Annotated in this window: 56 protein-coding genes (1 of these 56 running past the window's edge); 16 read left to right on the forward strand and 40 right to left on the reverse strand. The window is 49.8% G+C overall.

Features of this window, described 5'->3' with window-relative positions; translation table 11 throughout:
- Positions 1-402: 402 nt before the first annotated feature.
- The 4 genes from AC07OI_RS17810 to AC07OI_RS17825 all read left to right on the forward strand — a co-directional run bounded on the left by AC07OI_RS17810 (position 403) and on the right by AC07OI_RS17825 (position 8,908).
- On the forward strand, positions 403-1,425 hold the full coding sequence (locus AC07OI_RS17810; protein WP_495258111.1) for a MerR family transcriptional regulator: 1,023 nt from the start codon (positions 403-405) through the stop codon (positions 1,423-1,425).
- Positions 1,426-1,458: 33 nt separating this feature from the next.
- Positions 1,459-2,250, forward strand: coding sequence for a fumarylacetoacetate hydrolase family protein (locus tag AC07OI_RS17815; RefSeq protein WP_495258112.1), 792 nt, complete (start codon positions 1,459-1,461; stop codon positions 2,248-2,250).
- A complete protein-coding gene (locus AC07OI_RS17820) occupies positions 2,237-4,744 on the forward strand; it encodes a DEAD/DEAH box helicase (protein ID WP_495258113.1) in 2,508 nt (835 codons plus the stop codon). The genes AC07OI_RS17815 and AC07OI_RS17820 overlap by 14 nt, the downstream gene beginning before the upstream one ends.
- A 309-nt stretch (positions 4,745-5,053) precedes the next feature.
- Positions 5,054-8,908 carry an EAL domain-containing protein gene (locus tag AC07OI_RS17825; protein WP_495258114.1) on the forward strand — a complete coding sequence of 1,285 codons (3,855 nt, stop codon included), beginning with the start codon at positions 5,054-5,056 and terminating at the stop codon, positions 8,906-8,908.
- A gap of 24 nt (positions 8,909-8,932) precedes the next feature.
- Here the strand turns inward: AC07OI_RS17825 and trmB are convergent, their stop codons facing one another.
- From trmB to AC07OI_RS18010, 37 genes are all read right to left on the reverse strand, one after another.
- Complete coding sequence (gene trmB / locus AC07OI_RS17830) at positions 8,933-9,649, reverse strand: tRNA (guanosine(46)-N7)-methyltransferase TrmB (protein WP_492707992.1); 717 nt, start codon at positions 9,647-9,649, stop codon at positions 8,933-8,935.
- A gap of 632 nt (positions 9,650-10,281) precedes the next feature.
- Positions 10,282-12,057, reverse strand: coding sequence for a hypothetical protein (locus tag AC07OI_RS17835; RefSeq protein ID WP_495258115.1), 1,776 nt, complete (start codon positions 12,055-12,057; stop codon positions 10,282-10,284).
- A 290-nt stretch (positions 12,058-12,347) separates the two neighbouring features.
- Positions 12,348-12,752 carry a hypothetical protein gene (locus AC07OI_RS17840; RefSeq protein ID WP_495258116.1) on the reverse strand — a complete coding sequence of 135 codons (405 nt, stop codon included), beginning with the start codon at positions 12,750-12,752 and terminating at the stop codon, positions 12,348-12,350.
- Between the two features lie 100 nt (positions 12,753-12,852).
- Positions 12,853-13,257 (reverse strand): hypothetical protein, encoded by a 405-nt coding sequence (locus AC07OI_RS17845; protein ID WP_495258117.1) that lies wholly within the window; start codon positions 13,255-13,257, stop codon positions 12,853-12,855.
- 10 nt (positions 13,258-13,267) lie between these two features.
- Positions 13,268-13,762, reverse strand: coding sequence for a hypothetical protein (locus tag AC07OI_RS17850; RefSeq protein WP_495258118.1), 495 nt, complete (start codon positions 13,760-13,762; stop codon positions 13,268-13,270).
- A gap of 231 nt (positions 13,763-13,993) precedes the next feature.
- Positions 13,994-14,377: a hypothetical protein gene (locus tag AC07OI_RS17855; protein WP_495258119.1), complete on the reverse strand. Its 384-nt coding sequence runs from the start codon at positions 14,375-14,377 to the stop codon at positions 13,994-13,996.
- A 16-nt stretch (positions 14,378-14,393) separates the two neighbouring features.
- A complete protein-coding gene (locus AC07OI_RS17860; protein WP_495258120.1) occupies positions 14,394-14,846 on the reverse strand; it encodes a hypothetical protein in 453 nt (150 codons plus the stop codon).
- A gap of 346 nt (positions 14,847-15,192) precedes the next feature.
- Positions 15,193-15,636 (reverse strand): hypothetical protein, encoded by a 444-nt coding sequence (locus AC07OI_RS17865; RefSeq protein WP_492707975.1) that lies wholly within the window; start codon positions 15,634-15,636, stop codon positions 15,193-15,195.
- Positions 15,617-16,882, reverse strand: coding sequence for a hypothetical protein (locus AC07OI_RS17870; protein WP_492707973.1), 1,266 nt, complete (start codon positions 16,880-16,882; stop codon positions 15,617-15,619). Before AC07OI_RS17870 ends, AC07OI_RS17865 begins: the two co-directional genes overlap by 20 nt.
- A 208-nt stretch (positions 16,883-17,090) precedes the next feature.
- On the reverse strand, positions 17,091-17,291 hold the full coding sequence (locus AC07OI_RS17875; protein WP_492707971.1) for a hypothetical protein: 201 nt from the start codon (positions 17,289-17,291) through the stop codon (positions 17,091-17,093).
- Positions 17,292-17,450: 159 nt separating this feature from the next.
- A complete protein-coding gene (locus AC07OI_RS17880; protein ID WP_495258121.1) occupies positions 17,451-17,732 on the reverse strand; it encodes a hypothetical protein in 282 nt (93 codons plus the stop codon).
- A gap of 709 nt (positions 17,733-18,441) precedes the next feature.
- Positions 18,442-18,975 carry a hypothetical protein gene (locus AC07OI_RS17885; protein ID WP_495258122.1) on the reverse strand — a complete coding sequence of 178 codons (534 nt, stop codon included), beginning with the start codon at positions 18,973-18,975 and terminating at the stop codon, positions 18,442-18,444.
- Positions 18,965-19,879: a hypothetical protein gene (locus tag AC07OI_RS17890; RefSeq protein ID WP_495258123.1), complete on the reverse strand. Its 915-nt coding sequence runs from the start codon at positions 19,877-19,879 to the stop codon at positions 18,965-18,967. Before AC07OI_RS17890 ends, AC07OI_RS17885 begins: the two co-directional genes overlap by 11 nt.
- Before the next feature lie 290 nt (positions 19,880-20,169).
- Positions 20,170-20,415, reverse strand: a complete 246-nt coding sequence (locus AC07OI_RS17895; RefSeq protein WP_495258124.1) for a hypothetical protein — start codon at positions 20,413-20,415, stop codon at positions 20,170-20,172.
- A 74-nt stretch (positions 20,416-20,489) separates the two neighbouring features.
- Positions 20,490-20,912, reverse strand: a complete 423-nt coding sequence (locus tag AC07OI_RS17900) for a hypothetical protein (RefSeq protein ID WP_495258125.1) — start codon at positions 20,910-20,912, stop codon at positions 20,490-20,492.
- A complete protein-coding gene (locus tag AC07OI_RS17905) occupies positions 20,905-21,387 on the reverse strand; it encodes a glycoside hydrolase family 108 protein (protein ID WP_495258126.1) in 483 nt (160 codons plus the stop codon). Before AC07OI_RS17905 ends, AC07OI_RS17900 begins: the two co-directional genes overlap by 8 nt.
- Complete coding sequence (locus AC07OI_RS17910; RefSeq protein ID WP_492707953.1) at positions 21,374-21,655, reverse strand: hypothetical protein; 282 nt, start codon at positions 21,653-21,655, stop codon at positions 21,374-21,376. The genes AC07OI_RS17905 and AC07OI_RS17910 overlap by 14 nt, the downstream gene beginning before the upstream one ends.
- A 128-nt stretch (positions 21,656-21,783) precedes the next feature.
- Positions 21,784-23,337: a hypothetical protein gene (locus AC07OI_RS17915; protein WP_495258127.1), complete on the reverse strand. Its 1,554-nt coding sequence runs from the start codon at positions 23,335-23,337 to the stop codon at positions 21,784-21,786.
- A complete protein-coding gene (locus AC07OI_RS17920; protein ID WP_495258128.1) occupies positions 23,334-23,825 on the reverse strand; it encodes a hypothetical protein in 492 nt (163 codons plus the stop codon). The genes AC07OI_RS17915 and AC07OI_RS17920 overlap by 4 nt, the downstream gene beginning before the upstream one ends.
- A gap of 3 nt (positions 23,826-23,828) precedes the next feature.
- A complete protein-coding gene (locus AC07OI_RS17925) occupies positions 23,829-24,089 on the reverse strand; it encodes a hypothetical protein (RefSeq protein ID WP_495258129.1) in 261 nt (86 codons plus the stop codon).
- 8 nt (positions 24,090-24,097) lie between these two features.
- Positions 24,098-24,376 (reverse strand): hypothetical protein, encoded by a 279-nt coding sequence (locus tag AC07OI_RS17930; protein ID WP_495258130.1) that lies wholly within the window; start codon positions 24,374-24,376, stop codon positions 24,098-24,100.
- A complete protein-coding gene (locus AC07OI_RS17935) occupies positions 24,370-25,920 on the reverse strand; it encodes a hypothetical protein (protein WP_495258131.1) in 1,551 nt (516 codons plus the stop codon). The genes AC07OI_RS17930 and AC07OI_RS17935 overlap by 7 nt, the downstream gene beginning before the upstream one ends.
- Positions 25,907-27,532 (reverse strand): hypothetical protein, encoded by a 1,626-nt coding sequence (locus AC07OI_RS17940; protein WP_495258132.1) that lies wholly within the window; start codon positions 27,530-27,532, stop codon positions 25,907-25,909. Before AC07OI_RS17940 ends, AC07OI_RS17935 begins: the two co-directional genes overlap by 14 nt.
- Before the next feature lie 8 nt (positions 27,533-27,540).
- On the reverse strand, positions 27,541-27,678 hold the full coding sequence (locus AC07OI_RS17945) for a hypothetical protein (RefSeq protein WP_495258133.1): 138 nt from the start codon (positions 27,676-27,678) through the stop codon (positions 27,541-27,543).
- Positions 27,679-27,680: 2 nt separating this feature from the next.
- A complete protein-coding gene (locus AC07OI_RS17950; protein WP_495258134.1) occupies positions 27,681-28,532 on the reverse strand; it encodes a hypothetical protein in 852 nt (283 codons plus the stop codon).
- Between the two features lie 2 nt (positions 28,533-28,534).
- On the reverse strand, positions 28,535-28,954 hold the full coding sequence (locus AC07OI_RS17955; protein WP_495258135.1) for a hypothetical protein: 420 nt from the start codon (positions 28,952-28,954) through the stop codon (positions 28,535-28,537).
- Positions 28,955-28,963: 9 nt separating this feature from the next.
- Entirely contained in the window at positions 28,964-29,743 is a 780-nt protein-coding gene (locus tag AC07OI_RS17960) for a hypothetical protein (RefSeq protein WP_495258136.1), read from the reverse strand.
- Positions 29,743-30,351 (reverse strand): phage adaptor protein, encoded by a 609-nt coding sequence (locus tag AC07OI_RS17965; protein WP_495258137.1) that lies wholly within the window; start codon positions 30,349-30,351, stop codon positions 29,743-29,745. The genes AC07OI_RS17960 and AC07OI_RS17965 overlap by 1 nt, the downstream gene beginning before the upstream one ends.
- Positions 30,348-30,632, reverse strand: a complete 285-nt coding sequence (locus AC07OI_RS17970; protein WP_492707934.1) for a hypothetical protein — start codon at positions 30,630-30,632, stop codon at positions 30,348-30,350. The genes AC07OI_RS17965 and AC07OI_RS17970 overlap by 4 nt, the downstream gene beginning before the upstream one ends.
- On the reverse strand, positions 30,632-30,937 hold the full coding sequence (locus AC07OI_RS17975; protein WP_492707932.1) for a hypothetical protein: 306 nt from the start codon (positions 30,935-30,937) through the stop codon (positions 30,632-30,634). Before AC07OI_RS17975 ends, AC07OI_RS17970 begins: the two co-directional genes overlap by 1 nt.
- Before the next feature lie 115 nt (positions 30,938-31,052).
- Complete coding sequence (locus AC07OI_RS17980) at positions 31,053-31,976, reverse strand: DUF5309 domain-containing protein (protein WP_110256865.1); 924 nt, start codon at positions 31,974-31,976, stop codon at positions 31,053-31,055.
- A 24-nt stretch (positions 31,977-32,000) separates the two neighbouring features.
- Entirely contained in the window at positions 32,001-32,981 is a 981-nt protein-coding gene (locus AC07OI_RS17985) for a hypothetical protein (RefSeq protein ID WP_492707930.1), read from the reverse strand.
- A 113-nt stretch (positions 32,982-33,094) separates the two neighbouring features.
- Complete coding sequence (locus AC07OI_RS17990; RefSeq protein ID WP_492707928.1) at positions 33,095-33,256, reverse strand: hypothetical protein; 162 nt, start codon at positions 33,254-33,256, stop codon at positions 33,095-33,097.
- The gene (locus tag AC07OI_RS17995; protein WP_492707927.1) at positions 33,253-33,534 is read right to left on the reverse strand and encodes a hypothetical protein; all 282 of its coding nucleotides are present in this window, start codon (positions 33,532-33,534) and stop codon (positions 33,253-33,255) included. The genes AC07OI_RS17990 and AC07OI_RS17995 overlap by 4 nt, the downstream gene beginning before the upstream one ends.
- Positions 33,521-35,905, reverse strand: a complete 2,385-nt coding sequence (locus AC07OI_RS18000; protein WP_495258138.1) for a portal protein — start codon at positions 35,903-35,905, stop codon at positions 33,521-33,523. Before AC07OI_RS18000 ends, AC07OI_RS17995 begins: the two co-directional genes overlap by 14 nt.
- Positions 35,906-35,913: 8 nt before the next feature.
- Positions 35,914-37,161 (reverse strand): PBSX family phage terminase large subunit, encoded by a 1,248-nt coding sequence (locus AC07OI_RS18005; RefSeq protein ID WP_495258139.1) that lies wholly within the window; start codon positions 37,159-37,161, stop codon positions 35,914-35,916.
- Positions 37,151-37,465, reverse strand: a complete 315-nt coding sequence (locus tag AC07OI_RS18010) for a hypothetical protein (RefSeq protein ID WP_495258140.1) — start codon at positions 37,463-37,465, stop codon at positions 37,151-37,153. Before AC07OI_RS18010 ends, AC07OI_RS18005 begins: the two co-directional genes overlap by 11 nt.
- 1,076 nt (positions 37,466-38,541) lie before the next feature.
- Between AC07OI_RS18010 and AC07OI_RS18015 the strand changes: the two genes are divergently transcribed.
- Complete coding sequence (locus tag AC07OI_RS18015) at positions 38,542-42,051, forward strand: CHASE domain-containing protein (protein ID WP_495258141.1); 3,510 nt, start codon at positions 38,542-38,544, stop codon at positions 42,049-42,051.
- Here the strand turns inward: AC07OI_RS18015 and AC07OI_RS18020 are convergent.
- On the reverse strand, positions 42,042-42,851 hold the full coding sequence (locus AC07OI_RS18020; RefSeq protein WP_495258142.1) for an AraC family transcriptional regulator: 810 nt from the start codon (positions 42,849-42,851) through the stop codon (positions 42,042-42,044). The genes AC07OI_RS18015 and AC07OI_RS18020 overlap by 10 nt on opposite strands.
- Before the next feature lie 94 nt (positions 42,852-42,945).
- Between AC07OI_RS18020 and AC07OI_RS18025 the strand changes: the two genes are divergently transcribed.
- The 10 genes from AC07OI_RS18025 to AC07OI_RS18070 all read left to right on the forward strand — a co-directional run bounded on the left by AC07OI_RS18025 (position 42,946) and on the right by AC07OI_RS18070 (position 53,435).
- The gene (locus tag AC07OI_RS18025) at positions 42,946-44,175 is read left to right on the forward strand and encodes an FAD-dependent oxidoreductase (protein WP_495258143.1); all 1,230 of its coding nucleotides are present in this window, start codon (positions 42,946-42,948) and stop codon (positions 44,173-44,175) included.
- A 280-nt stretch (positions 44,176-44,455) separates the two neighbouring features.
- Positions 44,456-46,654: a TonB-dependent hemoglobin/transferrin/lactoferrin family receptor gene (locus tag AC07OI_RS18030; RefSeq protein ID WP_495258144.1), complete on the forward strand. Its 2,199-nt coding sequence runs from the start codon at positions 44,456-44,458 to the stop codon at positions 46,652-46,654.
- A gap of 14 nt (positions 46,655-46,668) precedes the next feature.
- On the forward strand, positions 46,669-47,781 hold the full coding sequence (locus AC07OI_RS18035; RefSeq protein WP_495258145.1) for a hemin-degrading factor: 1,113 nt from the start codon (positions 46,669-46,671) through the stop codon (positions 47,779-47,781).
- Complete coding sequence (locus AC07OI_RS18040) at positions 47,769-48,704, forward strand: heme/hemin ABC transporter substrate-binding protein (RefSeq protein WP_495258146.1); 936 nt, start codon at positions 47,769-47,771, stop codon at positions 48,702-48,704. The genes AC07OI_RS18035 and AC07OI_RS18040 overlap by 13 nt, the downstream gene beginning before the upstream one ends.
- Positions 48,701-49,786 carry a FecCD family ABC transporter permease gene (locus AC07OI_RS18045; protein WP_495258147.1) on the forward strand — a complete coding sequence of 362 codons (1,086 nt, stop codon included), beginning with the start codon at positions 48,701-48,703 and terminating at the stop codon, positions 49,784-49,786. Before AC07OI_RS18040 ends, AC07OI_RS18045 begins: the two co-directional genes overlap by 4 nt.
- 15 nt (positions 49,787-49,801) lie before the next feature.
- The gene (locus AC07OI_RS18050) at positions 49,802-50,617 is read left to right on the forward strand and encodes an ATP-binding cassette domain-containing protein (protein ID WP_495258148.1); all 816 of its coding nucleotides are present in this window, start codon (positions 49,802-49,804) and stop codon (positions 50,615-50,617) included.
- A 31-nt stretch (positions 50,618-50,648) separates the two neighbouring features.
- Positions 50,649-51,032: a VOC family protein gene (locus AC07OI_RS18055; protein WP_495258149.1), complete on the forward strand. Its 384-nt coding sequence runs from the start codon at positions 50,649-50,651 to the stop codon at positions 51,030-51,032.
- Positions 51,025-51,858 carry a ChaN family lipoprotein gene (locus tag AC07OI_RS18060; RefSeq protein ID WP_495258150.1) on the forward strand — a complete coding sequence of 278 codons (834 nt, stop codon included), beginning with the start codon at positions 51,025-51,027 and terminating at the stop codon, positions 51,856-51,858. Before AC07OI_RS18055 ends, AC07OI_RS18060 begins: the two co-directional genes overlap by 8 nt.
- Positions 51,859-51,877: 19 nt before the next feature.
- On the forward strand, positions 51,878-52,150 hold the full coding sequence (locus tag AC07OI_RS18065; RefSeq protein ID WP_495258151.1) for a hypothetical protein: 273 nt from the start codon (positions 51,878-51,880) through the stop codon (positions 52,148-52,150).
- Between the two features lie 61 nt (positions 52,151-52,211).
- Entirely contained in the window at positions 52,212-53,435 is a 1,224-nt protein-coding gene (locus AC07OI_RS18070; RefSeq protein ID WP_495258152.1) for a DUF2325 domain-containing protein, read from the forward strand.
- Positions 53,436-53,577: 142 nt separating this feature from the next.
- On the opposite strand, the gene AC07OI_RS18075 is transcribed toward AC07OI_RS18070, so the two are convergent.
- Both AC07OI_RS18075 and AC07OI_RS18080 read right to left on the reverse strand, forming a co-directional pair.
- Positions 53,578-54,594: a DUF5694 domain-containing protein gene (locus AC07OI_RS18075; protein WP_495258153.1), complete on the reverse strand. Its 1,017-nt coding sequence runs from the start codon at positions 54,592-54,594 to the stop codon at positions 53,578-53,580.
- A gap of 312 nt (positions 54,595-54,906) precedes the next feature.
- Positions 54,907-55,830 (reverse strand): LysR family transcriptional regulator, encoded by a 924-nt coding sequence (locus tag AC07OI_RS18080; protein ID WP_495258428.1) that lies wholly within the window; start codon positions 55,828-55,830, stop codon positions 54,907-54,909.
- Between the two features lie 200 nt (positions 55,831-56,030).
- On the opposite strand from AC07OI_RS18080, the gene metE reads away from it, so the two are divergent.
- Positions 56,031-57,671 carry the 5' portion of a 5-methyltetrahydropteroyltriglutamate--homocysteine S-methyltransferase gene (gene metE, locus AC07OI_RS18085; protein WP_495258154.1) on the forward strand. It continues 660 nt past the right edge of the window, so 1,641 of the gene's 2,301 nt are visible here — the first part of the coding sequence; it begins with the start codon at positions 56,031-56,033; its stop codon lies beyond the right edge, outside the window.

Here is a 57,671-nt window from a genome sequence, read left to right on the forward strand (position 1 = left end):
TCGGCAATTTGGTTCAGCGTGAAGCTTTGGGCCATCCAGTACGCCAGACCATTTGGGTCTGCTGGACGGTTGAAGTAGGCGATGTAAAGCTTTTGGATGTCTGCTGCTGTGTTGGCCATTTAGAACTCTCGACAAAATTTACAAAGAAAAATGTTGCTAAAATAATAATTCAACATTACCGATCAAAGTATTATAGAAAGTTAAATTTTTATTAGGACAATATTGCGACGAAATGTAACAATTTTTTAAATTTTTGATTGATTCTGTATCAAATATGCCCAATTAGTTATTTTTTGCAATTAATTTTTCATTGCCTTTTCGATTGCACCTGACCTAGGGTAAGGCTTTATCATCCCCGATGTTACTCATGGGCAAATTACTTATGAGCAAATCCAGGAATACATGAAGAATATGAAACTGAAAATAGGTGAACTGGCAAAACGCACCGGATTGACAGTGCGCGCCCTGCACCATTATGACAAGATAGGCTTGCTCTGCCCTTCTGTAAGAGCTGACAACACTTACCGTTTATACGACGATAAAGACGTACTGCGCCTGTACCGTATACAGGCCTTGCGACGCCTGCAACTGTCGCTGGATGAAATCCGCACCATACTTGATGATGAAAGTGTCAGCATGGGCGATATCGTCAGGCAGCAAATCAGCCTGATGGAAAAACAGGCACGTGAAGCACTGGCCTTGCGCGATCACTTGCTCAACCTGTCCGCACGTCTGGACGATACACAGTTACCTGTCGTGGATGACTGGCTGACTGCGCTGGAGATGACTGTCCATAGCGAAAAATATTTCACATTAGCCGAGCTGGAGGCTTTGCGCCACCAGCGAAGATTTGTGGACACGGCAGACAAATCTGCACTCATCCATGCCTTGCGTGACTTGATGCAAAAACAAGTGTCGCCAGAAGATGCGCTGGCACAATCACTAAGTCAGCGCTGGTTGCAGCGTATGCAGGATGAGAGCGGCGGTGACGCTGCGATACTGATCAAGTTTTACCAGATGCAAAGTGAAGAAAAGGCTTTGCAATTATTCTCGGGGCTGAATCAGGCCACGCTGGATTACATGGTACGCGCCCTAGCCTGCGCCAGCCTGCCACTGTACACCGCGTATTGTCAGCCAGATGAAATAGAGATATTGCGCCAGCATGGTTTGGCAGATGCTGCCGCCTGGCCAGCCTTGATCGCTGCCTTACATAAGGAATGTACTGCAGGCAGCCATGTCAGCGATCCCAAAGTGCAGGAACTGGCAAACGCATGGCAAACACTGTCACTCAAGAAAGCAGGCAATAAACCAGCATTGCAAAAGAAAATCCAGCAAGCCTTTGTTGAGCAGCCAGCACTACGCATGGGCATAGATAATCACCTGTTCGGCTATATACAATCAGCATTGAAAACCATGGCGGGATAAAATGCCTACTTTCACTGTTTACCAATTGCCACCATGAATCAAACCAGTGCCAGTTATGCAGCCAGTATTTTGCTGGAGCGGCGACAAAACGGTACGCAGGGCAATGCCCTGCCTGAGCCACATCGCCCAGGTGACCTGGAGGCAGCATTTGCCATTCAATGTGCCGTCAGCAAACTGACGGATCAAGCCATCCTTGCCTGGAAATGCGGTATGCCCGCAGCAGACAAATGGGTAGTGGCACCAATCTATGCAAGTGATGTGCATGAAGCGAATGCAGAAAAAAATGTGCAGCCATGTGCGGTCTGGGCCAGGCATGGCCAGGTGAAGATAGAACCAGAGCTGGCTTTCATACTCGCCCATGATTTACCTGCCAGGACTGCGCCCTATGCATCAGAAGAAGTCGATGCAGCAGTGGCAGAAACCAGGCTGGCACTGGAGTTAATCGACAGTCGCTATACGCATGCGGAACAACTGAATTTTTATGACCATTTTGCTGATGGCTTGTTTAATCAAGGTCTGCTGCTCGGCCCTGTAGTGGATACAAAAATAGCCTGCCAAACCAGGCAGCTCACCATCACGTTGTGTATCGCCGGTCAGGAAAGCGTTACATTGGATGGGCAGCATCCGGCTGGCCAGCCACGCCTGCCCTTGTACTGGCTGGCAGAATTCTTGCGCAGCCAGGGAATGGGCCTGCGGGCAGGCCAGGCCATCATTACCGGTTCATATGCAGGCAGCCCATCAGTGCCGGTTGAAACTGATATTGAAGTACAGTTTGGTGACATGGCTCAGTCAGGTTCAATACAGGTGCGTTTTGAAGGAAAATAAGCCAGCACCACGTGGTTTGCCTGAAGCAACAGGACATTTCCGCCCGCGCATCACCCTGCAAACCCTGCACAGAGGCGACGGCTTGCTGGGTATGAAACCCAGCGGTGATTTTGGGCCACGCGGTGGCAGTGTGACGGTGGTGGAAATCGACTGGCTGTATCACACCGACACTGGCTTGCGCTGGCAAACTGCAGCGCCCACAGCCTTGCTGAACCGCAGACCGCATTCCACTCAATTGCTGCATGATGAACACGGCATGGCACTGAGCCTGCTACGCGATCTGGGTGCGGAAGCAGACGCACTCGACAAGGTTTGGGATATAGGTCTGCAACCCCTGCCTGCTGCCAGCCTGCAATGGCGCAAAGATAGCATCGCAGAAAATTTTGGCCCACTCTGGAGTCTGGTACAAGAAGGATTTTTTGCCGACTTCTGGGCCGAGAAATTACCCGAGATGCAGGCACTGGGCTGGCAAGTCGTGGTGCGCCCCGGCTTTGCGCACGAGAGCGTGCCCGTCGATGCCTGGCATCTCATTATCGATGAAAGCACAGGCGCAATTACCGGCAAGCAGGTAGCGTCGCGCATGCGTGGCCGTAACGAGATCATCACGCCACTTGGTCTGCCTGCGCGTGAAGGCTCATGGATGTTGAGCCTGGGAATAGAAATCGAAGGCGAGGTGCTGGACCTGGTGCCCATGCTGGCACACCTGCTGCAACGCGATGCCCGCTGGCTCAATGCCAGACAGATACGGCAGATTGATGACATGGCCATCATACAATTGCGCGCCCCTGGCGGTAAGCGTATTGATGCCATGGCAGCGCCGCTGAAAGCCATCGTCATCCACATGCTGGATTTGCTGACCGAACGGACGCAGACAGAAGGACCTGTGCAATTATCTTCCTGGGATAGCTACAGACTGGAAGCCCTGCGTGTCAGCCTGCTCGATAGCCAGCCTGAGCGTGCCGGTGAATTTGGTGGCTGGCAATTACAGGGAGATGTGGGCTTGCGCAGCCTGGCACAGCGTCTGAAGACGGTTGGCAGCCCGCGTGCAGTGCTTGCACCAGATGGTCTGGGAGTGACGCTGCGCCCTTATCAATTGCATGGCGTAGCATGGCTACAATACCTGTGCGAGCAACATCTGGCAGGCATACTGGCCGATGACATGGGCTTGGGGAAAACCGCGCAGGTACTCGCTCATTTGCTGATAGAGAAACAGGAAGACAGGCTGGACATCCCTGCCCTCATCGTCTTGCCGACTTCATTAATTTTTAACTGGCAGGCCGAAGCCAGACGCATGGCACCTGCCCTGCGTGTATTGACACTGCAAGGACCAGAACGGGCAGACTTGTTTGCCGATATCCGCCAGGCTGATGTGGTGCTGACGACCTACCCACTGTTATGGCGTGATCTTGAAGTGTTGAAGGCGCAAGAATTTCATTTGCTGATCCTCGACGAAGCGCAAACTGTCAAGAATGCCGCCAGCCGCAGTGCCGATGCAGTGCGCCAGATACACGCCAGGCACAGGCTGTGCATGACAGGCACACCGCTGGAAAATAATCTGGGTGAGTTATGGGCACAGTTTGATTTTTTGATGCCAGGTTTTTTAGGTGACATGCGCAGTTTTTCAAGGCTGTGGCGCAAACCCATAGAAGTCAATGGCGAAACCCTGCGCGCGCAATTGCTGGCGCAAAGGGTGCGTCCTTTCATCCTGCGGCGACGCAAGGATGAAGTAGCGACAGAATTGCCACCCCGCACAGAAGTCATCAAGCGCCTGCGCCTGCAAGGCAAGCAGCGCGAATTGTATGAAAGCGTGCGCGTTGCTGCTGATGAACAGGTCCGCCGCGTCTTGCAGCGCAAGGGCTTTGACGGCGCGCAGATCACGATACTCGATGCGCTGTTGAAATTGCGCCAGGTCTGTTGTGACCCGGCTTTGCTGAAAGGCCAGAACTTGCCGCCAGAGATGGAAAGGGTCAAGCTGGAAATGCTCAGCGATATGCTGCCTGCGCTGGTGGCTGAAGGTCGCCGCGTACTGGTGTTTTCGCAATTTACTGAAATGCTGGAGCTGATCGCTACAGCGCTGACTGAACTGGACCTGGCTTACCTGATGTTGACCGGTAAAACCGCAACGGCCAGCCGTGGTGCTGTGGTAGCCCAGTTCCAGGACAAGCAAGTCCCCATCATGCTGATCAGCCTGAAAGCAGGTGGCGTGGGCTTGAACCTGACAGCGGCAGACACCATCATCCATATGGACCCATGGTGGAACCCGGCGGTGGAAGAGCAGGCCAATGCCCGCGCCCACCGCATAGGCCAGGAACAAGCCGTCTTCATCTACAAATTATTGGTAGAAGGCAGCATAGAAGAGCGCATCCTGGGCTTGCAAGCACGCAAGGCTGCGCTGGCCGAGGGCGTGCTGGGCAGTGATACTGCTTTTGCCAGTAAATTCAGCGCTGAAGACTTGCAGGCCCTGCTGGCACCACTGAGTGCAACCGTAACCTGAAGCCCGTGCGTATCGATACCACAGGTTTAAGAATGAGCACGAGATTTTTCCCTCAGTCTCTTTTATGTCAATTTTACATAATTTGCCTTTTTGTACATTGACAAAAAAACACATATAGCACATCTTATTAGTAAGTGTGTTTCATGTGTGTTACGTTTATGAAATAATTCTATTTAGTAATATTTATTACTGTACAAGAATAGACTCTGCTGCAAATTCAGCCCATCTCAACTGATCCCAGGCTGATGACAGCATACACATAACACCAGGCTTCATCTTCGTCACCGATGTTGAAACGGCAGGTTCTTTATGATGACTACCACACGCAATCGCTATATCAGTATCGTCACGGTACTGTATCTGCTATTTGCACTGGCGTGGATACTATTGTCTGACAGTCTGTTAGCCAGCTTCAGCAATATTGAGGCTATCACCTGGCTGTCAACAGTCAAGGGCGTGTTCTTTGTGATCGTCACAACGGCATTGTTTTTTCTGGCTTTGCGGGCTGTACCGCAATTGCCCGTCCGTAGGCAAGAAGATTTGGGCAGCACATTACTCGAGGTGTTTCACCCACAATACAAAATACGCTGGCTCATTTATTTTTTGGCGATTGCCCTGCCCGTGTCGGTACTGATATTGCGCCTGGCGATAGCCCCCAGCTTTGAAAACCGTCCAATGCTGATCATGTTTGTTTTACCCATCACCCTGAGTGCCATGCTGGGCGGTCTCGGGCCAGGTCTGCTATCAACGGTGATCGCCAGTCTGGGTCTGGCTTATTTCATCATCCCACCACAAAACAGTTTTGCGATCAAAACAACTCAGGATGTATTGCAACTGGGGTTTCTGATCGTCAACGGCATTGCTGTCAGCATACTCAGTGAGGCCCTGCGGGAATCCCTGTTAAAGGTGCAAAACAACCGCAATTTGCTCGACGCCATCATACGTGGCACTTCAGATGCCATTTTCGTCAAGGATTTGAAGGGGCGCTATGTGCTGGCCAATGAATCTGCTGCCAAATTTGCAGGCAAATCGACGCAAGAAATCATAGGCCATGATGATTACGCGCTATTCCCGCAAAAATCGGCGCAACTGATTACGGAAGTGGACAAGGGTGTCATTGCCAGCGGTGAAATACAATCACATGACGAATATATAAATACCTTTGATGGCAAGTCCATGGTGTTCATGGTAACCAAGGGTCCCATGCTGGACAAGGCTGGCAAGGTACAGGGCTTGTTTGGTATCGCCCGTGATATCACCGAACGCAAGGAAGCTGAAGCCGCGCTGAAGGAAAGCGAAGCTGCCATGAAAGTGGCGCAGCGCCTGGCCGCAGTTGGGAGCTGGGACTGGGATGTCCGCACTGACGTGCATACCTGGTCGGAAGAAGTGTATATGATCTATGGTCGTGACCCCACCTTGTCACCGGCAATTTACCCAGAAGTACAACAATACTTCACTCCCGAGAGCTGGGCCAGACTTGCAAGTGCAGTCGAACAGGCATTCAGGACATTTTCCTCTTACACTTGCGATGCGGAGGTCATCAGACCTGATGGCAGTCATCGCTGGATTATCGCCCGTGGTGAAGCCGTGCAAGATGCAGAGGGCAAATTAATCAGGTTGCATGGTAGCGTGCAAGACATCACCGAACGCAAAGTCGCTGCCATGCAATTGCACGCCAGTGAAGAACGTCTGCAAATGGCGATCGCTGCAACCAGCGAGGCGCTCTGGGATTGGGATGTGCCATCAGGCAAAGTTTATCGCTCACAGCGGTATTATGATATGACGGGCTATGCAGAAAGCGAAGATACCCAGGACCTGGAATTTATCAGGCGCCAGGTGTATCCCGACGATGTCGCCATGGTATTGCAACATATCAAAAACTATAGATCCACTCACTGTGGTGACGTGGATTTTGAATACCGCCTGCTAACCAAGCAAGGTGAGGTCAAGTGGGTGCATACGCGCGGCCGTGTTGTCAGCCGCGATGCTGAAGGCAATGCCTTGCGCGTGGTGGGTACTCTGGCCGATATCAATGAGAAAAAAATCATCGCTGCCGAGTTACTTGAAAGAGAACAAAGGCTTGAACGTGTGATGCGAGGTTCTGATCTGGGTTACTGGGACTGGAATCTGATCACCAACACCTTCAAGGTCAGCGACCGCTGGGAAACCATGCTGGGCTACGAGCCAGGTGAAATGAATGTCAGCCCCGAGTATTGGTCAGACCATGTCCATCCCGACGATATGAAAGCTGCGCAAACTTCTCTCGACAGACATATCAAGGGACAAACTACCAGCCACGAAATGGAGTTACGCTTACGCAGCAAATCAGGTGAATGGCGCTGGATACTGACCAGAGGTGCCATCGTGGCATGGGATGAAAATGGCAAACCCCTCATCATGTCAGGCACACACACCGATATCACGGGGCAAAAAATCCTGGAAATGACACAGCGTGAAGCAGCAACCGTATTCTCCAGCAGTTTTGAAGGCATCATGGTGGTTGATCCACGTGGTTGCATCACCAAGATCAATCCAGCCTTCACCCGCATTACGGGATATACCGAGAAAGAAGCCTACGGTAAACCGACCAAGATACTGGCATCCGGCCGCCACAATGCCAGTTTTTATGCCGAGATGTGGAAAGCAGTGAAAGAAGATGATTTCTGGCGCGGTGAAATCTGGAACAAACGCAAGAATGGCGAAATCTTTCCTGAACTGTTATCCATCTCGGCAGTACGGGATGCCTCTGGCGAAATCCAGCATTATGTTGGTATCTTCACCGACATCAGCGAACTCAAGACACATGAAGCAGAACTCGACCGCATGGCCCACTATGACCCGCTGACAGGTGCGCCAAATCGTCGCCTGCTGGCAGATCGTTTGAGTCAGGCAGTCAACCGTGCCAATCGCACCAACAAGTCCCTGGCGGTGTGCTTTCTTGATCTGGATGGTTTCAAGGAGATCAATGACAAATATGGCCACACTACCGGTGATCGTTTATTGATGGGCGTCACAGAGAACCTCAAGCATGTCTTGCGCGCCGACGATACTCTGGCGCGTTTAGGTGGCGATGAATTTGCCGTTCTGCTGTCTGACATCTCGTCCGCAGAAGAAAGCGCCATGATACTGGACCGTGTTCTGATCGGTGTCAGCAAACCCATACAGATAGATTTAAAATCGATCAGTATCTCGGCCAGCATCGGTGTCAGCCTGTACCCTGATGACAATGTCGATGCCGACACTTTACTACGGCATGCCGACCATGCCATGTATCTGGCCAAGGAAGCTGGCAAGAACCGCTACCACCTGTTTGACCCTGAAAACGACCGTAAGGCGCAACAGCGCAGGCAAATACTGGAAAGACTGGAAATTGCACTCGACCAGGATGAATTCGTTTTGTATTACCAGCCCAAGGTCGATTTGATCAGCGGTGAAATCGTCGGTGCTGAAGCCCTGATACGCTGGCAACATCCGAATCGCGGCATACTCTCTCCCGCTGAATTCTTGCCCCATATTTATGGCAGTAAACTAGAGAAGCCTCTGGGCGAATGGGTCATCAAGGCTGCGATACAGCAAGCCTATCACTGGCAATTGCGCGGCATCGCCATCCGCGTTAGTGCGAATATCAGTGCACATCATTTGCTGGCACCAGAATTTTGTGATTACCTGCAAGCTGCCTTACGTGTTCATCCCTACTTCCAGGCCAGCAATTTTGAGCTCGAAGTGCTGGAAACTGCCGCCATTGCGGATATGGAACAAGCCGTCGCAATACTCAACCGCTGCCGTCAGTTGGGGATACACTTTTCACTCGATGATTTTGGTACAGGTTATTCATCACTGACTTATCTGCGCAAGCTGCCGGTCGACACCTTGAAGATAGACCAGAGCTTTGTCCGCGATATGCTGACTGATGTGGAGGATATGGACATCGTCGAAGGCGTGATACGCCTGGCAGGTGCCTTTGACCGACAAGTGATAGCAGAAGGGGTGGAGACCATGGCACATGGTGCCAAGTTGCTGGAACTGGGCTGCCGACTGGCACAGGGCTATGGTATCGCCCGCCCCATGCCGGCAGATCAGTTTATTGACTGGTCAGTACGCTGGAAAACAGAAGCACGCTGGCGCGACCTGCGTACCAAGCCAGCGCTGCAGGTTTTGCAATAGCGCTGGACTTATCTTGAGCCAGGATTATTTTTTACGGAATACCAAATCCCACACGCCATGACCAAGGCGCAAGCCACGGTTTTCAAATTTTGTCACAGGGCGATAATCTGGGCGTGGCGCATAAGCTTCAGCAGTATTTTCCAGTGCAGGTTCGGCACTCAATACTTCCAGCATTTGCACGGCGTATTCTTCCCAGTCTGTTGCACAATGCAGATACCCGCCAGGTGCCAGACGCGAGGCCAGCAAGGCTACCAGCGGCCCCTGTATCAGGCGACGCTTGTTATGACGTGCCTTGTGCCATGGATCGGGAAAAAACACGTGTATGCCATGCAGGGACGCTGGCGCGATCATGTTTGTCAGCACTTCAAAGGCATCATGCTGGATGATGCGCTGGTTTTGCAAACCCATTTCATCCGTCAGCTTGAGCAAGCTACCCACACCAGGGGTATGCACTTCGACCCCAATGAAGTTTTTCTCCGGCATGCTGGCAGAAATCTTGGCACTGGTCTCGCCCATGCCAAAGCCAATTTCAAACACTGTGGGCGCCTGGCGGCCAAATGCCGCATCGACATCCAGCGGCGATTTTTGATAAGGGATGCAAAAGCGCGGGCTCAGGTTTTCTATCGCCCTGGCTTGCGCATCAGACAAGCGCCCGGCGCGGGTGACAAAGCTACGGATGCGGCGCTCAGTAGGATCATAAAACAGCGGCTTCACACCGTCAGCAGGTTTGGAATCAGACATACAGGAATTCAGGAAAGAAGGGGGAGTTACATGCAAGACAACAAATCCAGACCAGGGTTGCGGCAATCATCAAAGCTTTGCGGCTAACGCGAAGAAGCTTGAATGCACCTGTTTGAAATCATTTATTTGACAAAAACAGTATTTTAACAGATAGCAGTTGAAGTAAGAGATTTCACCAAAGACATAATAATTTTTGCATTCTTATTTTTTGTCAGGTCAGCAACGTCTTCGTCATACTTCAAGCAATACAAAAGCAAGGACACAAGCAGGCCAACACGCACGATTGTGTCCAATACCCAGATCACGTCAGTCAATGATTTTACACCCTCCCTCATCGGCAATAAACATATGAACGACTCTATCCAAAATCAGTTTACGCTGTTGGTCCGAAATCTTCCAAAAGCAACTCCACCGCTTGATTGAACTTGCGGATACCCAACAAGGTGTCCTGATCTCAAAATCGATCATTGTTGAACCATGTTTATCTGTGTATAGCAGGGCCTCGCCTTTATACAATATAGTGATATGGTACCAGCCATGCTCGTCTCTACTCGGGGGATATTCTTTTTGCTCTCTTATCTGCCGTCGAAAGTAATACCATTCTGGATCCAACATGCAAAATGGAAAAATAATCATTGTTCAAGCTCCCATGGGAACCGCCATTGACGAATGGCGTTTATATTTGGATTTGGAAAGTCGGGATTTCGATTTCTTAAAATAGGCTGTTCAACACGCCACCAGGTACGCTCACCATGCGGGCCTGTCCGCTTAGCACCAAAAGTAAACGCATTTACATTTCCCTTTGCTTCCTGAGCAAACCTCGCTGAAGCAACATCAAACACTTTAGCTGCATCTTTTGCCGCCATTTCTGACCTTATCAAGTCTTCCGCAGAGACATTCACCCCTTTATTAGGCTTCACTGGAAATAATTGAAGATCATCAAGATATCTGCCACCAGATGTTTGTTCAAGAGTAGTTTTTCCAGTCATGCGGCCGAACCGCTGAGCGTGATTCATATTACCACCTGACCAAAAAACGGCACCATTCGGTTTGCTACTAAAATCCAATGTACTTTTTGCCAGATAGTTTAACTCATCAGATGATGGGATGCTAGCGTCAGCTAATGCTGGCCTACCTAGCCCTGCGTCGTTCAACATTTGTCGTTCCATCGCACCATATTTCCAGTCCCGGGCAGCCGTCGATGCAATACGAAGCTGGTTATTCACCTCATTGCCGAGTGTCAGTGCCTTGGTGGAAATCGCAGGGCTTAAAAACTCACCAATGTGCCCACCCCATCTGCTCAAGTCACTATCATAAGGCAGCAATTCACCATCATATTTCTTGCCAAACTCAAAGGCCTGACCAAGGCGGTTGCTTTGAGGGCCGCCCAAGAATTGATCGTATAAGCCTGCGCCAATGTATCCCCATCCATTCACCGCTGACGCCAACAGTTTAGGAGTACCATTGACCGCGCCTCTTCCAACTCCGTTAATAAACTGCCCGCTGGCATTCACAGCATTTCTCATTTCATTACGGTAACCGATGGGAGGCTCATCACTTACTGCTAGTATTTCCGTCCCACCATTTGCAAAACCAGATCCAGGGTCACTGGTAGGCATAACTTCCGGGTGCCAACGCTTTGAGGGAGTGGACGCAGAATCAGTAGATGAATACAGCCCCAGTCTTCTTGCATTTTCCATTGTTGGTCTGCGATCCGCGGCTCTCATGGCGTCCAAATAATTGCGATCCGCCAATCTCTCTTCTTGAGTGCCAGTGATATGGGCCCAGCTTGTCAGTGGGTCATCTCTGACAGCCATACGTTTTCTCTCATTGAAAACGTCATTTTGCTTCCAATAGTCATTGACCTGATCCCGGCTCACTTGAGCCTGACGCAATCGACCAATATCAGGGCTGGTAATCACCCTGTTCACAGACAATTGATGTGGGCTACTCATGCCATTCAGATTGGCATATTGAATCAATTCATTCGCGCCTGGCGTGTAGCCATACTCTCTCTTGAACAATGCAGTCATCGTGTCACCAGCCTTACTCACATAACGCCTGTCAAAATCACCATCCCGATAGCCTGTTTTTTCTGCACGCAGAAAATCCGATTTCGCCAGTTCACCCGGATCAGATATCACACTATTGGACTCCGGGGGAGTCGGCTGAAATTCTCTGAAGCGGGCCATGTCTTGCCCGTAACCGAAATCAATATCTGCATTACGAGCAAATGGTGGCGGCTCGGATCTTAATTCAAGATCATCACTGCCGATACCCCACGGGGAATAACTTTCATTAGCCCTTTCACCTGATGTATCAATGAGATATGGAAGTCCATCATCTCCAAAAATTCTTTGGAAATATGCCATTGTTTGTTTCCTTTTAAAATTTATTTTGCTATACATATCCTTGCTTGGACGTATGTATAGCTATCAGCAGAACGCAATTTTTTGGACAAAAAAAGAGGCTGTCCCAAAATGGAACAGCCTCTTTCTTGTCATACTTTCCAGGTAATTTTTTCAGCAGGGCCGTTTTATAATCGCAACCAGGTCATTAAACAAACCACTGACAAAAAGACCAGGCTGCTTCAATTTTCGCACCCAAGCCCTTCGGCTATGCCACAGGGGATTTCGCTATGTAATGATCTCCCGTAATACGTCGGCGATACAAATGCCATGCGCCGTTCTGGTTAATTTCAATTTAACCGATCAATCAAACCTCTTATTTCATCACCGAACGGTCTCCCGTTTTCATTTACATACACCAGTAAATTCTCCAGAGCAGTCTCGAATCTCCGTGGCAATTGCGCCGACATATAATCAAGTTGAATGACTGCAGTCACTGCGATGTCCTTGGATGGGGACAGCAGCAAAGCCATCAAAATCGCCAGGCCTTCCCTGTGCTCCAGACAACCAATGGCTTCAGCACAGCGCTCCTGCCAGTAAAGCGGCTTGGCCAGTGTTATGGCAAACAAGACCTCCCAATCATATTTAGAAAATGGCGTTAAGGCTTCTGAGGCGATTTCAAGACTGTATTCTTGCCATGAAGAGGTTTCAGTCCCTATCAGTTTTTCAAATAAATCTACTTTACTTCCATCCATTTTTTTTCCTTAAAATCACCATTACGGATAAATAGGCGACCACACTTAACAAATAAAGCTAGCCTACATCAACACCGTTCATCAGAAGTTCTTCTGCAATTTATTTTAAACGATCAATCAAACCCCTTACCACATCATCGAGCGGTATCTCATTTTCATTTACATAGACCAGCAAATTCCTTAGGGCAACTTCAAATCTCCGCGGCAATTGCGCCGACATGTAATCAAGTTGAATGACTGCAGTCACTGCTATGTCCTTGGATGGGGACAGCAGCAAAGCCATCAAAATTGCCAGACCTTCCCTGTGCTCCAGACAACCAATGGCTTCAGCACAGCGTTCCTGCCAGTAAAGCGGCTTGGTCAATGTTATGGCAAACAAGCCCTCCCAATCATATTTAGAAAATGGCGTTAAGGCCTCTGACGCAATCCCCATGCTGTATTCCTGCCATGAAAAGGTTTCTGCTCCTATCAGTTTTTCAAATAAATCTACTCTATTTTCATCCATTTTATTTTCCTTAAGGTGTGGGAGGTACAATGGGACGTGTCCCGGCAGGAAATGAAGACGTAATAACGCCGTTATCCTTTATCACTTGCCACTGCACACCTCTGTAATTATCAGTGTGCAAAGTGGTCTTCACGCCATTAATATCACGAAGCAGGATTCCTGGTGCATTCGCCGTCATTTGACCAGCCCTTAAAACCTCTACATTATTCCAATCTGGCGGTGCAATAGTGTGTATGTTCGGCGACTTTGCTGCTGACAGCGCATATGTTCCATCTTTTCGAACCACAGGCCCCCTGAACTTATCAACTGAAATTGTATCATCAGAATTAATCACCTTATTGGGATGCATAGTATATAGCGGTGATCTCAAGACATCTGGCGAATGCCCGCCAATAATTTGGTTTGTTCCTGATTTGGCTTCGCCAAAGCCCACCAAAAAACCATCCAGAGGAAATACGAGGCCATTAATATTACTGCATTTAGAATTCATCAATTTTTCACTCAATTGGAAACGCCGTAATTGGTACGTCGAAATTTCGGTCGAAATTAATCCACCAATTTTCGAGTCTTGGAGTAAATATTGTACTCCGGGGTATTAAAGGGTCAGGCATAAATCCACGTCCAACTGTATCTCGAAATTTACCAAAAACAAACTCTCGTAATTAATAAAAATTCTTATCGCTGCGGTGAGCGGTGAATTTTTCATTTAAATACAAGCCAGAGAATTTCCTCTCCTTCAAGAAGAAATATCTATACCGGCAGAAATTAAATCTTCTTTCCATCGTTCGACGACAATGCGATAAATATTTTCAAAGAAACCTCTTGGATTATCAATATTCCAAGCTGTTGGCAAGTAAATAGTGTCGGGCGCGTCATGATCTGGGTGAAATATCTCAGAAAAATCGAAATATTTATTGTCCAACGCGTCCTTTAGCACGCGTACTAATTCAACCTTATGAGCAGGTGTGAGCGCTAAAATTCCTCCACAAAAAAAATAGCGTTCAAATAAATCCTCCAATTGTCCTTGTTCATTTGGATCAAATTGATTGAGTTCTTCACCCAAAGTTTCTTCTCTATCATAGACATCAAAACAGTTCAAGAAGTCTTTCGGGTCGACCATAAAATCTGCGCTGCTGTTAATGTGTTTTAGTCTCATAAGTTTTTATGCCTGATGCATCTCTGCTGCGTAAAGATTGTGCTGCTCTCTTCAGGTAGGCAGGATTCTGAGTACGCTGAATTATCGGATCAAATTTATTGCCTGAAGCGTCGAAATCGTAACGGTCAAAATCACCGTTTAGATAGTCAGCTTTTTCTGCTCGCAGAAAATCTGATTTCGCCAGTTCACCCGGATCAGATATCACGCCTATAGGTTCTGAGTGACTTGGCTGAGATTCTCTGAAGCGGGCAATGTCTTGCCCATAACCGAAATCTATATCTATGCCACGGGCAAATGGTGAGGGCTCTGACCTTAATTCAAGATCAGCACTGTCCATGCTCCATGGAGAATAACTTTCATTAGCTCCTTCGCCTGATGTATCGACGAGATAGGGAAGCCCATCATCTCCAAAAATTCTTTGAAAATTTGCCATTGTTTTTTCCTTCTATAATGAGTTTACCGTAGCGACCCTTGCCTGGGTTTATATAGCTATCAGCAGAGCGCTAATTTTTTATGGAAAAAAAAAGAGGCTGCCCAAGATAGGGCAGCCTCTTTTCCAACATGCTTTGCAAATACTTTGTCTAGCCAGGTAACTTCGTCGTGGCTACAAGATCCTTAAACAAGCCACTGACGAGAGGCCAGGCTTATTCAATTTGTGCTTCCTAGTTAACCCTGGTGGTCGTGAAGTTGCATATGATCCGCGAGTTTCAGCATGACTTGGGGTGCAGCTTTTCCACCCTAAGCCCATCCACCTTTACACAGAAGATCGAAAACAAGTTTTAAGACTTACTTTCGCTTGAGCTTCCTACCTTGCATATGAACTTAATATTTTTCTCCTGGGCGATATTCACAAGAAAATTTTGCAAGTTGCTGGCTGTAGTTTCGCAAGTCGGTTTGTGCGGGCTTTGTAACCAGCAATCGAACTGTCCCTTTTTAGTCGAGAAACAGTGCAGTTGCTCTTGCAAAGAGTCATCCCTCAAGAGGGTCACGATAGTATTTCTCTCATACTGCAAGGACTTAGAGGCTGATTTTTCTTTTAACGCTTCTTCAAAATCTAAGCCAGTCTTTTCATCCAGAGTCAAACTATATTGAAGCGCAGGCTTTTCTTCTTTAACGACCTGATGGCTCATTGAAAAAAACAAGAAAATAATCACCGCGAGAACTATAGGTGTCCCGATGAACCAAACCAAAGGCCAGATCACCTTACTTTTTCTTGAATTCATATGCTTGCTTCGCCCTTTCGAAAGCTTTTTCGTCATTGTTCTTAAAAATATACCAGAGATTATTTGGTTTCCCAACCGTGGTATTTAAATCAGCCATGTCCTTAGATGACAATGTTATGCCAGGTATAATTGGCATTTCAACGTTCTGCCCGACACCCCACGTTAACATTCTGATTTTATTACCTATTTGAACCGGCGCACGCGTTACGATTCCGTCTCGCATGGCATGTCCAGGTAAGGTGATATTAACAAGCGCATGGTTTTCAGGATCGAGTGCCTGGACAATATTATTTCCACCGGTCAATCGCTGAGCTTTCCCTGTTTCCGCTCTACCCTCTTGCCCTGGTGCGCCATTGTACAAGAGTCCTTCATTGTATATATTTGGGATATTGCACCACTTTTCACTAACATCACAACTAGCCGGTGAGAGTTCTGCATAGTTGTGGTAGGTACTACGTGACTTTGAATGGTCACCAAATGATTGAGCATACTGAACAGGAAAACTATCTCTTGGAAACGCATTATATGGGATTGCTACTGGAGCATCTTTCCCCTGGTTACTAAAATAAAGTAACTCTTTTCGGTCATCTTCAGCGCGATCTGCGAAAAAACGTTCCATATCTTGTGATTTTATTGCAGCACTGGCAGATTGCCCTCGATTTATCAAGCGCAATTGCTCACTCTGCATGGCGTCTCTGACATCCCGATTTTTTTTGAACTCAGCATTTTTTGACCAGAATGCATTTAACTGTGCTTGGCTCACATCGGATTGATGCAAGCTATCCAAGCCTGGACTATTTATTACTCTATTCACACTCAACTCATGTGGGCTACCCATACCATTCAGATTGGTATACTGAATCAACTCACCGGCGCTTGGTGTATAACCATAGTTCTTTTTGAAAAGCGCTGTCATGGTGTCGCCAGTACGGCTCAGGTCTCGTATGTCAAAGTCTCCGGTTTCATATCCAGATTTTTCTGATCGCAAGAAGTTGGACTTGGCCAGATCAACATCGTCATCTATCGCGCCCCGGCCTGGCATGGCAACGGGGGCAAATAAATTGCTGCTGTCAGAGATAGGCAGGCTGTAGCCAAAGTCACGCTGTGCTTCCGCATAACCCGGCAACGTTCTTGGGTCAACCCTGGGTGTATTCAGATCATTTAAGTAACTGCTGTCTTCATCGAGCTTCAAATCTTTATACAGATCAGACAAGTCAGATTCATCTTCGTAAAGTTTGTACGCCATATTTTCCTCTTGATATTGGTTGCAGCATGCCCTTGCATCCCGCAGGTGGTGTAGTTGATATGCTCTGACAGAGTGGACGCACATCGTCCTGCCATTCGACATATGTTCGTAAAAGCGGCGTGGAGGACTTTCTTGCGTGGTGAAAATGATGTAAGACGACAATCTGTGAAACAGAAGCCAATCTCAATACTCACATCACTGTTACGATTTAGTACGGACGTTTGGTTGTGGCGACCAAATCAGTAAACAAGTCACTGACGAAAAGCCAGGCTTGTTCAATTTGTGCTTCCACATTCAGGCTGGTGGCGATGAAATTGCGTATGATCAAAGCCTTACTATTGCCTGGTGTCGCAGGGATGAGGCATTCTATGTCCAGTATCAGTTTTTTTGATTTGCTCTTTGTGTTCAATAATAATGCTGATGGCTTGCATATAGAGTTTCAAAATTTCGATCAAATTCAGCCATCCACTTGTAACGCCTTCTTGAAAATAATTCTTCCTCATGCGACTTGCCCTCAACACCCTCAACATATCTTTCCGCAGCATTTCAAAACTAACTTCAATCGAATTCAGTCAAAGCTAATGGGAAATATCTTGAAGCAAAAAAAATCTTTTTCCCATCTATCTTTTACAATGCAGTAAATATTTTTGAAAAATTGTCTTGGGTTTTCAATGTTCCAATGTGAAGGCAAAGAAATTGAATTGAAATCTGCCTGATTGCATAGCAAAGATGCAAAATCATATTCGCTGTCTTTTAGAGCACCCGCTAGCGCCTGGAACGCCTGCACCTTAATTTCCTTACTGAGATCGTCACCAACGCCAAAATAATATTTATCAAAAAGTTCTTTCAAATCCTCTAATTTATTTGGATCATAGCGATTAAGTTCTGGATCAAGCGTCTCTTCTCTATCATAGACGTCAAAGCCCGCAAAAAACCATTAAGTACAGAACAACGATCACCATCACTTTGTCATATGTGTGATGGCGGTTTGATTGGTAATTTCAAAAGAATGAAGGTGAAGAGAGAAGTGAAAAATAATTACCTTATCACCGCAACCCGTCGTTGATCAGTAAACGACAATTGTAGTTTACTCTGAGAAAAAATTCGCTGCCCCCTGAGAATTGCATATGAGTAGTTGAAATGCTACTTGGACTTTAGACGCATTGCTTTGATTTTATCAACCCAAGCCATGATCTCGTCACGTACGGGAAAACTCCCGTCGATAAAACCTGGGCGAAATTCTTCCCAAAATTGAAAGCTTCCGTCACAGTCAAGTCTATGAAAATTGTTGACTGTGCCACTTAAAGCAGCATCTATGTGCATAAATCGCCACCAAACTGGCGGCCAGAAATGATCGTTTAACAGAGGTTCGATTATTTCCAAATCTGAATTTATCCACTTAATAATTAGCCCCCACTTATCTTCATCTCCAAGGCTTAACAAATATGACTTCAAAGATCTGAGCTCATTGACGATCGGGATTATTGCCAGCAATCTTCTATCCAATTTTATTTGCTCCATGGAGTTGGGTGGAAAGAAATTTCTGAATTACGTTGGATCTACATTTTTTTCGGACAATTCGGCTCAACATCATATCCCAGAGGAATATACAAATGACTGAGTTTCTTCTTTCCCTCACGTCTGATCAAATGCATTCCCTCTAAGCTATAACAAGTTGACAAGGTCGAAACCACTTTTTTATCAGTGATTTGATATTGCGTACCTTTGACTTGAACATTCACATTTTTCCCAATAACAGCAAGACCAATAAAAGGATCTGGATAGGATACGGAATTACTGAATTTCAAGCGATACGCATGTATCTTCCGATTGCTCATCTCATCGGTAACAACATCGTCAGGTTCTAATTGAATTTCTTTTTCAATTATTGCTTTTGTGCAGCATTGCGCCTTGCCATCTTTCCCAGCAAATTCAGCCTGAATTTCATCTGCTCCAGATAAAACTCCAGCAGTAAATAACATAGGAGGCTTATCAGGGAATATTTTTACAATTCCATCAAGAGCTGTCGCCGCGTTTATTGACTGGGATAGTAATAATCCCATTGATAGCATGAGTGTATTTTTAATTTCCATTATCTGACCAGTGTGGTTTATCGGATACTAACTTTCGCACGCCATAACTTGCCCCCACGGGATAAAGATCACTTTCCTTATCTATTCGGACGGAATTACCATTTGCATCAGTAACGGTGCGTCCAAGCAAACCAGTAACCCTCATGTCTACCGCTCCTCGAGCAGTGTGTCGTGAAGCGAGTGCAGGTGGATAAACAATACCATAAGCTTGTTTCATTTGTCTTGCTGCATTGACAGAATCACTTGCGACTGGATGCACCCATTGAACAGGTACGCCTGCCATTGGCGGAACATCCTCTGGATTAATCTGACCACTCGCAATCTTATGTGCGTAATGCATGAGATAAGCCCGCTCAGACGGTCGGTAAGTAGCATCTACATTTATGTCGCCGCCTCCGGCACGTATTGCATCAGCAAATCTATTCATATTTGACCTAAATTGAGGATGAAGATCATCTAACGAACTGCTTGTTGGAAATCGACTTACCCACGTTGGGCCGCTCAAAACCAGGTTGCCAGAATTTTCTTGTGTTTGTGAAGTTGCAGGAGATGAGAGTGAAGTATTTGTTGCAGCCTCGCGCATTGACAAACGAATCCGGTCCTCATCGAAATTTTCCTGTTCAAGCTCAGGAGGAATCGGTAATCGATTCAGGTTGACATATTGATTCATTTCATTAGCGCTGGGCGTGTATCCATAATCTTTTTTAAACAATGCAGCAACATCACCTGCTTCTCTGATTGGAAAGCCCCTATCAGAGCCCCTAGTGGGATAAGCATTTTTTTCGGAGCGCAGAAAATCTGATTTCGCCAAGTCACTCGAATCGGATATCGCTCCTATAAACCTAGAGCGACTCGCTGGATTTTCTCTCAAACCTGCTATATCCTGACCGTAACCGAAGTCCATATTAGCGCCACGAGAAAATGGCGGTGGCTCTCATCGTAATTCCAGGTCATCATTGCCCATACTCCATGGTGAATAACTGTCACTAGCTCTCTCGTCTGATGTATCGACCAAATATGGCAGTCCATCAACTCCAAAAATTCTTTGTAAATTTGCCATTGTTGTTCCTCTTCAAAATAAAATTAATATGTCTGTCTTTGGACTTAGCTATCAGCAAAGTGCAATTTTATGTAAGAAAGAGGCTGTCCAAGATAGGACAGCCTCTTTTTCATCAAGTTCTACAAATACTTTGCCTAGCCAGCTCGTTTCGTCGTGGCGACCAGATCATTAAACAAGCCACTGACAAAAGGCCAGGCTTGTTCAATTTGTGCTTCCACGTTCAGGCTGGTAGCGATGAAATTGCGTATGATCAAAGCCTTACTGTTGCCTGCTGTCGCAGGGATCAGGCTTTCTATGTCCAGTATCAGTTTTTTGATTTGCTCTTTGTGTTCAGCAATAAAGCTAATGACTTGCAATATGGTTGCGGCGATTTGTAGCATGGTTTGTCCTTTAAAATTGACATTTATATTTCAGGGTGATGCCGTCGATTGAGTTGAGGTAGTCGCGCGCCGAATCAACCACGGAATGTGGTGTCGAGCCCGGCAAGCGAATTGTCGTTGTCGACAATTGTGGTGTGAGGCTGGCGTTGCAACGTGGCTGTTGCCATAGGTTTTGGTATTGCTGGCACGCCGTCGATGAAGCTGTGATCTTCAATTGGAGCGAGTTGCCCTGCCTTTGCTGGCAATAGGCCGGCTCTTTTAGAGGTAATGACGGGGAGCACGACGCCAACAAGACTGACGACGCCAATAGCAAGACCATTGAGCTGCTCTGGCGTAATGGCCAAGTGAATGCCAAATGTGTCACCGAATTGTGCCAGCGCACCCAATGCTGCGGCCAGAGCGGCGACTGAGATTCCGCCGTTTTTCCAGAGCTCAACATTGCTGACCTCGCTGCCTTTGCGAAAAAGATTAATGACTGCATTGATTTTTTCAAACATGATCGGTCTCCCATAAAACATTGTTTGCCAGCCGGTTGACCCAACCTGCGCCAAAACTGGGCCAGTTGGACAATTTGGTGTAGAACTGCATGCGGTGAGCCAGCATGCGTTTGGCCAATTTTTCAGCATTGAATTTGCCAACTGCTGTCAGGGTGATGGGGCCAACAATACCGTCTTCAGCCACACCTGCTGCACGTTGCAGCAATCTTGCTGCCGTACCTGCGCCGCAATTAATTGCGCAATCAAAGAATTCAAAAGCAACGACCAACGGGAATTGGTCCAGCTGATTGGCGTCCCAGAAGTCGCGCTTGTAAAGCGCTTTGGCTTGCTCTGCCGTGAGTGCTGCAATATCGAGCTTGGGATAACTGCGCTGGCTAATGCCGAACTTGGTGAGTTTGCCAGCATCGAGCGGATGATTACTGGTGCCACCTTCGTTTTTCAGTACCGGGGTAATGCAAATATCAAAGTTGTTCATGTTGATGTTCTTTCCAACGTTGTTCTGCTTCTTGTCTTTCAATTTCTGCTGTTTGCAGGCTGACCCAGCGCTGGCGCAGCAGGATGAGTGAAATGGCTATGCCTATCAGCATCGAAGCAATCGACAGGTAGCCCTGTATTTCAGCAATCGAAGTAAGGGGTGCGATTGCGGTCGTGATCGCTGGCACGGCCAACGCAGTTTTAGGATTGTTGGCTATCGCCTCTACCACCTGACTAGCAGCAGTTTCGGCGTTATTGGGAATATTCATGAATAGCGTCCTTATAAATATGTGGGCTTCAATCAGGATAGTGACAATGAAGCTGGACTGGATAGGCAAATATCCACAACATAGTCCAGTTTTCAGCAAGGTTGACGTGTGTTCACGCCAATCAAATTTCAGACGATTTCTCCTGATTCCCATATGGGATAGTCGCTTGACCCGGCATCGCCGGAAGAATTGCTCCAAACAGGATTGCTGCTATTATTGCCAGCCTTGCCTGCACCCTGGCCACTGAAAACGTTGCCGATTCCTTTGACAAAACCACCCAGAAGATTAGATCCCATACCATCTCCCTGACCATACTTAGCGGATGCGCCATTCGAGCTTGAAGAGCCGCTGATGCCCATGTAAGGAGACAGGAGGCCGTTGATCCTGCTAGCCTGATTCAATGCATAATCATTCTGATTATTGGCAACTCCATAGGCATTATTGATCAGTGAAGTAACCGCATTGAGGCCATTCAGTTTGTTTTGGCTATTAAGCTGGTTATTCGCCAACTGCCATGCTGCGTTTTGCATATTGGCTTGCTGGCGATTACCCAGGTTTGCCATATTGGTCGCTTGCATGCCCTGATAATTATTCTGATTGGCTTGCTGCAGGAAGCCTGCATTGGCCAAATTGGTTTGCAAAGCCCCTCCAAACAATTGCGACAACACATTATTTTGTGCCGTTGCATTGAATTGATTATTATTGTTAGCCATCTGTGCATTGCTGAGATTGACCTGATTCTTGGCACCGGCATCCTGCCCCGCCACATTGTATTGCTGGCCTGACAGCCCCATGGCTGCATTGAGCTGATTTTGCCTGTCCTGGCTATATTGTCCGGATTGCGCGGCAACCGCAGTGTCTGTCATGTTTTGCCCGACTTGTGACAAGGCACGACTCATATTGCGGGCAAGAGAATCTGCCGCCTTTCCTTCTGCGATGCCTTGGCGTGATCCACCATATTGGCCATTGATAATGGCATCGCCACGTAAAGAAGGCAGAATGTCTTCCTTGAACTGTTGCATGGCATCGCTTTGCAAATTCTGGAATTGTGAAGAACTTTGATTCAAGCCTTTCTGGATAGCGCCAGCCAGATAGGGATTATTCCCGAGATCGCCATAAATCACATCTTGAAAAGCCCGGCCCAGGCCAAGATTATTTTGCCCGGGAACGTTAATCATGGCAGCCGGACCTGCTTGTGCCAAGGCAGAAGTCGCCGCCTGATAAGCTTGTGGCATCTGGCTGAAGGCAGCATTCATAGGCGTGGCATAAGCACCTTGTGCTGCCTGCATGCTGACAGGATCATAGGCGTTCTTCATCAATCTGAAGGCGGAATCCCTCGCTTCCCCCATATCCCAGGCAGAATTGGTGCCAAGATAATTGTCGGCAGCCTGGCCATAGTTGGCTAGTCCCTGATTTTGCTTTTTATCAAACAGACCCTGATAGCGCCCCAACAAGCCACTGTCGTTGATATAGTCGCCTTCGTCATAAACTGGAACACCCGATTCATTTATTTCGCTTGGCGTTGCACCAGGCTTAAGTACTCTGCCTGTGCCAAAGAGTATGTTGGCGATGCGTGGATCCAGCTGCGCCTGGCCACTTTGGCCCGAGGGTTTCGGATCATCCTTGAGCAACGCTCCACCGATTACGCTTACTGCAGCACCACCGATATATCCCCATGTCATGTCAATTCTCCTTTTATGCTCGCAATCATTTCTAATGCATCAATTTCATCAAAATTTTTTGCGATAACTTCCTCTTCAATTTTTTCAAGATCCGTTTCGTCAGTAACATGAATGGTTGTCCAGATTGTTTCTTCATGCACTAGCACAACACGCTTGGTACCTGGAGAAGAAACAAAGGTGTGGGGGCCACGAAATTCAATAGGCCCATCTTCTGTCAACACTGAAACATGTCCTTTTGAGATGATGTTCAAATGCGCATGCTTATGTATTTTCCCGATGATTAAGCCGCCAGCAGGCAATGTCATTTCGCGCCCGTATGAGCCTGGAGCGAAGAAGTGACGGACAGGGAAATCCATCTCTGTAAAATTACCGGTATCTCTTGCAGAAAGCATCTGATCTTGCAGTCGTAAAATTAATTCGCGTATTTCTGACTTGGTCTTGTGCGTATTAAGTGAGAAAAAATTTTCTTGCTCGATGAGTGTATTCATGTGTCACCCAAATTTCTGTATTATTGCAGCCGCAAATTGCTTGATCATTTCTGGCTTTCCTGCCATCTGTTCAAGCGATTGGATTATTTTTTTTGTTTCATGGACGTGATGTCTCTTTAGATCAGCTATAACAGCAGCCACCGTTCTTGCGCTTTGGTCGTTCAATAGTGCATTGGCTAATCGCAAAGCATTTGCTTTGTTTTGTGCTCGTTGTAAAAGCCCGCCACTAGTCATATGGTGGCTGCCAAGTATTCCTTTTTTCATGCTTTTTCCTAACCTAAAAATATCCACGAAGATGCTGCGGCTTTGTAGTAATAAATACCTGTACCGGAACCTGGATTCCAATTGATGCCGTCAGCGTAGCGAATGTCCCCGTCTCTGGGCTTGGTTGGCGCAACTGTAGTCTTATCCAGGTGTCCCAGAGATAAGCCCGTGACAGCCGTAGCTATTTTTTGCAATTCAGACGAAAAAAAACGCTGCATTTCTGCAGCGTCGTCTGGTACTTGCGATGGCGCATAAACCACCGTATTTGAATTGTTTATTCTCACCATACCCCCATTGTTTCAACATCAAGATCAACCGAGTCAAGTCGCCACTGAAATGCCGAGCCAGATGCATAGCGATGTGCGATATAACGACCACTGGCAAACAAGTCTACTGCAACAGTCGAGCCTATAGTGTAAGTGCCAGTAACCCATACCGGTTCATCATAGGGCGTATTGGCATATCCTACGCTGACCATCACAGTCTCACCATTATTGCCAACGATACGAGGGCGCACGCCCTTGACCAGTTTAATACTTTCTGGCGTATCGAAAGATAAACCCCGGCGTTCCAGGAAAGCACTTGGCAAGCTGCCATTGAATGAGGCAGAGGCATCCAGCATATACAGTTTCTGATCATTCGATGCCATAACCACTCGAGCAGTATCCGGCGTATAGTCGGGACCACTCCAGAATGTCAGATCAGAATCCCAGGAATCAGAATCCTGTGCCCAGGTACCACCAAGATCATTCGATACTGCACCGTAATTTGCATGGTTAACATTAGGCAGATCACGAAATGAAACCGTCTTGTCGACAAAGTTGTAAACCATGGCCTTGTCGCATACGTTAGAGCCTATAGACGGATACGCCAAATAAATTTCATTCAGGAATGGATTCTTGAAAACAAAAACATTGCTGCGATTATTGACATCAATGTTCTGAAAAAAAAATCTGCGCGTCTGTTTGTCCAGCACTGAGGTCGCTGTCTGTCCATCATGAACGATGACATCAGAACCCGTCACCACAAAATGCCAGCCATCAAATTCAACTGCGCAATTACGGTTGAGCATACCGGACATGCCCAGTATTTTAGAAAACCGGAACATCGACTGCCCACCCACAAAATCCATACGATGGGTAGAATTTTCTGTATAAATGATAAAAGAATCGCGCAAAGATAAACCATCGACAACAGGGCTGCTTGCTTCTGCCAGATCAACTTCGCCTGCATCTTTAGTTGCATCTGCAGCATCCCAGCTTGCCGGGAAAGCACCTGGATCAGCCGGATGCGACCATTTCACCAGGAATGGCTTATTCGTTCCAGCCACAGTCAGGTTCATGGCGATCAAAAAATTCTTGTAGGCTCGTAAGGATTTACAATAAGTATTTGCTGGCCAGTTAGGTAAATCAACAAATTTATTAACCAAATTCAAATCCCACGACATAGGTGCTTTTGAAGTATCACCTACATTTAATACTGGCAAACCTGACAGCAAGGCATGGGTCCATTGGTTAACCACCCCCGCTCTGGGCGTTGCATGTGTGATGTCTGTATGGTTGACAACACCGCCAGAGTATGTAACAGCATGAGACTTTGTGGCACTCATATATACCCAATAGCGGTTGCCGGATATCGTCACTGGCAGCACATATTGCGGCACAACAGGCGGGGAGTTATACACTTCACCATGTCCATAAAACTGGTAGGCATAGCCATCAAGAAATCGAATATTACGCGCATCTGTCCAAGCATTAACGGGGATTTCATGCTGAGACAAATCTTTATTCACTCCGAATTGTCCGACATTTTGTATTTTAACGAGAGCCATATGCGCTTAATAGTCCATAGCGGTTTTGATTACTGTTGACAGGTTGCTGCTGCCCAAAACCCTGATTGAGCAATCCCCTGGGCTGCTGAAAATTATTTTGAAAGCCACCGCTATATGGCTGACTTTGATTTGCCTGTCCCCATGACGAAGATTGATTTTGATATGGATTCTCCCAGGATGGAGAAAAATTATTATATTGTTGCCCAGGCGCTGGGAATTGATTCCCATTCGATTGTTTCGCCGGAAAATTTTGACTTCCATTTGGCGTGTTTATCGCTTCTTGTTGAGCACTATTCTGCCCCCAATACTGGCTGCCTTTTGGCTGATTGGAGCTGGCCCAGTTCGTATTTAATGCCTGGTTATATGCAGGGACTTGCTGAAATGGCTGCAAATAAGGGTTCTGTTGCTGCGTTTGTTGCTGCGGTGACGCACCTTGTTGTTGTGGAAAAAATTGCTGCATTTGTTGACGCTGCGTGGATGACAGCCCTTGCAATTGTTTTTGCAAGTACGACTGCTGCGCAGAATTGAGACTACCATAAGTCTCTATCCTCTTTTGCATGTCCTGATAGGGATCATTTGAGTACATGCCCGAAGCCTGTAGTGGCGTGTAGCCCATCTCATTTGCCCACGCCCGCATTTGCGGCGATGCGCCGTATTTATCAGCCAGGCCTTCAAATACGCCAGCACCTTTCTTCCATGCATCAGGCCCTTGCTGAAAATAATTAAGCACATCCAAATCTGCCTGGCTGGCATTGCCACCAAAGACTTTCCTGTTTGCGGTATCCAGGACACTGTCCTGGGTATACCCATAGCCATTCTTACCAGCCAGTTTCAACCATTGTGCGTCCTGATCATTGACCTTACCTTGCAAACCTGCTTCCTGACTGGCTTTGAGGTAGTCATATCTGACTTCAGCTTTTTGCGCATCACTGAAATTGGCCCCAGCTCCAGCACCATTCATGAGACTGCTGACGAATGCCGCCGAGCTATTCAAATTAAAAAATGGATTAACGTCACCAGTGACGTAACGACCATATTTGTTTTTCAGCTGAGACAAGTAATCATTACTTCCTCCATTGTCAAAACTGGAAGACCTGTCCATAGACGTTGTGTTGTAAACAGGTTCCGGTGTTGCCTTTAAAGATGGTACCTGAATCGGATCCGGTTTTAAAGGTGTCTGAGTTTCAATATTTGCAGATCCCACGCCTTTACCATTCGTGAGATTTTGTGCAGCAGCGACCAGGAATGCATTATGAGAAACATCGTAACCTTTGTTTTTTATTTCGTTATTCCAATAATCAATCCCCGCCTGATCCCCAATCCGTCCAAATGGCGTGTACCAATCAGCTGATTTATTAGTGAATTTCTGATCTGAGACACTATCAGCACCAACCCCCTTACCACTTGCCATATTCTGCGCAGTGGCCGTAAGGAAGTTGCGATATGCGACGTCAGGTCCTTTACTGGCAATTTCATTGTCCCAGTAATCCATGCCAGCCTGGTCACCGATTCGTCCAAATGGTGTATACCAGTCAGCTGATTTGTTTCTGCTTAGCTGATTAGCAGGTTTAGTGGGATTACCACCAATTTCAATAGCATTATTTTGTGTCATGATAAACCTCAGTCTTTCGGTTTAGTAAAAACCTGACCATCCCAGTAGTCACCTATGGATACAGTATCATCACAAGGAATATATCCTGGCACCTTACCTAAAACGATATTCACTACGACACCATCTTCAATTTCTGCGCTTTTCATATTCACCACCAATAAATAACTACTAAACCATCACCACCTCTGCCAGATGTGCCTGAATCAGTACCACCGCCACCACCGGAGGGAAAACCACCGTCATATGCATTGAGGCCAGTACCAGTAGCAGAGCTTCCACCCGAACCGCCCCCTCCCATCAATCCGTGAAGGACTCCATCCACTGTATTTGCTGCCACTTGCCCTGAATATGTTCCAGATTTACCGCCTCTATTTTGCGCCCATCCACTCCCACCGCCGCCACCCGCAAACAGACTGGCTCCCGAGGGAAATCCCATATTTACTGATGAACCAGATCCACCTCCCCACACTGCATTTCCGCCAGATCCTGCTGGATCTGAGCTTGCCCCACCAAAATCACTGAATGCATTCCAATTCAGATTGGCAATTGAACTGTTTGACGAACGTGTATTTGGCAAACCGCCTAATCCATTATTAGCTCCTGCGCCAGAAATACCACCACCACCTCCGCCAAAATTAACTCCGCCACCGCCCCCACCGTATGCTTCTACTAAAAATCCGAAACCTGCCAAACCAAAAGCAGATTTCCCTCCCGTATTTCCAGCGCCAGCGCCTCCCGCAACACTAGCACCACCTGCACCTACTACCACGGGCAAGACTATCCCAGGTTTCATCAATTGTGCCGGGATCATGCTCCTATGCCTTGCACCACCACCGCCTCCTGAAGCATACGTCGCGACACTCGCCCCGCTGCCACCAGCACCGAACACATCAACCAAATAATAGTTAGCCACTGGCACTTGAAAATTTCCCGATGTTTTAAACACCTGAAAACCCGCCCCGCGTGGCGCAGTCCCAACAAAGCCCGTAAATCCAGTCATAATTAGTAATCCCCCGTGTGCACGCGTGCACGCCAGCCCGCAGCTACTGCTGTCCCGATCGTGGCATACAATATATGTCCTGCTGGAATAGCACGATTAACAGGAATCACAACCTTCGTTTGAGCTGCGATTTCAGTTAAAGTCGTAGCTGGTAAATTCACCTCCTCCCAAAGTATGTTATTTGTAGCCGTGGTCGTCGTAGAACCATTGTTCAAAAAGATTCGTAGAACTGACGCTGTATTCGTACCAATAGGAAGCGCCTCTACGCTTTCAACAAATGCACCATTGACACCCGCAGGCGCAGAAATTTGTGTCACCGTACCAGTGCCATCCTTGGCAGTGTTAGCTGCGGTGATTACGGGTGGCATCGTCGCAGGAAATTTTGGTGTCAGTGGAAATATAGGTTTTTGATTCGCTGTCATACGATTTCCTTAAAAATTATTGTATAAATACAGATCACTACCTACCGAGCCTGCATCCCCCCAAAAAGCAGTACTGCCATCACTCAAAATAGTCTGACCCGTTGTCGCAACACTCTGTCCAGGTAAAACTGCAGAAAACACCAATCCATCTGCGTACACTTTGCTCACTGCGTGAGTTGCAGAAACTGGTGTTGCGACGTTAAGCACTGCAGCTGAAAAGTCGTGTGTACCGGCGTAACTTTCACCAGTTTTATTCGCTTTGGCATTCATACTTGTACCAGTCAATGCTCCGCCCACGTCCAAAGAACCACTTACGGTTTGATTACCGGTCAAAGTCAAGTTCCCCGTCAAAGTCTGATTCCCAGTCCTCAGCAAAGTCTCCGATCCAGCAACAATGACGAAATTTGTACCGTCATACATCAACAGTAATGGCTGGTTGGCGACAATGTCACCCGCCGTAGGATCCGCACCCAGCAAAGTCTTGACCGGTTTCGCGCCGAGACCAGAAACATTCACTGTCAAAGCACCTGTACCCGCATTGACTGGCCGGTACAACAGCAACAGCCCTGTCGTATAAGTCAGCAAGGCAGTAGCAGGATTCAAGACATGCGCCGCAGCGGTGCCGGTTTCTGCAGCGGTAATAATCACCGCACCAGTAAAACCGGCAAAGCATTCCTTCAATACCGTTTTCAGCATACGGATATGATCATCTCCCTGAGACTTAGGGTCAGATGCCGTTGGATTTGTGATCGTCAGATCATTGATATAGTTTGCAGTTTCCAATGCCATTATTTAGCCCTCACTTGCATGGTTGAACCTGAATACCAGTCTATGGAATTGATGGCATCCACACTTTGCAGATACAGTTTTTCAAAAGTAGGAATGCGCGCATCGTTCATAATGAACGGCTGGGCTGCACATAAAGCTGCGTACAGGTACACGTTGGGAAAAGCAGTCAGCAACCAGTTCGTCGTATTGATAGTTGTTAGCGCCGGTATGCGCTGCTGATAAGTCAATTCAAGTTGATAAGCTGCGTCTGGTATGGGAGCCAGTTGCAGTTGCTGACCAATGACAGAAAATGCCACTGGTTTGCCAGTCGCAGCACTTGCGTGATCAGCACTGAGTTGATCTGGTGAGGCATAACGCAATACTGTTACCGGGTCGCTACGCAAGATCAGCCGTCTCATTTCCAACATATCAAGCGGCAAGTTCACATAGGCATTACCAGCTATTGTCTGTAAATTGCTGCGTATATCCATGGGCCGAGCCACGATGTCTGACGACATTTTGGCTTCTGCTAAAGCAATGAAGTCAGCAATAAACGGCATCAGATCAGTACGATGTAACCAGCTACTTACTGCGTTTTGCAAACTTGCATAATCAGTGATGGCGCTCATACCCGGCCTCCCCATACACGAAAGGCAGATAATGCCGGGTCTGCCAGCATGCTCTTTACATGCACCGCTTCCGCCATGAATTCCTGGAAACTGATGCCTTTGTCATTCAGATATTTTTCCACGATCACCATGGGGAAAGATGCCGCATGTCGCATGTCACTCGAACCATGCTTTCCTTCTTTATGCAAAGCCTGGGTATGTTCAGCAATGGCCGTGCAATCCTGTACGCGCTCAAACGTGACATCACCACCTTCGACATGGATATTGGTCGTGACTGTCATTACATGTTCTCCAGCGGAGAAACCTGCACAACTCCTGCAGTAGCCACCTGTATTGCAGCGATCCTGTCATTGCCATTCACACTCAGGATGACTGCATCACCCGGCTGTACTTGCAAATCCGTGCTCAAGGCGGTCGCTGATGATTTGCCAAGGCGCACGCAAGCGGGCGCGGTCGCAGCGACACGGATAAAACGCGGCAATTCACCACTGGACATTGTTGGAATAGTTGCAGATGCAGACGTACCCGAAGTAGCGATTGCCACTCCGGTGGTCTGACTCGAAACGGTGATATATCCACCATTCATAAAACCTCCTGCGCTTCACAGCGTTTTAATTCAATTGAAAAAAGCGGGGCTTGCACCCGCCAGCTTTTTTATGCCGCTATCAAAAAACGATGACGGCATACTCGAACGTCAAGAATTACAAGACGTCGTAAATCGCACCGTGCGCCTTTGGTGCGCGGCATTCCAGCGTGTATTCCACCACCAGTTCGCGCTGTACTGCATCACCGGTCGTCGCCAGTTCGATAGTGCTGAACGGGCGCAGGTAAGCCAATGCCAGTTTGTCGGCCTGCAAGACAAACACATCACGTGCTGCCTGGAAGCGGTTCGGTACTACCTTCAAGGAACCAAAGTCGGATACGTACACGTCAATCGCCGCATATAGCTTGGCATCTTCCGATTTATCGAAACGTGTAGCATTACCAGAAAATGTAGAGAAAGTCTGTTTCTGCGCAGGGCCAACCATGATGGTATCGGGCTCACCACCAGCGCTATAGCATTTCTGCAAGACGTTCTTCAACTGTGCTTCAGTAAAAGCGCGCGGTGTACCGACAGTGCGGCCAGTATTGCCGGTATAAGATGCCAAAGTACCGGCATTATTATCGACGTTATCAACCACCCAACCGACCAGGCCACGTGCCTGGCGCGGTGAAGTTGCAGCAACATCGAGTTGACACAGGGCCGACTCCATATCACGTTTCAATTCCAGCGAGGCCATGGACAACTGGTAAGCCAGTTCATCCTTACGGCCTGCCGGGTTCATCGCTTGCTGGGTACCAGAGACGATGACGGTCTTTGATGCGATCTGGGTGCGGTTGCTCAAACGCACAGTCGGCGTCACGCTCTTGGCCGTAGCATTGTCACCCTCAGCTTGCGCATTGGTAGTGACTGCGCTGGCCAGGTCCTGCGTTTGCCATTCATGCAAAGTATTGCTGGCCTTGGCCTTGGCCGCCATGTTCATCAAAGGCGTAGTAGTGGGCGAAATGCGATAAATGATATCGCTGAGATCTTCCTTATTGCCGATTGCGCTGGTCGTTACATAGGTATTGCTTGGTGCTGTCATAGATTTCTCCGGGGTCTCGCGACCTTAAATAAATTTTGCAAAAAGGGATGCTGCGTCTTCAACTCTGCCAGATTTGGCAAGACGCTGCATGGCAGCCTGACGACCATCACCGCCGGGTGATTCGCCCACACCCGGTCTGACTACCTTTTGCGGGATGCTCGTCACACGTTTGGCTGCCGCATTGGCTTTGGACATCATGGCGTCGTACAGCATGGCTTTGCGTCCCAGCAAAACTGCCTTGTGGTCAGCAATGCTGTCTACCAGCTGATGTTCAAAACCTTGCTCCAGTAAATATCGGCGAATGGCATTACTTTCGGCCTCAGCCTTTCTGCTGTCTTTCCAGTCCGGTAGCTTGGCAAGAAGTTCTTCCTGCTGCGTATGGAGCACAGACTCCAGATGGTGTGCCTGCTCTGCCTGGGCAATATGCACCAGGTGCTGTTGTTGCTGAATATTTTTCTGATAAGCAGCTTGTCTCCTTTGATAGAGGTGCTGCTGTTTCAGATATTCAGCGGGGTTATTGTCCAGCAGATGTTCCCAGTCTATCTGCTGTTGCTGGTTCAAGGCGCCTTCGATTTGCGCCGCCATCTTTTGCAGATTGCTGGCATATTCCTGGCGCTCCTGGGTGGCTCTATGAATTTGAGCTTCGGCAGCCTTGCGCTGTTCAGCCACTTCCATGGTCTTTCTGGTGTAATCGGATTGACGCAAGCCATTTTTATAGGCATCTGCCAGTTCTGCCTTCGACAAATTGACGGTCTTGCCATCTACTACAATGGTGACAGCCTCATCATCTCCGGCATACAAGTCCGGCTCTGCGTCCTCAACGGAGGGTTCGGCAGACAAAGTATCATTCCTGTCTCTCCGGCCACTCAAATCATCCAGCACTTCCCTCTCCAGAGCCTGGGCACTTTTTTCATGTGCCTGCGGTTCAAGAAAAGCGCCCATGGCCTGCGCTGCACCATCTACATTCAAAGCACTACTTGTGGGTTCAGTTACCTGATTATCCATATTCCATCTCCAATCAATGAATGGGACTTCCACCCATTCCCGGCGCCTCGCGGCGTTAAGATTTATCCAGCAGAGAAACCGCTACTGCGGCCATCCAGTGTGCCGGACGACCACTAGACTTTTACTATTTCACCACTATTAAGCTGATAAGCAGCTTCACCACATTCCACTCTGACCCAGCCCTTGGCTGTTTGTATCATCGCCACCGTCGGATGCGGATGAAAGGCCATAGCAACCGAATCCTTCCAGCCCTTGAAATCCTGTACCGCCGTCACCAATTCTTCAAACGATGCATCAGACCTTGCTTGTGCTCCACTTCCAGTTGCGCCAGCTTGCCGGTTTCCAGCGTTGTATCGAGCTGGTTTTTGAGTTTCTTCAGCATGGCCAGATACATCCAGAGTTTTTCCCGCCCCTCGGCGTCGCGTGCTGGTGAGTTTTTCCATTTTTCTGTGACCTCGTTTTCTATATCAGCAAATGCCTGCTGATAGACTTCATTCTCCAGTACTTCCCTGGCGCGGCTGGCAGCATGCACGCGTTGTTCAAATGTGCTCATCGTTCACTCCTGTCAATCCATCGGTCCCCCCTGCAGCTAAACCGTTCATACAAGCATCCAGTTGAGCTTGTGGCTGCATCTTCGCCTCTGCCGCAATACGGGCAACCATCATCCTGGTTTCCGCCTCCAGCTGCGCTTTCCAACGTTCAAACTCCATGCGTTGCTGGGCAAGCTGCGCATCCAGTTGCGCTTTATGCTGACGTTCCTGCATATCATTTTGCGACTGCGCCTGCTGCTTTTGTGCTTCCAGTTGCAGTTCACGTTCACGCAGCATGGCTTCCTGCTGCAATTCACGTTCGCGCATTTGCATGTCCATCATGTGCTTTTCTTTACTCGCCTGCATTTGCATCTGCGTCTTTTGCTGCTCAGCCTGCATCTGCATTTGTGCAGGATCAGGCGGCGGTGGTGGCGCTGGTGGATTTTTGGCCGGGTCGCTAAAAAACTTGTCGCCATTCTTAAAGCCCAGCAGACGTGCCAGTTCAGAGTTGGATTGATAAATCCCTTGCGGATTCGCTATTCCCAACGGGAAAACCTTTTCCTGCTGCGCCAGCAAAGCCATCAGATGATTCACTTTCTGGTCTTTATTACCCAAACCTATGCCAACATTGATACTCACGTCAAACTGGTTACGCCACTCACGCGGATCAATATCCACCCAGCCATTTGATAACCTGACTTGTGCTTTCTTATCCTGATGCTGGCATATCAGTTTCAACACCAGCTTGAACAATTCAGTGAAGCCCTCAGCAAAATTGCGCGAGATCAAGTCCAGACGCATGTCTGCCTTGTTGGTGATGATATTCATGCCCTGCGCAGTCTGATTCAGACCATCAGAGTCATTGCCCTGGCTATAGCGTGTCCAGCCTGTCTTGTTTTCCAGATCTTGCTGTATATAATCCAGCAAACCCATGGCTTCACCTGTATTGCCCTGCGCCTGATCCAGCCTGCCTACCGCACCAGGTTGTTTGATACGCACCACACCACCAGGGCGTGAAGTCAGCAAATCATCCAGATTAACCTGACCTTCCACGGCGTAATAGCGGCCATTTACATTCAGGTAAAGATTATCAAGCTGGCTGCGCAAGATGCTGGTCTTGGTCTTCTGGCTTTCCATCGCCAGATCGGCAATCGACAAACCAAAAAAAGTATGCGGCAATGGCACAGGCGTGATATCAACAAAGGGGATGAAATCCACCTCTTCATTATCAAGCAGCTCATTGCCAGCTACCGTCACCTTGCGCAATTCACTGATGCCATCACCGTCAAAATCACAACGCACATAAGCTTCCGTGATCCAGATCTTGCGCTGGCTGTCATCGGCAGTCATCACTTCATCAGACAAATAGGCATTTTCATCATTCCAGCTCAGTCGCTCAATACGCTCCAGATTCAAGGCCTGCCCCTGATCTTCACCACTGATATTGTCTACGTTCTTGTAACCCATGGATTTCAGCTCAGATACTGTCCGCTGCACTCTGTGCCCGACAAACTTGGCCGTCTGTATATCCTTGGCATTGCGCGCAATCAGAAATTCTTCAGGTGGTACATTGTCGATCTGTATCTTGCCGCCAGTCTTCACGCGCTTGCATGTAATGTCGTACAACATTTCAGGTGGCTGTGACTGGATTTGCTGCAACTGCGCTTGCAACTGTTGCACCGCTGGATTAGCTTGCGGATTTGCTGGTGGCATATTCTGCGGGCCAGGCGGCTGGCCGGGATGCTGAACACTTCCCTGTGGTGCTTGAGGAGCTTGAGGTGTCTGCATCGCCTGCTGCATTTGCTGACTGATTTGCTGGTTGATCTGTTCAACCGCCTGTTGACGCTGTTTGGCATCATCCTCATCCGGATAAGTCTGCTGGGCTATCACCTCAATTTCAGGGTCATCCAGAATTTGTGCCAACTCTATCTGATTCAGACCTTTGTATTCTTCTTTCGCCTCCTCAAAGCGAGTATCCCACCACACCTTGACGATGCCATTTTTTTGCAGCAAAGCGTCTTTCATCCACACATAAGCTATCTTGTGACCATTGTTCTTTTTAAAGAACAGGTAATTGATATACTCAGTCGCAGCCTTGGCTCTGGCTTCATCGTCCGGGTTTTGCGGTTCGAACTCGACAATCGAATCACCACCGCAAAACGTCACCATCAATTGCGGCAGCATAGACTCTATCGTGTCACGCACATCGGTAGATACTACCGACGAGCGACCATCCACTTCTGGCGGTGACAAATCACCAACCGCCAGGCCCAGATAATAATATTCAGCCTTTTGCCTGGCTTGCGACAAACGCGAAGATGAATAACCCAGGCTCTGGCGCATTTCTGTCTGCACCAGTGCTTTCAATTCGTCTTGAGATAAAGCTTTAGCCATTCCATCCTCTATGCATAAGTAAATTTAGGGTAAGTCAGTTTGCCGCCCCATTCTTCATTCGACATCGCCTCTGCATTGATGCAGATATAGCGCAGGTTGTCTGCACCATGGCTGAACTCATCATGCAAGGGTGCACCAGCTTCATTCGTGCTTTGGTTAATCACGCGGCGATAACGCTTTACGCATTCAATCAGGCGTGCAGTTTTGTCCGCATCAAACCACAAGCGTCCAAATGTCATACGCGTCAGGCGTATACCATTTTCGACACTCATACTCGGCGTGATTGCCACATCCCAACCCAGGGCCGTCATGATTTCTTCTGCGCTCTTGCCAGTCTTGAAGTCCTTGTTGCGACCATCATGAGGTAAAAATAATTTTCCCCAATTCATGTTCTTTTGCTTCAACAAAGCAGAGTAATAATCCAGCGTCTGATGGCTGTCTTCCAGATATTCAATCACCCGCAATTCCGAACTTTGTCTTTGCACCAGGCTGATCGCCATTGCATCATTCCAGCCCAAATCAACCACCACATGCACTTTCAGCATGGGGTCATACGGTACATGACAAATCCTGCCCTGCGCGCCAGCAACTTCGTGGTAATAAATCGCCCCACTCACTGCCGGTTTGCATTCACCATCCCAGATATTTTTATAAGCTTCAGGTTCACGCTGCATGCAGGTTTGTCTTTCTCTTTCCAGCACCTCAGGGAACCACGGGTTATCCCGCCAGTTCATCAAAATCGAGACACAATCATGCGGTGGCCTTGCAACAAAACGCTGATGGGTAGGATCAGTTTCCAGCTCCGGGTTATAAGTCACCCAGATTTCTGAGCCTGCCGTGCGTATCGTCGGTATCAAAATACTCCATGATCTATCTGACACACTCTGGCCTTCTTCTATCCACACCTTGGTGCAACCTTCAAAAGACTTGATGCTGTCAGCAGTCTGATCAGACAAACCGCTGAAATAAATGCGCGTGCCATTCATGCCGCGAATTTCTGATTCATACACCTGATAGAAATGACTTAGTCCCAAAGCGGCAATCTGGTCACGTAACAACTGATGCACAGATTGCTTGATCGATTTCTGCAATTCACGTGCACATAAAATCCGCTCCACATTCTGTACACCCAGCAACAATAAGGCACGGGCAAAACCCCAGGACTTGCCACTGCCGCGCCCACCACGCGCCACCTTGTAACGCGCTGGCTGGAACAAGAATTCCAGTTTTTCAGGAAACTCGCATTCAATCTGCATTGGGCTTGACCAGTTTGATGGCGATATCACTAATCAGATGCTCGCCGTTTTCTCCTGCCCCATTAACTTGCAAAGGCAAAATCTTCAGATACAAAACCGTCCAGAAGGCTTTTTCATTGGTCGGGTCCTCCCGCGCCCATTGCGCCAAACGCAAGGCACCGCCCAGTTCTTCACCTGCTTTGGCAATCGCATCCCTGACCGTCAACGTCGATTGACTTACCGCTTTCTTCGGCCGTCCGCGTGTCTTGGCAACAGGCTTGGCCGCCATCTCGGATGCAGCCTTCACAATTTTGCTTTCACTCATATATTTTCAGGATGCCTTGCGGCTTGTCCTGCTCCAGGGTTATCAGCATTGGCCCGTCCGGGAATCATGGGCAGCGCATCTGCAAGGACTGCACTTGCAGGCGCACATTCCCATGATTCCCATCAACGCCCAAAAAGATTTACCTGTCTGCTGCTTCGCGTTCAGTATGGTCAGCACTATGTGATAGGGTGATACGCTTGCAATCACAAACAGGTAAAAGCCTGAGCGCCAGCACAAGCATGTCGTGCGGCGCGATTCTGTCAATTTTCTGCAATCGTGAACAACGCGCAGAAAACAAAAAACCCCGCTGCTTTACAGTAGCGGGGCCAGATCAAATCTAAGGATTTCAAATTCTTCAGGACGCAAATCGCCCTGAGTAGAACTATATACTGATTATATAATCAGTGCAAATTTTTCTTAAACTCGGCACCAACAGGAAAATCCCCTGAAAACACAACTCAGAAGCTTAAGAAAAAATCCTGCAGCTCAAAACCAAAAACCCCACTTTTTACAAAGCGGGGTTCGTGGTTTTTTATCTGAGGGATACAACAGTATGGCAACAGGACGCAGCTCGCCCTGAACAACACTATATACTGATTATTTAATCAGTGCAAATTTTTCTTATTAAATTAAAGTACGCAAGCGCAGCAAGAAAACAATATCTGAATTCAGCCCGTCACACGCGCTGAGAAAAATTAAATAATCAATAAAAACAAAGACTTAAAAACCAAAAACCCCGCTTCTTTGAAAGCAGGGTTCGTGGTTTTATCTGAGGGATACTACAGTATAGCAACAGGGCGCAACTCGCCCTGAACAACACTATGCACTGATTATTTAATCAGTACAAATTTTTCTTAAACGCATATTCCACTTTAAATACCTCAAAGAAAAACATCGTAAAACCAGCGCTAACGAACACATAAATAAAAACACAAATCCCGCAAGATGAATAAAATCACAATGGCTTGCTTTCAGTCATATAATTATTCAAAGCAAATTTTTCGCTATGAGGTGTTCGCCATGGGGAGTACGGTATTTTGCCCGCATCGTCCTTGAACAATTTCTCATCCGTGGTAATGAGGAATCTGCTACTTGCCTTCGTCTACATATTACTGGGACGTATAGCCTTGCTGCTGGCGATTCCTCCCGGTTACGCCATTGCCGTCTTTCCACCGGCTGGCATTGCTGTCACCACCGTATTAACTGGCGGTTATCGTCTATTGCCTGGTGTAGCCCTGGGTTCATGTATTTTCAATCTATGGATAGGTTGGGAGAGCCAGGGGCAATTGACGGCAACAAATATCTGTCTTGCGCTGCTGGTTGCCAGCGGTGCCATGTTACAGGCCATGAGCAGCACCTACCTGCTAAAACGCTTTGTCGGTTATCCTGCGGCGCTGGATGATGAACGTCATGTTGCCCTCTTCCTGCTGCTGGCAGGTCCGGTTGGCTGTCTGGTCAATGCCAGTGTCGGCATCTTTTCCCTGTTCACTCTGGGTTTGCTACCAGCAGCTGACATGTTTGGTAACTGGCTCACATGGTGGATAGGTGACATCCTCGGCGTCCTCATTGTCGCGCCGCTGGTCATGATATTGATAGGCCATCCGCGTACTATTTGGAAATCCCGTCGCCTCAATGTAGGCATGCCTTTACTACTGACATTATCTGTTGTTGTTTCCGTCTTCCTCTATGTTCGCGAATCTGAGCTGGACCGGCAAAAACAGGAATTCGAAACCGAAGCCAGCCGCATGGTACAAGCCATGCAGCAGAGATTCGATTTCCAGAGTGAACTACTGCGCAATCTGGAGCGCTTCTTCGCCAGCACAGACCATGTGTCTCGAGCAGATTTCCAAAGCTTTGTCAGCTCTACCCTGCAAAGAGAAAGTACCATCATTGCTGTCGACTGGGCCCCCTTGGTCTTGCATAGCGACAGAGCGGACTTTGAAGCCCGGTTAAGAAAAGAAGGTCATGCCTCTTTCTCCATCAAACAATACGTAGATAACAAAATTTTCAGCTCCGCAACAGCACGTGAGTTTTATCTGCCCGTAGAATTTGTTGAACCATACCTGGCTAACCGGCCCGCCATGGGTTTTGATCTATTCTCTGAGCCGGGCAGAAGAGTTGCCATAGAAAGAGCGCGTGACACAGGCCATCTGAGCACCAGCTCCCCCTTGAGTATCGTCAGTACAGACAGGGCAAAAAAAGTCACAGGCAGCCTGATTTTTGCGCCCGTGTATGCGCGCCATAGCCCCATATCTACAATGGAAGAAAGACGCACCGCTTTTCGCGGTGTCGTGCTCAGCGTATTACAAGTAGACGACCTGATCAGGCATGTATTTACCGAAGATATACGGGCCCAGGTCTTGTTTCGCCTGCGTGATCTCAATAGTGCCGCCGACAAGGCCGATGTCTACGATACTCTGGACAAGCAAAAGACAACAATGGGTTTCCGCAGCGTCATCCTGTTTGGCGACCATGAATTTGAATTCACTGCCCAACCCTCGCCCGCCTATTGGCAACTGCATCATTCCTGGTCAGCCTGGGCCACTCTGATAGGCGGCTTATTCTTTACCAGTCTCATCAGCGTGTATTTGCTGGTCGTCAGCGGCAATGCTTTTCATATCGAACACAAAGTCAGGCAACGCACACTGGAATTACAAGCCAGCAAAGAAGAACTGATACGCAGTGGCCTGCTGCTGCAAACCGTCATGGAAGGCACAGAGTCCTATATCCATGTACGTGACCTTGAGGGACGCTATCTCTACATCAACAAGCAATATGAAAACGTCTTCCAGATGAAGCGCGAGCAATTAATAGGTAAAACCATCGAAGACGTTTTTCCGTACGAGTTGGCCAGAAAATACCGCAGCGCAGAGCAAACCGTCATCACCACCAAGACAGCATTGCGCACCGAAGCCATGGTGCAGCAAAAAGATGGAATGCATACGTACCTCGTTGTACGATCCCCGCTCATTAATGCCGATGGTGAAGTCTTCGGCGCCTGCGGTGTCGGCACCGACATCACCCAGCGCAAACGTGACGAAATTGCTCAGTATGAAAACCTCATGCTGCTGCAAGCCGTCATGGACAGCACAGCATCGGCAGTCTGCCTGCGCGACAAAAATGGCAACTATCTCTACGCCAACAAGGAATATGACAGGCTCTTCAAACCCGCCAATATTCCCAGTCTGGTTGGCACCAGCGTGTACTATCTTTTCTCAAGGGACAAGGCAGAACAATACATGCGCATGTCAGACGAAGTGATACGAAACGGGACTATACACCGCACTGAGGTCGCCGTGACTGCAGGCGGCATCAACACCACCCACATCCTCATGCTCACCCCCTTGCGCAATGAATCGGGTGAAATTTATGGTGTCTGCACCGTTGGCACCGACATCAGCCAACGCAAAAAATCCGAAGAGGCCATCCTCGCCTTGAATGCGCAACTGGCTGCCACCACAGCCTTGCAAAATGCCATACTCCATAGCGCTAATTTTTCCATCATCGCTACCGATACTACAGGCTTGATACAGGTCTGGAGCAAAGGTGCAGAACTCATGCTCGGCTATAGCGCGGCAGAAATGATAGGCCTGCAAACCCCAGTCTGCTTGCATGCTGCCGAAGAACTGGCCATCCGGGCGGCAAAACTCAGTCTTGAATTTGATACCACGGTAGCCGCCGGGTTTGCTGTCTTTGCCTTGCGTGCCCTGCATGGCATGGCGGATGAAAGCGAATGGACATACAGGCGCAAAGACGGCAGCCGCCTTCCCGTCATGCTCTCAGTCACGGCCTTGAAAGACAGCACTGGAGAAATTTCCGGCTTCCTCAATATCGCCTACGACATCACCGAGCGTAAAAAAGTCGAAGTCATGAAAAACGAATTCATCTCCACCGTTTCGCATGAATTACGCACCCCACTGACATCCATACGCGGTGCACTTGGCTTGCTCATGGGTGGCGCATTAGGAAAAATGCCCGACAGCGCGGAAAAAATCCTCGACATCGCCACCAAGAACTGCCAGCGCCTGGTCAGGATGATCAATGACATCCTTGACGTAGAAAAAATAGAATCAGGCAAGATGGAATTCAATCTCGCCCACGTACATTTGATTCCCGTATTGGAACAGGCCATCGCTGCTACTGCCGCCTATGCAGAGCAGCACCAGGTCAGTCTCAGGCTGCAGACAGAAGTTGAGGATGACATTGTCAGGATAGATACCGACCGCATCACCCAGGTCCTCATTAACCTGCTCTCGAATGCCGCCAAATTCTCACCCCAAGGCGCCAGCGTCGATGTACTATTAACATCCCAGCCAGGACAATTACGCGTCGCCATCATCGACCAGGGCATAGGCATTGCGGAGGAATTCCGTGAGCGCATTTTCCAGAAATTTGCCCAGGCTATTTCTTCCGATTTCCATAAGAAAAGTGGTACCGGCCTGGGCCTGAGTATTTCCAAGGCCATCATAGAACATCACGGTGGGCAAATCGGTTTCACTAGCGTCATCGGCCAGGGCAGTGAATTCTTCTTTACCCTGCCTGTAGATATTGAAGCTACGAGTCAACAAAAAGAAAATCAAGCCTGACTAAAATATCGCCCTGGCGGCTGCCCCAGATAACGCTTGAACATTGCAATAAAATTGCTCGGTGTCGCATAGCCCAAGGCATCGGCAACTGTGGCGACTGCATCGCCAGCAGCAAGACGCTCCAGCGCGTGCAAGAGCTGAGCCTGCTGACGCCACTGTCCTATGCTCATGCCAGTTTCTGCCAGGAATAGACGGCTCAGTGTACGCACAGACATGCAAGCCAGACTAGCTAGTTCAGGCAAGCTTAGATTGGCACCCGGTTGCGCGAGAATGGCTGCGCTCACTCCGCGCAAACGGTGGCTGGCAGGCATGGGCAAATGCAAAGCCTCACACGGAGCCTGACACAATTCATCCAGCAACACTGTCATCACTGCCGTCTGCTCATTACTTAATTCTTCCAAGGCAAACCAACTGGCGGCGCGTACCACCAGCGCACGCATCAGCTCATTGATGCTGACGACACAAGGCTGTGCAGGCAAATCCACACAAGCGGCAGAAGCAATCAAGACACTCCAGCCGCTCATGGCCCCGCTGATACTGACACTATGCGCTTGCCCCGGCGGTATCCAGCCAGCACGATGCGGTGGCAGCAGCCATGAGCCATGTGCGGTACGCACATGTACAAGGCCACTCTCGACACAGAATACCTGGCCACGCGCATGGCTATGCCAGTCATATTCCCGCGTGCCCAACAAAAACTGATGATCAGCATCAGCCTCGTCCCCCTTCTCGCTACGCAGGGCAATCAGAGCCGGACCATCATGCCAGTCGCTATAGTCAGGTGCTGATTGTAATTTCATGGCAAAAATTCAGTATTTATAGTCAAAACAACGTTATCAGGCATCCGCACTTTTGTCCAATAATTGGCTTAAGACAAACCAAGCCAAGCGAAAAATGAATACTCCTCTACATATCTGCATCATCGGCGCCGGACTCGGCGGACTCTGCCTCGCACAAGGCTTGAAGAAAAACGGTATCAGCTTTGAAGTACATGAAAAAGATGCCGCATCCGACAGCCGCAGCCAAGGCTATCGCCTGCGTATAGACCAGCTTGGTCAAACTGCTCTCGCCGCTTGCCTGCCCGCCACGCTGTACGACTTGTTCAAGCATACTTGCGCGCTGCCATCCGAACAGGTCAACACCCTCAATCCACAACTTGAAATCCTGGCGGGAAAGTGGGTAGAAGACTGGCAGCATGACAAAGCAGAGGAAAAATCAGCGTCAGTGCCAGACCTCAAAGCCAACCGTCTCAGCATGCGTGAAGTCTTGCTGAGTGGCATACAGGAGCATGTGCACTTCAATAAAAACCTGATTGACTATAGCGAACAGGCGGACCGTAAAATCCTTGTACGCTTTGAAGATGGCAGCAGCAGTCTGGCCGACATGCTAGTCGCTGCCGACGGCGTACATTCTCAAGTACGCGAATTGCGCCTCCCTGAACTTGCACCGCAAGACACAGGCAATATCTGCATCTATGGAAAAACCGCTTACAGCAGCGAAATACGCCAGCAAGTGCCCGCGCAATTGCAAACCGGCACATCCATCATCTTTGCCCATGAACTGGCAGCCGTTATCGACACCATGTTATTTGACCATGATACAAAAATCGCTAGAATGAACACTGGCTCCATCAGTCCAGTCAGCGACTATATCTATTGGGCCCTGATAGGAAAACGCAGTAGCTTTGGTCTGCAGAATGACCAACCCCTGCCTGCCACATCCCTTGCCATACGCAGCTGCCTTGCGCAAACTACTGCATCCTGGACCACTGAACTGCAAGCACTCTTCCAGTTGACAACAACAGAAGCCCTCACCCTGCTCCCAATCAAGATTGCCAGCGACATGCCAGTATGGAGTACGCATTGCGTCACTGCCCTGGGTGATGCCAGCCACGCCATGAGTCCCGCCAGTGGCCTCGGTGCCAATTCTGCCCTGTATGATGCTGCAGCTCTGACACAAGCGGTCAATCAGATACATTTGGGTGACAGCATGCCAAACGACGCCATCAGAAACTATGAAAAGCTAGTGCGTGCACATAGTTTCGCTGCCTTGCAAACTTCGCAAAAGGGTAGTGAGCAATTATTTGGCTCTAAAAACGCTGAACCGGAAATTAAAGGCATCTAAAGTCTCGAAACAGGGCGAATTAACAGCTAATCACCTTCTTCCGCGATAAAAATCTCTCCATGCGCAGCTCCAAAACAAAAACCTAATTGCACTTGCGACTGAGAATGATTCTCATTTATAATAAACTCCATTAAAATATATTAATCGTAAAAACTCCCCTTTTTGCGATGCTCCCAGCCTTATGCACGGTGCAATAACCATGCCGGCCAGGGAGTTGTACACGATACACACCAGCCAGTCGCCGCTAGCCAGTGTCCAATTTTTTAAATTAGGAAACACGATGCTAAGCAAGACGCAAATCGCCCTGGCGCTGGGTATGGCATGGGGCATGGCTCCGGCAACAACTTTTGCACAAACTCCCGGCCCGGTCCCACCAACAGAAGCTACTACCCTCAAAGATATTACTGTCACCTCTACGCGTACAGCCAGAACAGTCGATAGTGTGCCCAATACCGTCACCGTCATCCCTGCTGCCAGGATAGAGCAAGAAGGTGGTCGCGACATTAAGGACTTGTTCCGCAATGAACTCGATATCAGCGTGCGCGTTGCCCCTACCCGCTTTACGGCGGCTGGCAGCTCCACTGGTCGTGCTGGTAATGAAGGCATCAATATTCGTGGTCTGGAAGGCAATCAGGTCTTGATGCTGGTGGATGGCACGCGTGTACCGGGCAGTTTTTCGTTTGGCGCATTTGCGACAGGCCGTGGTGATTTCCTTGAACTCGATGGCATCAAGGCAGTAGAGATTTTGCGTGGCCCTACCTCCACACAGTTTGGTAGCGATGGTCTGGCTGGTGCAGTCAGCTTCCGCACGCTGGACCCGTCTGACCTGCTCAAAAAAGGCCAGTCCTTTGGCGGCTTCGCGCGTTCTGGCTATGCCACAGTAGACCGTTCATGGCGCAATACTGCCGCCATCGCTGGCGATAATGGCAGCTGGCAAGGTTTGCTGCTGGTCAGCGACCGCCGTGGTCATGAAACAGAAAACCGTGCAGACAATGACGCAAAGAACGTCAATCGCACCAAACCAAATCCAGTTGATTTCAATGCCCAATACCTGCTGGGTAAAGCAATCTTCATAATCGATGGCAACCAGCAAATCGAAGCCAGTGTAGAAGCGCAAAAACGCACGCAGGATACTGATGTTTATTCAGCCCGCGCCGTGCCGCCACTGGCATCCACCAGCACCCTGGACCTCGATACCCGTGACAAGGTAGAGCGCAATAAACTCAGCCTGGCACACCGCTATAAAAACCTGAACTCCAGCTGGTTGCACAATGCCGAGACACGCCTGTACTGGCAAGATGCCAAGGTCAGCCAGTACTCTGCCGAAGACAGGAACACCGCTGCTGACCGCACCCGCGACAATCACTACAACACCAGGATCATCGGCTTGTCCAACATCATGGAAAGCAATTTCTCCGGTGCTGTTGAACAAAAACTCAGCTATGGTTTTGACTGGAACCGCACTGAAGTCACCGGCCTGCGCGATGGCACGGTAGCGCCATTTGGCGAAACTTTCCCGGCCAAGCCTTTCCCGGATACGACTTACACAGTTACAGGTGCCTTCATCCAGGATGAAATCGAAGCAGGCAAGCTGAGCATCATCCCCAGCCTGCGTTATGACCATTACAAACTTGCTCCATCCAGTGCAGGCTACACAGGCGGCACAGTTGCTACCCTGTCTGATAGTGCAGTCACGCCACGCCTGGGTCTGGTATGGCAACTCGACGCGGCCTTTGCACCTTATGCACAATTCGCCAAGGGCTTCCGAGCACCTACTCCTGACCAGGTCAATAATGGCTTCACCAACCTGGCATCTGGCTACACCAGCATAGGCAATTCGCAACTGAAAGCAGAACGTGCTGACAGCTTTGAGATTGGTTTCCGCGGCAAGGTCCAGGGTTTGCGTTATTCCTTCGCCGCATTCGACAATAGCTACAAAGACTTCATCAGCCAGCAAGTAGTGCGTGGCACTGGCACTGCAGTTGACCCGCTGGTATTCCAGTACATCAATCTGGCCAAAGCGCAGATCCGTGGCGCAGAAGCCCGTGCAGAATTGCAACTCGACAGTAACTGGCAAGCCACTGCCGGTGTCTCATACACCAAGGGTGACAGCGAAGTTGCTGGCGTCAAAACACCGCTAGACACCATCAACCCGATGAAATTCCTGGCAGGCCTGCGCTATGACACAGCGGCCTGGGGCGCGCGCGCGCAACTCCAGCATCATCAAGGCAAGCAACTCGACAGAATAGCACCAGCAGCGACAACACAGTTTGCACCAGGTTCTTACCACGTCGTTGACCTCGGTGTGTACTGGAAGCCCATGCAAAACCTGACAGTCAATGCCAACCTCAACAATGTCTTTGATACCAAATACTGGGCCTGGTCTGATGTACGCGGCCTGGCTGACAACACCAACGTCAAAGATGCTTACACCGCCCCTGGCCGGAATGCCCAGGTATCAGTTCGTTACGACTTTTAATTGAAGGATTCGTCATGCCAGCCCAATATTTGACCCCGCAGCAAAATGCTCATGTACGTGAACAGTTCGCCAGCATGCGCCGCGAAAAAAAAGCCAGACATCGTGACATCGCCGAAACCCTGGAGATCAGTGAAGGCGAGCTGATCGCCGCCCACGCAGGCACCGCAGCCATAGAAAGCAACTGCCTGCTGCGTGCCACCTGCCTGCGCGCAGAATGGCCAGAAATTATCGCCGCAGTAGAAAGCCTGGGCGAAGTCATGGCCCTGACACGCAACCCTTCCTGCGTTCATGAAAAAACTGGCACCTACAGTAAAATCAGCCACAACCACCATATCGGCCTGGTGCTGGCAGGTGAAATCGACTTGCGGATTTTTTATCAGCAATGGGCGTTTGGTTTTGCCGTTACAGAGCAAACAGGAAGCGGTGAAGAGCGCAGCGAGCAAAAAAGCCTGCAATTCTATGATGCCACCGGCACTGCCATCCACAAGATTTTCATCAAGCCACAAAGCAATGTAGAAGCATATGAAGCCCTGGCCGCCAGCTTTGCTGCAGTTGAACAGCAAACCGGTATACAAACCAAAGATGCCGCAGAAAAACTGCTGGAACTGGCTGACAAGGACATCGATGTCACCGGCTTCCGCCAGGCCTGGGCATCCTTGCGTGACACCCATGACTTCTTTGGTCTCATGAAAAAATTTGCCGTGACACGCACCCAGGCATTGCGTCTGGCTGATGCCCAGTTTGTCCAGCAAATTGATGTCAGCAGCTGCCAGGACCTGTTGCAGGCAGCCGCTGCTGAAGCCGTGCCTATCATGGTATTTACTGGCAATGCCGGCATGATACAAATCCATTCCGGCCCGGTCAGCAAGATTGCCAAAATGGGACCATGGGTGAATGTACTCGACCCACGCTTCAACCTGCACCTGCGTGAAGACCATATCGCCAGTGCATGGGTCGTCAAAAAACCAACCACGGATGGCCTCGTCACTTCACTGGAATTGTTTGATGCGGATGGCGAAACCATCGCCATGTTCTTTGGTGAACGCAAACCCGGTAAGCCAGAACTTTGCGAATGGCGCGCACTGATCGATAACCTCTTGTCAGAAAGCCAGACATGCGCAGCATAAGCCCACAAATCCAGCACAATCGCCTGCGCAGGCAGGCTTTGATGCAACTGGCGGGTTTGGCGGGTTTGGCTTCCTCCAGCCTGTTGCCATCCTTTGCACAAGCCGCAACCGGCAAAGGCAAGCAACGCATCATCGCCGTAGGCGGAGCAATCACCGAGATCATCTTCGCCCTCAATGCCAGTAATGACCTGGTCGCCGTCGATACCACCTCCAACTTCCCTGAGAGTGTGCAAAAACTACCTGATGTCGGTTATGCCCGCGCCCTGTCGGCAGAAGGTGTACTGGCCCTGGCTCCCACCCAGATCATCGCCAGCGAAGATGCAGGCCCGCCTGCCGTGATACGCCAGTTGACATCCTCCGGTATCCCGCTGGCGGTCTTGCCTGCGCATCACAAGTTTGAAGGCGTGCTTGACCGCATCAAGCAGATTGGTGAACTGACTGGTACGCAAGCCCAGGCCGCTACCCTGATGCAAAGCCTGCAGCAGGAATGGACCAGGGTCCGCACACCGATAGAGCAGCGCAAGGGCAAGGGCCCGAAAGCCGTATTCATCCTCGCTCATGCTCCTAACCAGATCATGGTGGCAGGTCGTGAAACCGCTGCCCATGCCGTGCTTGAATATGCAGGTGCCAGCAATGCCCTGACCGCGACTAATGGCAGCAGCGGTTTCAGTGGTTACAAGCCTTTGACACCAGAAGCCATGATCGCAGCCCAGCCCGACATCATCGTCGTGACTGACCAGGGTCTGAAAGCCTCGGGCGGCATAGAGTCTGTGCTGAAATTGCCGGGTGTAGAACAAACACCGGCAGGCCGCAAGCGCCGCGTGCTGTCACAAGAAGCCATGCTCATGCTGGGCTTTGGGCCACGTCTGCCATCGGCGATCAGCCAGCTGGACAGCGCCATCATCAAGGCCATGCAGGCATGAAAGCCTCAGTAGTCGTGTCTGGTGAATTGCCACAAAGTTCGCCGCAAAAACTTTTGCAAGGCGGCAGGCCTGGCCTGCTGCTGGTGCTGGGTATTTCCCTGATTGCCGCTCTTCTGTTGAGTGCGCAATTCGGTGCCGTGCCTGTCAAATTGCAAGACTGGCTGACACTGCTTGATTTCAGCGGCGACCAGACTTTGGCAGGCAGCAGCTATGTCTTGTGGAATATTCGCCTGCCACGTGCCCTGTTTGCCGTGCTGGTCGGTGCTGCGCTCGGCATGTCAGGTGCATTGACACAAGGCCTGTTCCGCAACCCGCTGGCAGATCCCAATTTGCTGGGCATTACTGCAGGCGCGGCGGCGGCTGCGGGTTTGAGTATCGTTGTCCTGTCAGGCATGCACTTGCCTATCCCCATGTCCTGGCGCATGTGGATCTTGCCTGTCACTGCATTCAGCGGTGCGCTGCTGGTTTGTTTTGCACTTGATCGCGTGGCACGCTGGATTTCACCCGGTTCCATCGTTGGCCTGCTATTGACTGGCATTGCCCTCAATGCACTGGGTGCCGCCGTGCTGGGCCTGTGTACTTATCTGGCGACGGACGAACAATTGCGCAACCTGAGTTTCTGGACCCTGGGTTCCCTGGCAGGTGCCAGCTGGCTGGCTGCTGGCTTGTTGCTGGCATTACTATTGCCAGCCTGGTGGTGGGTCAGACGCATGATCAGCGCAATGAATGCCCTGGCACTGGGCGAAGCTGCGGCTGCCCATGTCGGCATCGATGTGCGCCGCCTGCGCACTCAGGTCATCGTCCTGGTCGCTGTACTGACCGGGTTTGCGGTAGCCTGGTGCGGCATGATCGGCTTCATTAGCCTGGTGGCACCGCATCTGGTGCGCACCATGGGCGGGCCAGATCAAAGACAGGTGATACCACGCTCCATGCTCATGGGTGGTTTGCTCTTGCTGCTAGCCGACACCGTGGCGCGCTGCATCGCCATTCCGGCTGAAGTGCCAGTGGGTATTTTCACCGCCCTGCTGGGCAGCCCTTTCTTCCTGATCCTGCTGCGTAATGCACGTGGTCGCTTAGCCTGAAGCGTTTACACAATCATGTTAATGAAAACCACCACACAACAGGATTTTCTCCAGCTGGACGCCGTCTGCGCCAGGCTGGGCAAGAAAGACTTTGGGCCTTTCAGCCTGAGCATAGCCAAAGCAGAAAAAGTCGCCATACTCGGCCCCAGCGGCGCAGGCAAATCCACGCTGCTGAAACTGCTGTCCCGTGAATTGAAAACCAGCAGCGGCAACATCGCTTTCCAGTCACGCCCTCTGGCAAGCTGGTCCTTGATGGAACTCAGCCGCCTGCGCGCCGTCCTGCCACAAAACAGCGATGTTGCCTTTGGCCTGGAGACTGATCTGGTCATCAGCCTGGGCCGTGTCAGCCGTGCGCATGACCCTGAACTGTCCAACATCGTCAGACAAGCAGCGGCCATGGCCCATGCAGCCCATTTACTGGGCCGTCGCTTTGACAGCCTCTCTGGCGGCGAACAGGCACGCATACAACTGGCACGCATCTTTGCACAACTGTGGGACCAGCGCGATGGCCTGATACTCGTCGATGAACCTCTGGCAGCACTCGACCCCGGCCTGCAATTTGACCTGCTCGCCAGCCTCGAAGAATATGCGACCGAACGCCAGCATGCCATCGTCGCCATCCTGCATGACATCAACCATGCGATGCAGGCTTTCGGGCGTCTGCTGTTAGTCAAGAATGGCCAGCTCGTTGCTGATATCGCCAGCAACCGCGAAGCAGTGCCAGCGCTGGAAGACTTATACGATATCGCCCTGACTTGCATGCATAATGAAGAAGGTGATTTACTGGTCACCCCCTTGCGCGCTTCGTCACGCGCCAGGAAAAGCGCATAGCAATTCACAACATATTTGAATGAGAGAGATCATGCAAAAACTGAAGATGCAAGAAATCAAGGCCTTTGTGCCTGCCAAAAATTTTGAAACTTCCCTGACTTTTTACCAGGACCTGGGATTTGAACTTGTCTTCAGCAATGACGGCTATGCCCATCTCAAATATGAACAATGCAGCTTCATGCTGCAAGAGTTCTATGTCGCTGATCATACCAATAATTTCATGATGCATATCCTGGTGGACGATGCCGCAGTCTGGCACCAGTTCATCGTCTCATCCGGCATTGCAGAAAAATACCAGGTACGCCTGACCGCTATTGTGGAACAGCCTTATGGCATGCGCGACTTTACCCTGACTGACCCCAGTGGCGTCTTGTGGTTCTTTGGTGAAGAAATGGATACATGTAGCAATGCGTAATTTAATTCTACTCACAGGCTTGGCCACGGCCAGCCTTTTATCAGCATGCGCGACCCAGGCTGAAAAGCCAATCAGTGGCAGCAAGATATTGCTATTGGGCGAAGTCCACGACAATCCTGATGGACATGCGCAACGCTATGCCGACCTGAAAAAAATGGTCGTCACAGGCTGGCACCCCGCCATCGCCATGGAACAGTTCGACCGCGAAAACCAGGCCGAACTTACCCAGGCTCAGGCAAGCTGTACAGATGCAGACTGCATCATCAGCAAGCTCGGCAACAAGCGCTGGGAATGGCCGCACTACCGCCCCGTCATCCAGCTTGCCATCGATTACAAGCTGCCGCTGTTGGCTGCCAACCTGTCCCGCGCCGATGCCGCCCGTGTCATGCGTGAAGGCTATGCTGCCGTGCTCGACAAGAACACCATCACCAGCTACAAACTTGACCAGCCTTTGCCCGCCGTGGTAGTCGATGGCCAGCGTGCTGCAATGGAAAGCGGCCATTGCGGCAAGATGCCGGACAATATCGTCCCCAGTATGGTCAGGGCCCAAGTTGCGCGTGATGTTGTGATGGCCAAGATCGTCACTGAAAACGCCGACCGCGGCGTCGTCCTGCTGGCTGGCAATGGCCACGTCAGGCGTGATCTCGGTGTACCGGTATGGCTACCAGCAAACCAGCGAACCAGCCTGCAAGTCCACGGCTATGTAGAAATATCGGCTGAAACTGCAGCAGAAAAAAACGGCATGTATGACAGCATCCATGTCGTCAAGGCCCACACCCGTGCTGACCCGTGCGCCAGCATTCCTGCACCCAAGGCGACATCTTAATCCACACTCAGAGGAACACATGAAACATCAGCCATCAACCAACGCTTGCCAGCACCTCGGTCTGGCCTCAAGCAAAGTAGGCGAAGTCATGATCTGCCCGGAATGCGGGGTAGTTCACCTGTCTTTGAACCATGTTTCCCTGCGCTTTGATGTCGAGGCCTTCCGTGTCCTCGCCTATATGCTGGCAGAAGCGCAGTTGAACATAGAAAGCTATGAAGCCCGCCTGCCCAAAACCCCGGAAGCGCCTCACGTCACCGGCTTTGAAATAGCACCGGGTAAAAAAATGCATTAAGCAAATCATCAAGCAAGTTTATGCAACATCACCTGGTCAGAAGTATCAAGAGGATTACCGTATGTGTGAACATGACAAACATAGTATTGCATTAACACCAGAAGCCACGCCAGCGGGTTCACGCCGTCGCCGTATCTGGGATTTGACGCATGAATGCCATTGCCCCGTCGTCGGTGTCTGCATACCACTGACGACCTTGCGACGCATCGTCAACAAGGCCATGAATGGCCAGGCCATTGCAGAAGATTATGAGATACATGTCGGCGCAATCTCTGAATGTGGTCGCCGCAACCGCCTCTCAGAAGCCATACAGCAAGAGCTGGAACAGCGCTATGCCCGCACCGTACAAGAGTTTCGCACGGCAAAAACAGTTGAAGCCGTCACCCGTCTGTGGCTGGCCGCCATCGACAAGGGTGATGTTGCCGGCGCATTCTGGGCCGCACTGACACACCCGCGTTGCGACGCTGACCTGCAAGATGGCTTATGCCGCGACATGCACATGCTGCAGCACCAGGCTGGTGCCAGCGTGCGTATAGACATAAACCGCTTCAATGCACTGCTAGAACAAAACAAATTACTGACCCGTGAACTCGGTCGCGTGCAGGAAAGGCATAACCGCGCCCTGTCAGAAAAAACCCGCGAAATCGAAAAGCAAAACACCCAGTTGATACAACTGCGTGCAGAAAACATAGGCAAGGACAGTAGCATCCATTTCCTCAGTTGCGACATCGCCGCCCTCAAGGCAGAAGTGCCTGAGTTGGAAACCCGCCAGCGCCTGCTCAAGAAAATCGAACAAATGGCTGAGCGCCAGGTTGAAACAGAAAACCAGGTGCGCGAGCTAAAGCAAAAACTGGCAGAAGCGACCAAAACCGCCGCCGACATGCATGAACAGGCAACCGAGCAAAGCAGGCAACAGCCAGAAGAAAAAGTCTATCCCATCACCCTGCACCTGAAACAAAAAACTGTGCTCTGTGTAGGTGGCCGCAGCGGCAATGTACCCACCTACCGCGACCTCATAGAACGTATAGGCGGCCGCTTCGCCCACCATGACGGCGGCCTCGAAGACAACCAGAGCCTGCTTGACGCCAGCCTTGCGGCAGCCGACCTCGTCATCTGCCAGACAGGCTGCATCAGCCACACCGCCTACTGGCGCGTCAAGGATTTCTGCAAACGCACAGGCAAACGCTGCGTCTTCGTAGAAAACCCCAGCGTCTCATCGCTGGCACGCGGGCTGGAAAAATTCTCGGAAGATGAAGCCGCAAATACAGAAATGGTCAGTCAATAAAATACGCGCCCCCTTCTGTAGGAGCGGCTTCAGTCGCGAACAGCAATTGCAGCAAAGCCAGTACCACACATGGCCCATGCAACAAAGCATTCGCGGCTAAAGCCACTCCTGCGAATAGCCAACACCAACAATAGTGAGCACCTCACTTCAGTACATCTAACGCATTCACAATATCCACCCCCTGCAGTTGTCCCAGCCAACTATCAAACCAGGGTTTGTGGGAGACACCTACGACAGACAAAACACGGGCACCAGGACGCTCGCGGAAAGTTTCACGAATATTGGCGACCATGCGCAAATTGCGGACCTCCCAGCCTGCTACCCATATCTGCGGATAGCCTTCTGCTGACTTGGCGCGCATAGCAGGGATCACATTGGCTTCGGCATAAATGCGCAAACCTTCAGGTTCACTGATATATCGGTATAAGGGCAAAAGATCTGATGCTTGCGACAGTTCCTCCTGGCGTTTTCTTCGTACATTCATAGCCGCATTGCCTGCTGCCCATGCCGACTCTATGGAACGTACAAAGGCTTTGATGTCTGGCACATCAATACGGTCACCAGTATGATTATCCACCGCATGAACACGCTGCAAACCCAGACGTGCGGCCAGGCGGGCAGCGATCTGATAGTTTTCGTCCTTGCGCTTTCCGGTCTGCATGAGTTTATCCACCAACACCTCATTCAAACCATCGCCTGCGCGGCGCTCAGCTTCTGGCAATTGCAGCCATTGCACATAGGCAGACGCCGTGTCATACGATGCCATGAACAAGGCAGCCAGACGACGACGCTGCGCCGCCGTGACCATTGATTGTTGCGGCCACGCCTTGAGCATCTTGTCTGCTTCGGCCATCGCCGCTGGTGCATCCAGTCCGGTAGCCAGCCTGGCCACTTCGACTGATGCGCAATAGTCGGCACCGTACCTGGCAACATGACGGGCAACCATATCGCACTCTTCACCTGGCTCGGTTTCTATCGTAATAATCTCCGGCTTGAATTTCGCCAGCTTATCGAGCACACCGTCCAGCGATGCAGGATTGAAACTGGCTGGCATGCTTCTCAAATGCACAGTCCCCAACACCAGAACTTGCGCGCGAGGCCCGGTCATACCACGATCCAGCACAGTCAGATCAATTTGCGCCTGTGCCAGGACAGGCATAGTTAGGCTTGCAAGAAAAATCCAATTTACCCATCTCCTCATACCATGTCTCCAATGTAATAAATCCCGTGAATGTAAGGGATGCTGGATGCACGAACAAGAAGAAGCGGACAGGATGCAGTTATCGCTGCATGGAATGCAAAAACCAAAGAATGAAGTGAAGCTTTACTTCATGGCGTCAGCTTGAGTTACCACCTTTAAGGTGCGAAAAAATATTGAAGTATTCCGTGGCGTCCTCTCCAAAATGAATAGATAAAATCGAGAACCGTCATCCCAGATGAACTTTGACACAGCCTCTCACTCGCATCACATTCAAATCAACTCTATACTCTGCAAATTCAAATAACTACTCTCCCGTATCGTCGTCACAAAATCGCTGAGATAAGCCTTGGCAGACAAATCCGGGAGGCAGGCGGCATACAATCTGCCAGTCAAACCATCTTTAGTGATGCGCTTGGGCAGTACATAATCGCGGTTCACATAATTTTGTGCTGCCCACACCGGCAAGGTGGCAATGCCGCGCTTGCTGGCGACCAGTTGCAGCATGGCGACTGTCAGTTCAGTCGTGCGTCTGGCAGTATCCACGCCTGCTGGCTTCAGGACCTGGCGCACCACATCGAGCATGTCGTCGGGCACAGGATAGGTAATCAGGGTATCAGTCGCAAAGTCCTGCGCCACCAGATAATCACGCTTGGCCAGCGCATGGTCCTTGGCAATCAAAGCGACAATCTCAAAACGGAACAAGGGATGATAAGCCACGCTTTCATCCGCATCCATTTCCGACACGATGGCGACATCAGCCTTGTGGCTGTACAGCAGCCCTACGGGATCAGCCTGGAAGCCGGAAACGATGTCCAGCTCCACCTCAGGCCAGCGCTGGCGGAACAAATCCATGGCGGGCATGAGCCAGTCAAAGCAGGTATGGCATTCCACCGCAATACGCAACTGCCCCGCTACACCCTGTGCCAGACGTGCCAGATCGCGCTCACAATTGGCGACTTGTGGCAAGACGCTGTCGGCCAGTTGCAGCAGGCGCTCGCCCGCTGGCGTGAAGCGTATAGGCGTGGTCTTGCGCTCGAACAGTGGCGTGCCATGATGTTCTTCCAGCAACTTGATCTGGTGTGACAGGGCAGACTGGGTGACATTCAGCAAGACCGCTGCCCGCAATAAATTGCCGGATTCACGCAGGGCATGCAGGGTTTTCAGGTGGCGTAGCTCTAGGATCGATTGCATTATGAATGAAATTCAAGTTAATTCTTAAAATATGTCGTTTGAATCATAATCAATTCTAACCGATCATACTAAAACCTGTAGGACTTACGCGAAATTGTCCCAGCAAGGCGTCAGCGACGAAGACAGTACTTTAGTACGGCTAGGAGCTGCAACGCAGTTGGGGCGGTTTTGCGTAAGTCCTACCTATGATTGGAGAATAACAAATGACTATCGCCCACACCCTTGGCTTCCCTCGCATTGGCGCACAAAGAGAATTGAAATTTGCACAAGAATCCTTCTGGCGCGGCGACATCACCGAAGCCACCCTGCGTGAAACCGGCAGCGACCTGCGCACCCGCCATTGGGGTTTGCAAAAGCAGGCAGGCCTGGATTTCGTCAGCGTTGGCGACTTTGCCTGGTATGACCAAGTCTTGAACACGCTGGCCCTGCTGGGTGCCCTGCCCCGCCGTTTTGGCTTTGATGCCAAACAACTGACGCTGGCAGACTACTACGTCGCCGCCCGTGGCACCCCCCAGCATTTTGCGATGGAAATGACCAAATGGTTTGACACCAACTACCATTACCTCGTACCAGAATGGACGGCAGACAGCAGCTTTGATGGCGGCACAGACTGGCTGTTTGAAGAACTGGCACAAGCCCAGTCCTTGGGCCATGCAAGCAAAGCCACCTTGATCGGCCCCCTGACCTTGCTCTACCTCGGCAAAATCAAGAGTGGCCTGACACATAAACTGGATTTGCTGCCCAGGATCATCCCCGCCTATCAGCGCCTGCTGGCACGCCTGCAAGAACAAGGGGTGGAATGGGTACAGATAGACGAACCTATCCTGGCCCTAGATCTCGACAACGCCTGGCTGGATGCCTTTATACTGTCCTACAATGCCCTGGCGCAAAATACGCCCAAGGTTTTGTTATCGACTTATTTTGAATCAGTACAAGACCGCGCTACCCTGTTGCATGCCCTACCCATCGCTGGCCTGCACCTGGACCTGGTACGCGCACCACAGCAATTGACCACCATGCTGGCCAGCTGGCCGCAAGATCGCGTCTTGTCTGCCGGTGTGATTGATGGTCGCAATATCTGGCGTGCCGACTTGAGCAGCTTGCTGGCCGACTTGCAAGCCGTCCACGCACAACTCGGCGACAAGCTGTGGCTGGCCCCAAGCTGTTCATTGCTGCACGTGCCAGTTGACCTCGCTGCAGAAACCGCACTTGATGCAGAAACCCTGAGCTGGCTGGCCTTTGCCAAACAAAAACTCGATGAAGTCGTCGCCCTAAAACAAGCCCTGAATGGCAATGCAGATAAAGTCGCGCATCAATTCACAGCCGCCGACCAGGCCATCGCCAGCCGCCGCAAATCGGTACGCATCCACAACCCCATCGTACAAAAACGCCTGGCCGCCATCACCGAGCAGGATGTCACCCGCCACAATACTTTCAAGCAGCGCATAGGTCAGCAACAGCAACGCTTTGCCCTGCCACTGTTCCCCACAACCAGCATAGGTTCCTTCCCGCAAACCAGGACCATACGCCAGGTCCGCGCCACCTATAAGCGTGGTGATTTGTCGCACCTCGAATACCTCGAAGCCATGCGCGCAGAAATCCGTCTCGTCGTTGAGCAACAAGAAAAGCTCGACATCGACGTACTGGTCCATGGCGAACCAGAACGCAATGACATGGTCGAATATTTCGGCGAACAACTCTGGGGCTATGGCTTCACCCTGAATGGCTGGGTACAAAGTTATGGCTCACGCTGCGTCAAACCGCCATTCATCTATGGCGACGTGTACAGGCCAGAAGCCATGACAGTCAGCTGGAGCGAATACGCCCAGAGCCTCACCAGCAAA

Source organism: Undibacterium sp. GW821-FHT07F11 (assembly GCF_059418665.1).

Excerpts from the sequence above, each read along its gene's own strand:
- AC07OI_RS18010 (WP_495258140.1), bottom strand. The coding sequence starts at position 37,465 with ATGAGTGAAAGCAAAATTGTGAAGGCTGCATCCGAGATGGCGGCCAAG.
- AC07OI_RS17840 (WP_495258116.1), bottom strand. The coding sequence starts at position 12,752 with ATGGATGGAAGTAAAGTAGATTTATTTGAAAAACTGATAGGGACTGAA.
- AC07OI_RS17940 (WP_495258132.1), bottom strand. The coding sequence starts at position 27,532 with ATGACACAAAATAATGCTATTGAAATTGGTGGTAATCCCACTAAACCT.
- AC07OI_RS18060 (WP_495258150.1), top strand. The coding sequence starts at position 51,025 with ATGCGTAATTTAATTCTACTCACAGGCTTGGCCACGGCCAGCCTTTTA.
- AC07OI_RS17870 (WP_492707973.1), bottom strand. The coding sequence starts at position 16,882 with ATGGCGTACAAACTTTACGAAGATGAATCTGACTTGTCTGATCTGTAT.
- AC07OI_RS17815 (WP_495258112.1), top strand. The coding sequence starts at position 1,459 with ATGAATCAAACCAGTGCCAGTTATGCAGCCAGTATTTTGCTGGAGCGG.
- AC07OI_RS17915 (WP_495258127.1), bottom strand. The coding sequence starts at position 23,337 with ATGACATGGGGATATATCGGTGGTGCTGCAGTAAGCGTAATCGGTGGA.
- AC07OI_RS17905 (WP_495258126.1), bottom strand. The coding sequence starts at position 21,387 with ATGAACAACTTTGATATTTGCATTACCCCGGTACTGAAAAACGAAGGT.
- AC07OI_RS17895 (WP_495258124.1), bottom strand. The coding sequence starts at position 20,415 with ATGCTACAAATCGCCGCAACCATATTGCAAGTCATTAGCTTTATTGCT.
- AC07OI_RS17845 (WP_495258117.1), bottom strand. The coding sequence starts at position 13,257 with ATGGATGAAAATAGAGTAGATTTATTTGAAAAACTGATAGGAGCAGAA.
- AC07OI_RS17945 (WP_495258133.1), bottom strand. The coding sequence starts at position 27,678 with ATGAAAAGCGCAGAAATTGAAGATGGTGTCGTAGTGAATATCGTTTTA.
- AC07OI_RS17970 (WP_492707934.1), bottom strand. The coding sequence starts at position 30,632 with ATGACAGTCACGACCAATATCCATGTCGAAGGTGGTGATGTCACGTTT.
- AC07OI_RS18045 (WP_495258147.1), top strand. The coding sequence starts at position 48,701 with ATGAAAGCCTCAGTAGTCGTGTCTGGTGAATTGCCACAAAGTTCGCCG.
- AC07OI_RS17900 (WP_495258125.1), bottom strand. The coding sequence starts at position 20,912 with ATGTTTGAAAAAATCAATGCAGTCATTAATCTTTTTCGCAAAGGCAGC.
- AC07OI_RS17985 (WP_492707930.1), bottom strand. The coding sequence starts at position 32,981 with ATGGATAATCAGGTAACTGAACCCACAAGTAGTGCTTTGAATGTAGAT.
- AC07OI_RS18070 (WP_495258152.1), top strand. The coding sequence starts at position 52,212 with ATGTGTGAACATGACAAACATAGTATTGCATTAACACCAGAAGCCACG.
- AC07OI_RS17885 (WP_495258122.1), bottom strand. The coding sequence starts at position 18,975 with ATGGAAATTAAAAATACACTCATGCTATCAATGGGATTATTACTATCC.
- AC07OI_RS18025 (WP_495258143.1), top strand. The coding sequence starts at position 42,946 with ATGAATACTCCTCTACATATCTGCATCATCGGCGCCGGACTCGGCGGA.
- AC07OI_RS17995 (WP_492707927.1), bottom strand. The coding sequence starts at position 33,534 with ATGAGCACATTTGAACAACGCGTGCATGCTGCCAGCCGCGCCAGGGAA.
- AC07OI_RS17930 (WP_495258130.1), bottom strand. The coding sequence starts at position 24,376 with ATGGTGAGAATAAACAATTCAAATACGGTGGTTTATGCGCCATCGCAA.
- AC07OI_RS17920 (WP_495258128.1), bottom strand. The coding sequence starts at position 23,825 with ATGAATACACTCATCGAGCAAGAAAATTTTTTCTCACTTAATACGCAC.
- AC07OI_RS18020 (WP_495258142.1), bottom strand. The coding sequence starts at position 42,851 with ATGAAATTACAATCAGCACCTGACTATAGCGACTGGCATGATGGTCCG.
- AC07OI_RS17890 (WP_495258123.1), bottom strand. The coding sequence starts at position 19,879 with ATGGACTTCGGTTACGGTCAGGATATAGCAGGTTTGAGAGAAAATCCA.
- AC07OI_RS17960 (WP_495258136.1), bottom strand. The coding sequence starts at position 29,743 with ATGGCATTGGAAACTGCAAACTATATCAATGATCTGACGATCACAAAT.
- AC07OI_RS17860 (WP_495258120.1), bottom strand. The coding sequence starts at position 14,846 with ATGGCAAATTTTCAAAGAATTTTTGGAGATGATGGGCTTCCCTATCTC.
- AC07OI_RS17855 (WP_495258119.1), bottom strand. The coding sequence starts at position 14,377 with ATGGTCGACCCGAAAGACTTCTTGAACTGTTTTGATGTCTATGATAGA.
- AC07OI_RS18005 (WP_495258139.1), bottom strand. The coding sequence starts at position 37,161 with ATGCAGATTGAATGCGAGTTTCCTGAAAAACTGGAATTCTTGTTCCAG.
- AC07OI_RS18065 (WP_495258151.1), top strand. The coding sequence starts at position 51,878 with ATGAAACATCAGCCATCAACCAACGCTTGCCAGCACCTCGGTCTGGCC.
- AC07OI_RS17950 (WP_495258134.1), bottom strand. The coding sequence starts at position 28,532 with ATGACTGGATTTACGGGCTTTGTTGGGACTGCGCCACGCGGGGCGGGT.
- AC07OI_RS17835 (WP_495258115.1), bottom strand. The coding sequence starts at position 12,057 with ATGTATAGCAAAATAAATTTTAAAAGGAAACAAACAATGGCATATTTC.
- AC07OI_RS18075 (WP_495258153.1), bottom strand. The coding sequence starts at position 54,594 with ATGCCTGTCCTGGCACAGGCGCAAATTGATCTGACTGTGCTGGATCGT.
- AC07OI_RS18000 (WP_495258138.1), bottom strand. The coding sequence starts at position 35,905 with ATGGCTAAAGCTTTATCTCAAGACGAATTGAAAGCACTGGTGCAGACA.
- AC07OI_RS17910 (WP_492707953.1), bottom strand. The coding sequence starts at position 21,655 with ATGAATATTCCCAATAACGCCGAAACTGCTGCTAGTCAGGTGGTAGAG.
- AC07OI_RS17810 (WP_495258111.1), top strand. The coding sequence starts at position 403 with ATGAAGAATATGAAACTGAAAATAGGTGAACTGGCAAAACGCACCGGA.
- AC07OI_RS18015 (WP_495258141.1), top strand. The coding sequence starts at position 38,542 with ATGAGGAATCTGCTACTTGCCTTCGTCTACATATTACTGGGACGTATA.
- AC07OI_RS18055 (WP_495258149.1), top strand. The coding sequence starts at position 50,649 with ATGCAAAAACTGAAGATGCAAGAAATCAAGGCCTTTGTGCCTGCCAAA.
- AC07OI_RS18040 (WP_495258146.1), top strand. The coding sequence starts at position 47,769 with ATGCGCAGCATAAGCCCACAAATCCAGCACAATCGCCTGCGCAGGCAG.
- AC07OI_RS17965 (WP_495258137.1), bottom strand. The coding sequence starts at position 30,351 with ATGAGCGCCATCACTGATTATGCAAGTTTGCAAAACGCAGTAAGTAGC.
- AC07OI_RS17935 (WP_495258131.1), bottom strand. The coding sequence starts at position 25,920 with ATGGCTCTCGTTAAAATACAAAATGTCGGACAATTCGGAGTGAATAAA.
- trmB (WP_492707992.1), bottom strand. The coding sequence starts at position 9,649 with ATGTCTGATTCCAAACCTGCTGACGGTGTGAAGCCGCTGTTTTATGAT.
- AC07OI_RS17825 (WP_495258114.1), top strand. The coding sequence starts at position 5,054 with ATGATGACTACCACACGCAATCGCTATATCAGTATCGTCACGGTACTG.
- AC07OI_RS17955 (WP_495258135.1), bottom strand. The coding sequence starts at position 28,954 with ATGACAGCGAATCAAAAACCTATATTTCCACTGACACCAAAATTTCCT.
- AC07OI_RS18035 (WP_495258145.1), top strand. The coding sequence starts at position 46,669 with ATGCCAGCCCAATATTTGACCCCGCAGCAAAATGCTCATGTACGTGAA.
- AC07OI_RS18030 (WP_495258144.1), top strand. The coding sequence starts at position 44,456 with ATGCTAAGCAAGACGCAAATCGCCCTGGCGCTGGGTATGGCATGGGGC.
- AC07OI_RS18050 (WP_495258148.1), top strand. The coding sequence starts at position 49,802 with ATGTTAATGAAAACCACCACACAACAGGATTTTCTCCAGCTGGACGCC.
- AC07OI_RS17925 (WP_495258129.1), bottom strand. The coding sequence starts at position 24,089 with ATGAAAAAAGGAATACTTGGCAGCCACCATATGACTAGTGGCGGGCTT.
- AC07OI_RS17975 (WP_492707932.1), bottom strand. The coding sequence starts at position 30,937 with ATGAATGGTGGATATATCACCGTTTCGAGTCAGACCACCGGAGTGGCA.
- AC07OI_RS17980 (WP_110256865.1), bottom strand. The coding sequence starts at position 31,976 with ATGACAGCACCAAGCAATACCTATGTAACGACCAGCGCAATCGGCAAT.
- AC07OI_RS17865 (WP_492707975.1), bottom strand. The coding sequence starts at position 15,636 with ATGAATTCAAGAAAAAGTAAGGTGATCTGGCCTTTGGTTTGGTTCATC.